General features: G+C 74.6%; 48 protein-coding genes, 3 tRNA genes, 1 pseudogene and 4 riboswitches (1 of these 56 cut by a window edge). Of the genes and pseudogenes, 21 read left to right on the top strand and 31 right to left on the bottom strand.

The window, feature by feature from the left end:
• The 16 genes from ABZ234_RS08965 to ABZ234_RS08890 form a co-directional block, all read right to left on the bottom strand.
• On the bottom strand, positions 1-135 hold the 5' end (the start) of the coding sequence (locus ABZ234_RS08965; RefSeq protein ID WP_355011645.1) for a UDP-N-acetylmuramate dehydrogenase. 975 nt of this gene lie to the left of the window's left edge; only the first 135 of its 1110 coding nucleotides appear in the window; the start codon lies at positions 133-135; its stop codon lies off the left edge, out of view.
• Between the two features lie 27 nt (positions 136-162).
• Entirely contained in the window at positions 163-588 is a 426-nt protein-coding gene (locus ABZ234_RS08960; RefSeq protein WP_267946708.1) for a MaoC family dehydratase, read from the bottom strand.
• Between the two features lie 31 nt (positions 589-619).
• Entirely contained in the window at positions 620-1063 is a 444-nt protein-coding gene (locus ABZ234_RS08955; RefSeq protein ID WP_267946709.1) for a MaoC family dehydratase N-terminal domain-containing protein, read from the bottom strand.
• Between the two features lie 134 nt (positions 1064-1197).
• On the bottom strand, positions 1198-1362 hold the full coding sequence (gene rpmG, locus ABZ234_RS08950; RefSeq protein WP_013156089.1) for a 50S ribosomal protein L33: 165 nt from the start codon (positions 1360-1362) through the stop codon (positions 1198-1200).
• Positions 1363-1464: 102 nt separating this feature from the next.
• Positions 1465-1540, bottom strand: a tRNA-Met gene (locus ABZ234_RS08945).
• 100 nt (positions 1541-1640) lie between these two features.
• Positions 1641-1716 (bottom strand) — tRNA-Thr (locus ABZ234_RS08940).
• A gap of 228 nt (positions 1717-1944) precedes the next feature.
• A complete protein-coding gene (locus ABZ234_RS08935; protein ID WP_267950529.1) occupies positions 1945-3957 on the bottom strand; it encodes an AAA family ATPase in 2013 nt (670 codons plus the stop codon).
• A gap of 400 nt (positions 3958-4357) precedes the next feature.
• On the bottom strand, positions 4358-9013 hold the full coding sequence (locus ABZ234_RS08930) for an SbcC/MukB-like Walker B domain-containing protein (protein ID WP_355011644.1): 4656 nt from the start codon (positions 9011-9013) through the stop codon (positions 4358-4360).
• A complete protein-coding gene (locus tag ABZ234_RS08925) occupies positions 8967-10349 on the bottom strand; it encodes a TIGR02678 family protein (RefSeq protein WP_355011643.1) in 1383 nt (460 codons plus the stop codon). Before ABZ234_RS08925 ends, ABZ234_RS08930 begins: the two co-directional genes overlap by 47 nt.
• Complete coding sequence (locus ABZ234_RS08920) at positions 10349-11887, bottom strand: DUF2397 family protein (protein ID WP_355011642.1); 1539 nt, start codon at positions 11885-11887, stop codon at positions 10349-10351. Before ABZ234_RS08920 ends, ABZ234_RS08925 begins: the two co-directional genes overlap by 1 nt.
• Before the next feature lie 179 nt (positions 11888-12066).
• Positions 12067-12618 (bottom strand): hypothetical protein, encoded by a 552-nt coding sequence (locus ABZ234_RS08915; RefSeq protein WP_355011641.1) that lies wholly within the window; start codon positions 12616-12618, stop codon positions 12067-12069.
• Between the two features lie 176 nt (positions 12619-12794).
• A complete protein-coding gene (locus ABZ234_RS08910; protein ID WP_267946714.1) occupies positions 12795-13079 on the bottom strand; it encodes a hypothetical protein in 285 nt (94 codons plus the stop codon).
• Positions 13080-13091: 12 nt separating this feature from the next.
• Entirely contained in the window at positions 13092-13346 is a 255-nt protein-coding gene (locus ABZ234_RS08905; RefSeq protein ID WP_344180404.1) for a hypothetical protein, read from the bottom strand.
• 15 nt (positions 13347-13361) lie between these two features.
• The gene (locus ABZ234_RS08900; RefSeq protein WP_267946716.1) at positions 13362-13613 is read right to left on the bottom strand and encodes a hypothetical protein; all 252 of its coding nucleotides are present in this window, start codon (positions 13611-13613) and stop codon (positions 13362-13364) included.
• A 56-nt stretch (positions 13614-13669) separates the two neighbouring features.
• Entirely contained in the window at positions 13670-13915 is a 246-nt protein-coding gene (locus ABZ234_RS08895) for a hypothetical protein (protein WP_267946717.1), read from the bottom strand.
• 582 nt (positions 13916-14497) lie between these two features.
• A tRNA-Tyr gene (locus ABZ234_RS08890) sits at positions 14498-14579 on the bottom strand.
• A 238-nt stretch (positions 14580-14817) separates the two neighbouring features.
• Between ABZ234_RS08890 and ABZ234_RS08885 the strand changes: the two genes are divergently transcribed.
• A complete protein-coding gene (locus tag ABZ234_RS08885; protein ID WP_267946738.1) occupies positions 14818-15315 on the top strand; it encodes a YajQ family cyclic di-GMP-binding protein in 498 nt (165 codons plus the stop codon).
• A gap of 87 nt (positions 15316-15402) precedes the next feature.
• On the opposite strand, the gene ABZ234_RS08880 is transcribed toward ABZ234_RS08885, so the two are convergent.
• Positions 15403-16266, bottom strand: coding sequence for a M48 family metalloprotease (locus ABZ234_RS08880; RefSeq protein ID WP_355011640.1), 864 nt, complete (start codon positions 16264-16266; stop codon positions 15403-15405).
• A 495-nt stretch (positions 16267-16761) separates the two neighbouring features.
• Here ABZ234_RS08880 and ABZ234_RS08875 point away from each other — a divergent pair, with 495 nt between their 5' ends.
• The 9 genes from ABZ234_RS08875 (at position 16762) to ABZ234_RS08835 (ending at position 25112) form a co-directional block, all read left to right on the top strand.
• Positions 16762-18612, top strand: a complete 1851-nt coding sequence (locus tag ABZ234_RS08875; protein WP_355011639.1) for a 2-oxoacid:acceptor oxidoreductase subunit alpha — start codon at positions 16762-16764, stop codon at positions 18610-18612.
• Positions 18613-18682: 70 nt separating this feature from the next.
• A complete protein-coding gene (locus tag ABZ234_RS08870) occupies positions 18683-19669 on the top strand; it encodes a 2-oxoacid:ferredoxin oxidoreductase subunit beta (protein WP_267950530.1) in 987 nt (328 codons plus the stop codon).
• A gap of 86 nt (positions 19670-19755) precedes the next feature.
• Entirely contained in the window at positions 19756-20424 is a 669-nt protein-coding gene (locus ABZ234_RS08865; RefSeq protein WP_267946741.1) for an SDR family oxidoreductase, read from the top strand.
• 198 nt (positions 20425-20622) lie between these two features.
• Positions 20623-21144, top strand: coding sequence for a hypothetical protein (locus tag ABZ234_RS08860; RefSeq protein WP_267946742.1), 522 nt, complete (start codon positions 20623-20625; stop codon positions 21142-21144).
• 329 nt (positions 21145-21473) lie between these two features.
• Positions 21474-21686 (top strand): hypothetical protein, encoded by a 213-nt coding sequence (locus ABZ234_RS08855; RefSeq protein ID WP_267946743.1) that lies wholly within the window; start codon positions 21474-21476, stop codon positions 21684-21686.
• Between the two features lie 89 nt (positions 21687-21775).
• Positions 21776-21988 (top strand): hypothetical protein, encoded by a 213-nt coding sequence (locus ABZ234_RS08850; protein ID WP_267946744.1) that lies wholly within the window; start codon positions 21776-21778, stop codon positions 21986-21988.
• 236 nt (positions 21989-22224) lie between these two features.
• Complete coding sequence (locus ABZ234_RS08845) at positions 22225-23133, top strand: RNA polymerase sigma-70 factor (protein ID WP_355011638.1); 909 nt, start codon at positions 22225-22227, stop codon at positions 23131-23133.
• A gap of 4 nt (positions 23134-23137) precedes the next feature.
• The gene (locus ABZ234_RS08840; protein ID WP_267946746.1) at positions 23138-24292 is read left to right on the top strand and encodes an FAD-dependent oxidoreductase; all 1155 of its coding nucleotides are present in this window, start codon (positions 23138-23140) and stop codon (positions 24290-24292) included.
• A 199-nt stretch (positions 24293-24491) separates the two neighbouring features.
• Entirely contained in the window at positions 24492-25112 is a 621-nt protein-coding gene (locus tag ABZ234_RS08835; protein ID WP_355011681.1) for a Uma2 family endonuclease, read from the top strand.
• On the opposite strand, the gene ABZ234_RS08830 is transcribed toward ABZ234_RS08835, so the two are convergent.
• Positions 25094-25780, bottom strand: coding sequence for a response regulator (locus ABZ234_RS08830; RefSeq protein ID WP_267946748.1), 687 nt, complete (start codon positions 25778-25780; stop codon positions 25094-25096). The genes ABZ234_RS08835 and ABZ234_RS08830 overlap by 19 nt on opposite strands.
• Positions 25777-27441, bottom strand: coding sequence for a sensor histidine kinase (locus ABZ234_RS08825; protein ID WP_267946749.1), 1665 nt, complete (start codon positions 27439-27441; stop codon positions 25777-25779). The genes ABZ234_RS08830 and ABZ234_RS08825 overlap by 4 nt, the downstream gene beginning before the upstream one ends.
• Positions 27442-27651: 210 nt before the next feature.
• On the opposite strand from ABZ234_RS08825, the gene ABZ234_RS08820 reads away from it, so the two are divergent.
• Genes ABZ234_RS08820 through ABZ234_RS08810 form a run of 3 tightly spaced genes read left to right on the top strand, consistent with a single transcriptional unit; the run spans position 27652 to position 30841 of the window.
• Positions 27652-28644, top strand: coding sequence for a tripartite tricarboxylate transporter substrate-binding protein (locus ABZ234_RS08820; RefSeq protein ID WP_355011637.1), 993 nt, complete (start codon positions 27652-27654; stop codon positions 28642-28644).
• On the top strand, positions 28641-29285 hold the full coding sequence (locus ABZ234_RS08815) for a tripartite tricarboxylate transporter TctB family protein (RefSeq protein ID WP_355011636.1): 645 nt from the start codon (positions 28641-28643) through the stop codon (positions 29283-29285). The genes ABZ234_RS08820 and ABZ234_RS08815 overlap by 4 nt, the downstream gene beginning before the upstream one ends.
• Positions 29285-30841 carry a tripartite tricarboxylate transporter permease gene (locus tag ABZ234_RS08810; RefSeq protein ID WP_267946752.1) on the top strand — a complete coding sequence of 519 codons (1557 nt, stop codon included), beginning with the start codon at positions 29285-29287 and terminating at the stop codon, positions 30839-30841. Before ABZ234_RS08815 ends, ABZ234_RS08810 begins: the two co-directional genes overlap by 1 nt.
• 85 nt (positions 30842-30926) lie before the next feature.
• Here ABZ234_RS08810 and ABZ234_RS08805 read toward each other — a convergent pair whose 3' ends face one another.
• The 4 genes from ABZ234_RS08805 to ABZ234_RS08790 all read right to left on the bottom strand — a co-directional run bounded on the left by ABZ234_RS08805 (position 30927) and on the right by ABZ234_RS08790 (position 34984).
• The gene (locus tag ABZ234_RS08805; protein ID WP_267946753.1) at positions 30927-31502 is read right to left on the bottom strand and encodes a TetR/AcrR family transcriptional regulator; all 576 of its coding nucleotides are present in this window, start codon (positions 31500-31502) and stop codon (positions 30927-30929) included.
• Positions 31503-31632: 130 nt separating this feature from the next.
• Positions 31633-32766 (bottom strand): hypothetical protein, encoded by a 1134-nt coding sequence (locus tag ABZ234_RS08800; protein ID WP_355011635.1) that lies wholly within the window; start codon positions 32764-32766, stop codon positions 31633-31635.
• A 182-nt stretch (positions 32767-32948) separates the two neighbouring features.
• Complete coding sequence (locus ABZ234_RS08795) at positions 32949-34322, bottom strand: HAMP domain-containing sensor histidine kinase (RefSeq protein WP_355011634.1); 1374 nt, start codon at positions 34320-34322, stop codon at positions 32949-32951.
• Positions 34319-34984, bottom strand: coding sequence for a response regulator transcription factor (locus ABZ234_RS08790; protein ID WP_267946756.1), 666 nt, complete (start codon positions 34982-34984; stop codon positions 34319-34321). Before ABZ234_RS08790 ends, ABZ234_RS08795 begins: the two co-directional genes overlap by 4 nt.
• 159 nt (positions 34985-35143) lie before the next feature.
• Here ABZ234_RS08790 and ABZ234_RS08785 point away from each other — a divergent pair, with 159 nt between their 5' ends.
• The 5 genes from ABZ234_RS08785 to ABZ234_RS08765 all read left to right on the top strand — a co-directional run bounded on the left by ABZ234_RS08785 (position 35144) and on the right by ABZ234_RS08765 (position 40228).
• Positions 35144-35875, top strand: a complete 732-nt coding sequence (locus tag ABZ234_RS08785) for a hypothetical protein (RefSeq protein WP_355011633.1) — start codon at positions 35144-35146, stop codon at positions 35873-35875.
• Between the two features lie 224 nt (positions 35876-36099).
• Positions 36100-36305: riboswitch (cobalamin riboswitch) on the top strand.
• Between the two features lie 53 nt (positions 36306-36358).
• Positions 36359-37288, top strand: a complete 930-nt coding sequence (locus ABZ234_RS08780; protein WP_355011632.1) for a nitrite reductase — start codon at positions 36359-36361, stop codon at positions 37286-37288.
• Entirely contained in the window at positions 37285-37950 is a 666-nt protein-coding gene (locus ABZ234_RS08775) for a precorrin-8X methylmutase (protein ID WP_267946759.1), read from the top strand. Before ABZ234_RS08780 ends, ABZ234_RS08775 begins: the two co-directional genes overlap by 4 nt.
• Positions 37947-39461, top strand: coding sequence for a precorrin-2 C(20)-methyltransferase (locus tag ABZ234_RS08770; protein ID WP_355011631.1), 1515 nt, complete (start codon positions 37947-37949; stop codon positions 39459-39461). Before ABZ234_RS08775 ends, ABZ234_RS08770 begins: the two co-directional genes overlap by 4 nt.
• Entirely contained in the window at positions 39446-40228 is a 783-nt protein-coding gene (locus ABZ234_RS08765; protein WP_267946761.1) for an SAM-dependent methyltransferase, read from the top strand. The genes ABZ234_RS08770 and ABZ234_RS08765 overlap by 16 nt, the downstream gene beginning before the upstream one ends.
• Here the strand turns inward: ABZ234_RS08765 and cbiE are convergent.
• Positions 40211-41449, bottom strand: coding sequence for a precorrin-6y C5,15-methyltransferase (decarboxylating) subunit CbiE (cbiE, locus tag ABZ234_RS08760; RefSeq protein WP_355011630.1), 1239 nt, complete (start codon positions 41447-41449; stop codon positions 40211-40213). The genes ABZ234_RS08765 and cbiE overlap by 18 nt on opposite strands.
• Positions 41450-41521: 72 nt before the next feature.
• Positions 41522-41625: riboswitch (cobalamin riboswitch) on the top strand.
• Positions 41626-41675: 50 nt separating this feature from the next.
• Between cbiE and ABZ234_RS08755 the strand changes: the two genes are divergently transcribed.
• The 3 genes from ABZ234_RS08755 to ABZ234_RS08745 are packed head-to-tail and all read left to right on the top strand — an operon-like array spanning position 41676 to position 46842.
• Positions 41676-43775 (top strand): VWA domain-containing protein, encoded by a 2100-nt coding sequence (locus tag ABZ234_RS08755; RefSeq protein WP_355011680.1) that lies wholly within the window; start codon positions 41676-41678, stop codon positions 43773-43775.
• Positions 43775-44389, top strand: a complete 615-nt coding sequence (gene cobO / locus ABZ234_RS08750) for a cob(I)yrinic acid a,c-diamide adenosyltransferase (protein ID WP_344180440.1) — start codon at positions 43775-43777, stop codon at positions 44387-44389. Before ABZ234_RS08755 ends, cobO begins: the two co-directional genes overlap by 1 nt.
• The gene (locus ABZ234_RS08745; protein ID WP_355011629.1) at positions 44386-46842 is read left to right on the top strand and encodes a cobyrinate a,c-diamide synthase; all 2457 of its coding nucleotides are present in this window, start codon (positions 44386-44388) and stop codon (positions 46840-46842) included. Before cobO ends, ABZ234_RS08745 begins: the two co-directional genes overlap by 4 nt.
• A 148-nt stretch (positions 46843-46990) precedes the next feature.
• On the opposite strand, the gene ABZ234_RS08740 is transcribed toward ABZ234_RS08745, so the two are convergent.
• From ABZ234_RS08740 to ABZ234_RS08710, 7 genes and pseudogenes are all read right to left on the bottom strand, one after another.
• Positions 46991-47743, bottom strand: coding sequence for a cobalt-precorrin-6A reductase (locus ABZ234_RS08740; RefSeq protein WP_355011679.1), 753 nt, complete (start codon positions 47741-47743; stop codon positions 46991-46993).
• 174 nt (positions 47744-47917) lie between these two features.
• Positions 47918-49327 (bottom strand): annotated as a pseudogene (locus ABZ234_RS08735) (cobyric acid synthase); the annotation flags it as partial.
• Positions 49324-50049 carry a precorrin-6A synthase (deacetylating) gene (cobF, locus tag ABZ234_RS08730; RefSeq protein ID WP_355011628.1) on the bottom strand — a complete coding sequence of 242 codons (726 nt, stop codon included), beginning with the start codon at positions 50047-50049 and terminating at the stop codon, positions 49324-49326. The pseudogene ABZ234_RS08735 and the gene cobF, both read right to left, overlap by 4 nt.
• Positions 50046-53636 (bottom strand): cobaltochelatase subunit CobN, encoded by a 3591-nt coding sequence (gene cobN, locus ABZ234_RS08725; protein ID WP_355011627.1) that lies wholly within the window; start codon positions 53634-53636, stop codon positions 50046-50048. The genes cobF and cobN overlap by 4 nt, the downstream gene beginning before the upstream one ends.
• 33 nt (positions 53637-53669) lie before the next feature.
• Positions 53670-53809: riboswitch (cobalamin riboswitch) on the bottom strand.
• Between the two features lie 13 nt (positions 53810-53822).
• A complete protein-coding gene (locus tag ABZ234_RS08720; protein ID WP_355011626.1) occupies positions 53823-54641 on the bottom strand; it encodes an ABC transporter ATP-binding protein in 819 nt (272 codons plus the stop codon).
• The gene (locus tag ABZ234_RS08715) at positions 54638-55654 is read right to left on the bottom strand and encodes an iron chelate uptake ABC transporter family permease subunit (protein WP_267946775.1); all 1017 of its coding nucleotides are present in this window, start codon (positions 55652-55654) and stop codon (positions 54638-54640) included. Before ABZ234_RS08715 ends, ABZ234_RS08720 begins: the two co-directional genes overlap by 4 nt.
• Positions 55651-56709 (bottom strand): ABC transporter substrate-binding protein, encoded by a 1059-nt coding sequence (locus ABZ234_RS08710; RefSeq protein WP_355011625.1) that lies wholly within the window; start codon positions 56707-56709, stop codon positions 55651-55653. The genes ABZ234_RS08715 and ABZ234_RS08710 overlap by 4 nt, the downstream gene beginning before the upstream one ends.
• Positions 56710-56768: 59 nt before the next feature.
• Positions 56769-56979: riboswitch (cobalamin riboswitch) on the bottom strand.
• Positions 56980-57115 lie beyond the last annotated feature (136 nt).

The following is a 57115-nucleotide window of genomic DNA, read 5'->3' as shown; positions in this document are numbered from 1 at the left end:
GACCGCCCCGACCAGCTCGTCGGTCGTACGGGCCGTCCGGGAGGTCGTCGCCGGGCCGCCGAGGCCGAGCGTGGTGTGGTCGCAGAGCCAGAGGACCTGGTTCCGGGGGGCCTCGTTCTCGTGGACTGTGGACACGGTCACCTCACTGCTTCGCTACTGCCGTCAGGCCAGGCGGACGACGGCTTTGGACTGCACCAGGACCTTCGCGCCGCCGGAGCGGGCGGTCAGCAGGACCGTGACGGTGCCGTCGTCGTTCTTGGACTTGACCTTGCCGCCGACGGTGATCTCGGCCCCCTCGTCGTCGTCCGGGACGACCACGGGCGCGGAGAAGCGCACCGAGTAGTCGACGACGCAGCCGGGGTCCCCGGTCCAGTCGGTGAGCACCCGCGCGGCCTCGGCCATCGTGAACATGCCGTGGGCGATGACGTCGGGGAGCCCGACGGACTTGGCGAAGCGCTCGTTCCAGTGGATGGGGTTGAAGTCGCCGGAGGCGCCCGCGTAGCGGACGAGGTCCAGGCGGCGGACCGGGAAGGTCCGCTCGGGCAGCTCGGTGCCGACCTCGACGTCGGCGTGGCTCAGCCTGCTCACGATCGCGTTCCTCACGTTCCTGTGGATGGGGTCACTCGCCGCGCACGACGAGCATCATCGTGGTGGTGACCACGTGTTCGCCGTCGGCGTTGTCGGCCACGGTCTCCAGGGTGAGCAGTTCGTTGCCGCCGAGGGACTTGATGCCCGTGATGCGGGTGACGCTGCTGAGGACGTCGCCGGCGTGCAGGGGCCGGCTGTAGTGGAAGCTCTGGTCGCCGTGCACGACACGGGAGAAGTCGACCCCCAGCTCCGGGTCGGCGATGGCCTGCGCGGACCCGGCCATGCCCAGGATCACGGGGAAGGTGGGCGGCGCGATCACGTCGGGGTACCCGGCGGCCTTGGCGGAGGCCGTGTCGGTGTACACCGGGTTGGGGTCGTTGACCGCCTCGGCGAACTCCCGGATCTTGCCCCGGGTCACCTCGTAGGACTCCGGCGCGGGGTACTCCCGGCCGAGGTAGTCAGGGTTGATCGCCACGCTCTCCCTCTCCTGGTTCTGCAACGCGGGCCGGAGGGGCCCGGATACGCGAACAGCCCGGTGAGCGGATCGCTCACCGGGCTGGAAGTCTATGAGAAGCTCACGTCGGCCTCAGCCGCGCCGCTCGCGAGGACCTAGCGGGTCTCGCGGTGCTCGTTGTGCTTGCGGCAGTTCGGGCAGAACTTCTTGATCGCGAGCCGGTCGGGGGTGTTCCGACGGTTCTTGCGCGTGATGTAGTTACGGTGATTGCACTCCTGGCAGGCCAGGGTGATCTTCGGCCTCACGTCTGTGGCAGCCACTTCGGAGTGCCTTTCTCGCTGGAAACAGTACCTAGTGCGCAGTAGAACACTGCAAAGCGCCCGCGACGACCCCTGAGAACAGTGTCCCAGGGGTCAACGGGTTGGTAGCGGGGGCCGGACTTGAACCGACGACACAGCGATTATGAGCCGCTTGCTCTACCGACTGAGCTACCCCGCCCCGATCAACGGAACCCGGACCCCGTGGGGACCGGTCCCGGTTCAGGCCGGTAGATGCTCCACCGGCCACCCACCTGAGTGGACCGGACCTCGTCAAGTGGTGGAGCCCCTTTACGGAATCGAACCGTAGACCTTCTCCTTACCATGGAGACGCTCTGCCGACTGAGCTAAAGGGGCGCGCTGTGGGGCTTGTGTCGACCGCCCCGGGGGTGTTGCCCCCTTGCGCTGGTCATGACTATACAGGGATTCGGGGGTGGTCTGCCAAATCAAAGGCGCCGGCGACCCCGGCCTCCCGGACCGGCGGAGCGAAACCCCTGTTCGGAGCCGGTTTCCGGCCCTTCCGCGAGTCCGCATGTGATCCGGGCCGCTCCCGGCGTCCCTGGGCCGGGACGCCGGGGCCGGGCGTCAGAGCGCCCCGTCGGACACCCACACGTTGGACATGGCGTCCCTGTTGAGGGTGCGGATGGTCGCGGGCAGCCCGAGCCGGCGCAGCGCGTCGGAGAGCCGGGTGTCGTGCGTGAACACGATCAGCTGCCGGTGGCGGCCCACCTCCGCCAGGACCGAGGACAGCCCCTCGACGGTCTCGGTGTCCATCGCCTGGACGGGGTCGTCGAGCAGCAGGAAGCCGAACGGGTTGCCCTCCACCAGGGTGCGGGGCAGGCAGATGGACAGCGCCAGGGCCTGGAACTCCCCCTGGCTGAGCAGGCCGGGCGCGCTGGTCTGGTCGTCGACCCCGTCCACGGTCACGTCCACCTCGACCCGCCTCCGGGCGCCGCGCCCGATCAGGCGCATGCCCTGGAGGTCGATGTGGCGTTCCTGGCGCAGCCGGAACCACACCTGCTCGGCCTGTGAGGCGACCGGGCCGAGCCGTTCCGCCCGCAGGCCCCGGGCCTGGTCCGCCAGCCAGTTGAGGGCCGCCTCGGCGCTGTACAGGACGTCCCTGGCGCGGAGGGCGTCCTGCGCTTCGTCCAGCCAGGCGGCGAGCCGCTCGGCGAGGTCGCCCCAGCCTCCGCTGGGGTCCTCCAGCCGCTCGGTCGCGTCCCGGCGCGCGCTGATGGCGGCGGAGCGGAGCCGGCGGCCGACCGCCTCGATGTGCTCGGCCAGCTCGGCGAGGTCGGTGATGTCGGAGCCGGACTCCCACAGCGCCCACACCTGGCCCAGCTCGCTCTCCGGCGGCAGCCACCCGGGGACGGGGGAGAGCAGGAAGCGGGCCTGGTCCCGGGCGGCCGCGGCGCGCTCGTAGGCGGCCGAGGCCGGGGCGGCCTGGGTGCGCAGGGTCCTCAGCTGGGCGTTGGCCCTGCGGGCCCAGTCGGCGCCGAGGGCCCCCGGCGCGGAGCAGGTGGGGCAGGTGGTGTCGGAGGGGTGCCGCTTGTGGTGCTCCAGCGCCTGTTCGAGGAGCTGGACGACGCCGTGGGCGTGGTCGCCCTTGCTCCCCGCGGCCATGGCGAGCTCCATGGACGCCCCGCGCAGCTCGTTGACGACGTCGGCGATGACGGTCCGCTCGGGGACCGAGAGCCGCCGCAGGCGCCGCAGGACGACGTGCAGGGCGGGGTCGCTGGGCCCGTCGTCCTCGGCGATCCGGCGGAGCGCCTCGATGTCGAGGTGCTGCGCGCCGAGGAGGTGGACGGCCTGGGCGGCCCGGGGGTCGCCGGAGCCCCGGAGCGCGTCGACCAGGCGGCCGAGCTCCCTCGAGGGCCGGTCGCGCCGCTTGGCCAGGGAGTCGCAGACCTTGGCGAGCCTGCGCTCGGCCTCGGCCAGGCCGGTGAGGCCCAGGAGCGCGGTGAGCGTGTCGTAGAGCTCGGCCGAGCGCCCGGTGACGGTGCGCCCGAGCTCGTCGTAGGAGAGGAAGGGGCGGTAGCGGACGAGGCTCTCGCCCCAGTCGAGGGTGCGGAGCGGGGCCACCTCGCCGTTGGGGCGGACCACCTCGCCGCGCGCGGAGCGCACGCTCTCGCCGGTCCAGCGGCGGGTGATCCGGGTGGGGCCCTCGTCCCCGGCGACGTGGATGTCGACGGTCGCCTCGGTGCGTTCGTCGTAGTGCAGGTTGCGCCAGCCGTCCCGCCATCCGGTCGGCATCGCGTCCCAGCGGGGGTTGCGCCCGGTGAGGGCGGCCTCGGCCGCCTCCGCGAAGCTGGACTTGCCGGAGCCGTTGCGGCCGACGATGACGGTGAGCCCCGGGCCGGGCGGGAAGGTCAGCTCGGAGGGGCGGCCGATCCCGCGGAAGCCCTGGACACGGATACCGGTGAGGTAGGAGCGGCGGACCCGGCCCGGCGGCGCCGGCGCCGCCGACGGCCCGCCGGCGGCCGGGTCGGGGATGTGCTCGCCCTCGAGCAGCGCGGCGAGGGCGTCCTCGCCCCACAGTGCGGCGGTGACCCATGACCGGACCTCCCGTGGCAGCCCGGAGGCCGCCAGGGCGTCCAGGAGCGAGGTCGTGGTGGGGTCGTCCCCGGCCGGCGGGGCGCTCTGCGCGTCCGCACCGCCACCGTCGAACGTCTCGGGTACCCGAGTCACCTTCGTCACCCCGCTCTGTTGTCGTTGCCGCACAAGCAGACTAGGACAGGTGGGGAGGAAGCATTCGTGGTTCCCCCCTTCCCGGGCGCGCGGATCCGCTCCCGGCCCCGCCCGCCCGCAGGGGCCGGGCGGCGCTCCCCGGAGGGCTCTCCGCGCGGCGTCCGGCCGCCCCGCGCCGTCCCCGCGCGGGCAATGTGCGCTCCCCGTCCCCGGCCGGGGACGGGGGCGAGGCCGGGGACGGGCCTGCGGGCGGCGTGCCCGGGAGGGGACGCGCGCCGGGGCCGGAGGGCCCCGGGACGGGCCGCCGCGCTCACACGCCGACCAGGCGCCTCCTGCTGCCGTCCCACGTGAAGTGCAGTGTCGCGATGCCGGGGACGTTGGGATCGCGCAGGCACTCGTAGATGTTGAGGCTCGGCACGCTGGCGAAGCAGCCCCACACGCGTTCGGAGGTCAGCACGAAGTCCAGGTCCAGTTCGACCAGGAGGCCGAGGAGGCGCCCGTGGGTGGGCTCGTCGACCTTCGCGAACGCGTCGTCCAGCAGGATGAGCCTGGGCGCCCACGAGGCGCGCGCGGCGAGCGCGTCGAAGTGCGCCGCCGCCGCGGCGAACAGCACCAGGTAGGCGACCACGCGCTGCTCGCCCTGGCTGAGGGCGGTGCGGTGGCCCAGGCGGCGCTCGTCGCCCGCGCCGTCGGTCACGTAGACGGTGAACGTGAACCAGGACCTGTAGTCGAGGGCGGCCCGCAGCTGGGCCCCGCCGGTGGCCGTGGGGTCCAGGCGGCGGATCGCCTCGATGCAGCGGCGCAGGGCGTCGCGCAGGCGGGTGGTCTGCACGCGGGTGCGCTCCTCGGCGGGGGTCGCCAGGAGCGGGACGACCGCCTCGACGTCGGCGCCCGCGTCGGGGGCCAGCCTCCAGTCCAGGCGCACGCCGAGGCCGGCGGAGGTGGTGACGTCCTTGAGGACGTCGTTCATGGTGGTGATGAGGGCGCGGGCCTCGTCGATCTGGCGGGCGAGGTGGCCGGCCAGCTCTCCGAGCAGGTGGCGCTCGAAGGCCTCCTCCTCGGCCACCGCGACGGCCTCGTCGGCGCGGGCGGCGGAGGCGGTGATCCGCTCGGCGTAGGCGGTGACGTCGTGGGCGCCGTCCTCGTCGTGGACCGTGAGGCGCTTGAGGCCGCGCGGCTCGCTGAGCTCGGTGCGGGTCTGCGCCCACCCGGCGGAGGTGAGCAGGCGGTGCAGGTCCTCGCGGCTGCTCAGGATGGCGCTGTCGTCCACCTCGGGCGCCCCGGCCTCCACCTGGGCGGCGAGTCCCTCCTCCAGCTGTCCGACGAACGCCTCCAGCAGGGCGAGCCGGGCGTCCGGGCCGGGCGCGGGCGGCCCGGCGGCGGGGTCCGCGTCCGGCTCCCCGCCGTGGAGGGCGGAGTGGGCGAGGTAGGCGGTGAGGGGGCCGTCGTCCGCGGCGCAGGCGTCCAGGCCCGCGGCGCCCAGCAGGACGGCGTCCGGCACGTCGGTGTCGTCGGTCCCCGTGCCGCCGGGGAGGGAGACCGCGCGGACGAGCCGCTCCCCCGCCGTGAGGGCGCGGCGCACCTGCTCGGCGCGCTCCTGGGTGGCGGCGACGAGCCGCGCCTCGGCGCCGACCCGCTCGTCGCGGGCGCGCTGGGCCCCGCGCTCGAGTTCGGGCAGCCGCCGGGCCGCCTCGTCGGCCCTGGCCCTGACCTGGTCCCGGGCCGCGTCGATCTGCTCGCCGGGCACGCCGCGGGCGCGGTCGCCGAGCTCGAACTGGCGGCGGACGGTGATCATGTCGTCGATGGCGGCGGCCCTGGCGTCCTCGGCAAGGACCCGTTCGGCGCGGGCCGCCCTCCACCCGGCGACGTGGTGCTCGTGGTCGGCCAGCTCCCAGGCGAGGACGTCGAGGTCCTTGAGTCCGGAGCCGACGAGGACGCGCAGGTGGTCGAGGGCGCGCAGGGCGCTGTCCAGCTCGGCGCGGACGCTCGGCAGGGCGTTGACGTCGGCCGAGGTCCGCAGGCGGGAGCGGATGTCGAGGAGTTCGGCGCGGCACTCCTCGGCGGCGCGGCCCGCGGTCGCGTGGGCGCGGCGGGCGGCGGCGACGTCCTCGCGGGCGACGTCCAGGACCGCCCGGGCGCGGATGAGCGGGGAGGGGTCCGGCAGGCTCCGGGACACCTCCAGGAGTTCGGCGTAGGACTGCTCGACGGCCCAGCGGCGCTCCCCCGCCTCGGCGAGGAGGGCCTCGGCGATGGCCATGCGCCGGTCGGTGTTGGCCGACTGGCGGTCGCGGGCCCGTTTGCGGGCGACCTCGCCGATGTACTCGGGCTCGCTCTTGTCGTGGGAGCCGGAGGCCACGCCGAGGCGCCAGCCGCCGGTGAGCGACATGGAGCTGACGGTGGCGACGGAGCTGTCGCGTCGGTGCTTGGCCTCGGTGTCCTCGGCCGTGCCCGGCACGGGTTCGTCCTCGGAGTGCAGGGCGATGGACGAGAGCAGGGTGCGGAGGCTGTCGTGGTTGACGCCGCGGTCGGGGGCGGCGACCGGGACGAGCACGTCGAGGAGGGTCCTTCCCTTGGCCTGCCGGGCGGGCGTGACCAGGATGTCGCGGGTGCCCGGGTCGTGGAGGGAGCCGTCCGCGCGGATCCACCCGGCGAGCAGTCCGCTGGCCTCCAGGGCGGCCTCCAGCCCGGCCTGTTCGCGGGTGCTGAGCCCGTCGGCGAAGTCGACGGCCAGGTAGAGGGGGGCGCCCTCGCCCCGGGGGCGCGGGTAGGTGGCCCACGGCGGGCGCTCCGGGGCGTGCTCGGCGTTGCCGGTGCGGCGCTCGGCGAGCTCGGCCAGTTCGTCGGAGAGCTGGCCCTCCTCGTTGACGGCGACGTCGCGCCGGGCGCGCAGGTCCTCCAGGAGGGGGGCGACGGCGTTGTTCGCGAGGCGGGAGACGGTGGAGGGCACGTCGGGGTCGAGGACCCTCAGGGAGTCGGTGATGGGCAGCTCGACGCTGCCCTCCAGCTCGTGGACGGCGTCGCCGAGCGCGTGGGCGTGGCTGGACTCCCGCAGGCGGGCGGCCCAGGCCCGGACCCCGTCGGCGTAGGCGGCGCTCTCCTCGCGCAGCGCGGCGACGGCGGCGCTCTCGCGGTCGTGGGCGTGTTCGAGCACGGCGTCCGCGCTCTCGGCCTCGCTGGTCAGGGCGACGAGGCGGCGGTCGGCCGCCGCCTCGGCCGTGGTGAGGCCGGTGAGGCGGGCGGCCATGTCGGCGCGCTCGGCGGACCGCTCCGCCGCGTGGGAGAGCTGGTCGTGGAGGCGCCCGAGGCGGTCGCGCAGGTCGTCGAGGTCGATGCCTTCGACGGGCTCGCGCTCGACGGCCTGTTCGAGCCCCTGGAGGTCGACCCGGGTGGCGCTCTCGCGCGGGGCGTGGACGGTGTCGAGCGTGTCCGGGACCTCCCCGAGGAGGGCGGGGTCGATCCCGGCGGCGGTGGCCGCGCGGGTGGCCTCGGCGTGGGTCTGGCGCAGGATGTCGAGCGCGCGGTCGATGGCGGCGGTGTCCTCGCCGAGCCGTTCGACGGTGTGCCGTTCGACCCGCTCGGCGTGCTCCGCGGCGACCCAGGCGGCCTCGGCGGCCCTGATGTAGGCGCCGACGGCGGCGTCGTAGGCGCGGCGCTCGTTCCCCGTGGCGGTGGCGGCGTTGTTCCGGGCCGCGGCGAGGGTGCCGTCGTCGGCCTCGGCGGTGTCGCGGGTGCGCCGGGCCTGGTCGCGCTCCTCGGAGATCCGGCTCTCCTCGGTGATGAGCCGGTCGAGTTCGGCGCGCAGGCGCTCGGTCTCGACGGTCCGGCCCGCGGCGGCGTCGATCTGCTCGCGGACGTCGGCGGCGCGCGACCGGAGGGCGTGGACCAGGTAGCCGCGGTAGTCGTCGAGGAAGGCGGTGACCCCGGCCCCCGCCTCGCCGAGGGCGGTCTTCTCCGCCCGGGCCTGTTCGAGGTCGGCGATGTTGCGGGCGACCTCGTCCAGGACCGACTCGTCCATGGGCGGGAGGGCCTCGGAGAGGACGCCGACGAGCTCGCCGGCCTCCAGGCGGTCGCCGATGGTGGGGCGCCGGAGCCGGTAGAGGAGGTGGATGAGGTTGCGGTAGCGGACGGAGTCGTCGATGCCGAACAGGTCGTGCATCACGCGGGCCCGGTAGGGGACGGCGCTGGTGAAGCAGTTGTCCGCGCCGATCTCCGAGCGGAGCCGGTCGACGGGCTTGGGGCGGCCGTCGGTGACGAGTTCGAGGTCGTGTCCGACCCGGCGGTCGGTGACGAAGAACACGCAGCGCGGGTCGGAGTCGCCGACGGCCATGACGGCGGCGCCGAGGGTCAGGTGGCTCGGCCGGCCGCCCGGGGCGCCCGGTCCGGTCTGCTCCGCGGCGGGTCCGGGGCCCGGCGTCGCGGCGGCGAGGAGGGCGGACGCGCCGGCCGTCCCGGACGCGGCGAGCAGGGCGGAGGCGCTGTTGGGCCCGGTGGTGGCGCGGGCGGCGGCGTCGAGGCCGCGGTCGCCGCGGTCGGTGGTGAACTCGACCCACAGGTAGCCGAGGCGGGTGACGGGGCCGGTGTCGCCGTCGGCCTGCTCGGGCCCGGCCTCGTCGGCGGCCTCCTCGGGGCCGCCGAGCAGGTCGGGGCCGGTCTCCTCCGGCTCGGGCCGGCGTCCGGCCCGGGGGTCGTCGGCCATGAGCCAGCGCAGGCTGGTGCGGTTGGTGCCGGTGGTGTCCAGGCGGCGCACGTCGCCGTCCAGCAGGAACGGGAGCAGCATCTCCAGCGCCTTGGACTTGCCCGCGCCGTTGCGTCCGCGCAGCAGGAGGCGGCCCTCGGCGAAGTCGAGGACGTGGTCGTCGTACTGCCAGACGTTGCGGATGCCCGCGCGTTCGAGGCGGTAGCGCGGGGTGTCGGCGGGGTCAGCCGGAACTGCCCCCGGGGCCTCGCTGGTCTCCTGTGTCACCACTGGTCGCGCTCACCTTCTCGTTCGCCACCGCTTGCAGCACGGACGTCACCCGGCTCAGGTCGCCTCGGGGATCGGCGGGAGCGTCGGGCGGACCGTCTTCGTGGCCGGACCCGCGCGTCGGGGCGGCGTGCGTCCGGCTGTCTTCGCCATTGTCCTGGATCGGGGGGACGCGCTCGTCCACGTCGGCCCCGTACCGCGCCGCCGCGGCGGTGAGCCGCCACTCGCCGGGGCCTCCCCGCAGGAGTCCGAGGTCGGTCAGCAGGGCCGTGACGCGGGCGCTCAGCCGGTCCGGGTCGGGCACCTCGGGGCCGGCGGTGCGGGCCCACTCGGTCCGCGCGGGGGCGTCGGGGCCGCCCAGGGCGTCCAGAGCGGTGCGCAGTTCGCGGTCGGGCACGGGGACGGAGGTGGCGGGCATGCCGGGGTGCAGACGGCCGGAGAGGTGGCGGACGAGGGCGAGGGCCACCTGGCCGACGGGGTCGTCGGAGGGGAAGGCCGGGCGGGCGCCGGCCTCGTCGGGCATCACCATCGCGACGCCCTCGGCGCGCACCTCGGCGTCGCAGCCGAGCAGGTTGCCGAGCGCGGCGGCGGCCCGCCACTGGTGCGCGGCGAGGCGGTCCCTCTGGCGGTCGGGGAGATCCTCGCGGTAGACGACCGCGGTCTCGGCGAGGAGGCGGCGCAGGGCGGTCTCGCCCTGGTGCTCGCCGTCGGGGTCGGTGTCGACGGCGCTCGCGAGGAAGGAGTCCGGGTCGTCGGAGGCCTGCGGCAGGTGGGCGGCGACGGCGCGGACGACCGGTGTGCGGGGGCGGAGGGCCGGGTCCGCGGCGGCGTCGGCCCCGTGGTCGGCGACGCGGCCGGAGGTCTCGGTCAGCGCGCCGAGCGCGACCAGGTGTTCCAGGGCCGCGCAGAAGGCGCGGCGCTCGCCGAGCCCGCGGCCGGGATCGGCGTCGATCCCGGCCTCGTGCGCGGCGGCCCGGACCCGGAGGGCGAGCGCGCGGACGGTGGTGGGCCCGGTCTCCTCGACCAGGACGGCCAGGGCCAGCGCGAGGTAGGTGTGGGTGCGCGGCGTGAAGCGGGCCCCGTTGGCCCGGGTGGGCCGGTGGACGACCTCGTCGACGAGGCCGCGTTTGACCAGCCGGGCGTGGTCGTCGCCGACGTCGAGCCGGTACCCGAGCACGCGCTGGAAGCGCTGGACGAGCCACTCGGCGTGGGAGCGCACGAGGGACAGCTCCGCCGGATGGGCGGCCCGGGTCAGCAGCGGGTGCGCCAGGAGCGCGCGCGCCGCGGACTGGCGTTCGCCGATGAGCGCGGCGTCCTCGCTGTAGGCGTCCGTCTCCATCACCCCCACGGTCGGGTCCGGTCGGCGGACAGGTCGATCGGCCCCGTGGTCTCGACGTCCGGGTCCGGCCCCGGCAGGCCGCCGGCGGTTCCGGGCGCCTCGGCGGAGGGCGCGGACGGGTTCCCGACGGTACCCGGTCCGGGCCGCCGGTCCCCCGTCACGGGGGCGTCGGCCGGGAGGGGCGCTCCGTCGTCGGTCCCGGGTCCGGTCGGCTCCTGCGCGGGCCGGCGCCCGCCGTCGGGCCCGGCCGGGGCGGTCCGTGTCCCGCCGTCCCCGGGCCCCGCGGACGGGGTGGCGAGGAGGCCGCGGACCGGGGGGGCGTCGTACCGGGGAGCCGTGCGGCCCGGGGGTTCCGGGGCGGGCGTGTACGGGGTCGACGGGTCCAGGGGGTCCGCGGCGGTCGAGTACCGGAACGGCGGGTCCAAGGGGTCCGGGCCCAGGGCGTGGGGGGCGTCAGGGGCCGCCGGGGCGGGCGTGTACGGGGCGGGCGTGTACGGGGTCGACGGGTCCAGGGGGTCGGCCTCCGTGGGGTCCGGAACCGTGGACGCGGGGTCCTGTGGCGGGAGGTGCGGGTCCTGTGCCGGGGCGTCCGCCGGGTCCCGGTCCGGAGGGGGCGGGGCCGGGGCGTACGCGGCCGCCGGGTCCAGCGGGTGCGGGGCGAAGGGGTCCGGATCGAGGGGGAGCGGGCCGGAGTCGTCCGACGCGGCCGTACCCGGGGCGTCCGGCTCGGGGACGGGCGTGTACGGGGTCGACGGGTCCAGCGGGTCCGGATCGAGGGGGTGCGGCTCGGGGGCGGGCGCGGTGACCGGGTCCCCGGAAAGGGGACCGGGGCCGGTCCGGGCGGCGGGCGGGGCCCACCCCGCGGGCGCGAGGAGGCCCGGGAATCCGTCGTCCTCGACGGTGTGCTGGTCGTAGGAGGTGACGCGCAGGCGGAGTCCCTCCAGGGTGAGTTCCCCGCCCTCGCCCCGGATGGTGACCTCGGCCCCCGGGGCGGCGCCGACGTGCAGGCGCAGGGAGAACTCCAGGTCGCCGGCGGAGGTGGGGCGGCGGCCGGCGTCCCCGGAGCCGAGGGCGGCGGTGAGGAGCTCCATGAGGACCTCCATCCCGGCTCCGGACAGGTCCAGGCGCGCCCGCAGCGGGGTGGGCTCGGCGAGCAGGGCGCGGATCTGCGAGGCGCCCGCGCGGCGCCAGTGGGCGGAGGACTCGGCGGCGTCGCGCAGGCGGGCCTGCTGCGCGCGGTGGTCGCGGACGGGCTCGGGCAGCCGGGAGCCCGGGTGCTCGGTGACGGTGCTGCGGTCGGGGGCCGCCTGCCACCAGCTGGTGGTGGCGGCGACGCCCTCGTCCGTCTGCCCCTCCAGGTGGAGGGCCGGGTGCAGGCCGTAGGCGGCGGTCGCGAGGGCGTCGGCCCGGTCGGGGTCGGCCTCCTCGAACCAGGAGGCCAGGCGCAGCAGAGCCGCGCGGCCGTGCCGCGGCCCCGGCCGTCCGCCGGCGCCCTGTACGTCGTCCCCGCGGGTGTCCGCGCGCTCGTTGAGTGCCACAACTCAGCAGACTAGAGACCTCCCGGGCGCGCCACGCCCGGTTCCGGCCTGTCCGGTCCCGCCGACCTGCCCCTACCACCCACTCTGACCAGTAGGTTTGTGCATTTTCGGAACTTTAGGACGATTCTTGGGGGCCGTGGGAGAGGCGAACCCCACCCGGCCGCGCCGGACCGCCCGCCTCACTCCGGGGTCGGCACGGAGAGGCGCCCGCCGTCCGCGTCCTCCAGCGCCTGGCGCACCTCCGGCGTCATGTCCTCGTCGTACCCGGTGATCGTGTAGGTCGAGAAGTACGGTGTGCCGTTCACGTCGACCGGGTCGCCGAGTTCGACCTCGACCTCGTAGGGCTCGTCCTGGCAGCCCCGGTCCATGCACCAGGTCCCGTACAGGTCGCCCGTGCCCGACGCGGTCTCGTCCGTCCACTCGGGCCACTCCAGGCCGGAGAAGGACGTGAACTCGGTGGCGACGTACTCGACGGGGCGCTGGTCGTCGAACCCGTTCTCGTCGCCGTACATGTTCAGGACGTGGGCGCCGTCGCCCCGGGCCCCCTGGCCGGAGCCGCCGCCCTCCCCGGAGCCGTCGCCCTCCCCGGGGTCGGGGCTCGCCCGGTCCTCGGGGCTCTCCGTGGCCTGCGGGGCGCCGGTGCCCTCGGGCAGCCTCGGGGTGGTCTCCTGCTGTCCGCAGGCGGTGGCCGCCAGCAGCAGGGCGGCCCCCGTCAGGATCATGCGCTTCATCTCGCCTCTCTCCTCCTCCGTCGGGGCCCGGGACGGCCCCCGGCCGGCCCGCGCGAGGACGCGCCCGGGACCGCCGAGCCGATGGGTCGCGTCGAGGCCCCCCGGCGGCTGCCGGGGGGCCTCGACCTACTGCTCTGTTCCGTCACTGTGGGGCCGGAGCCCAGTGACGCCGGGACCTAGTGGTACCCGTGACCGCCGTCGTGCTCGGCGCGGTCCTGGCTGATGTTGGTGGTCGACGGACCGTTGATGCAGTCGCCCGTGGTCTGCGGCGACAGGATCGGCACGTTGACACCGGCCAGGCCCACGGCCAGCTCCATGTTGCAGAGCTGAACGGGGACCAGTTGCAGGTTCTGGTTGAACTGCTGGTCACCGCCGTGCGAGGCGGACGCGGGCGAGGCGAGGAGCATCGCTCCCAGCGCTGCACCGGCGATGGCGGTGGCAGCCGCGAACTTGCGCAGCATGCTGGCCCCCCGCTAGTCGATGTTGTGGCTGATCGGGCCGTTGACGCAGTCGCCCGTGGTCTGCGGCGACAGGATCGGCACGTTGACGCCCGCCAGGAGGCCGACGGCCAGCTCGGTGTTGCAGAGCTGGACGGGAACCAGCTGCAGGTTCTGGTTGTACTGCTGGTCGCCGCCGTGCGAGCCGGAGGCGGAGGCCGGGGAGGCCGCGAGCATGGCGCCCAGGGCGATTCCGGCGATGGCGGTGGCAGTCGTGATCTTGCGCAGCATGTCTGGAATCCCCTGCTAGTCGATGTTGGTGCTGATCGGGCCGTTGACGCAGTCGCCGGTGGTCTGCGGCGACAGGACCGGGATGTTCACGGCGACCAGGCCGATGGCGGCACTGGTGTTGCAGAGCTGGACCGGAATGGCCTGCAGGTTCTGGTTGTACTGCTGGTCGCCACCGTGGGAACCGGAGGCGAGGGCCGGGGACCCGGTGAGAACGACGCCGAGAGCGGCGCCAGCGACGAGACCGGCAACGCCGAGCTTACGCAGCATTGAATTGCCCTTCGAGAAAGTGTGAGACATCGTCACGGTCGAACGAATTGCCGGAATTAGCTGATGTTGGTGCCGATGGGGCCGTTCACGCAGTCGCCCGTGGTCTGCGGCGACAGGATCGGCACGGTCACGGCGACCAGACCGACGCTGCCGGTCAGGTTGCAGGACTGGATCGGGACCAGCTGGAGGTTCTGGTTGAACTGCTGGTCGCCGCCGTGCGAGGCGTGAGCGGGAGCCCCCATGAGGAGAGCGCCCATCGCGGCACCGGCGACCAGGCCGGCAACGGCCATCTTCTTGATCATGTTTCCCCCGGGAAATCATTACGAGGCATTGACAGAAAAAGACTCAGGCGCTTGCTGCACCTGTGTCGCGGTGGACTGGTGCAATCATCATCCGGCCCCCGTTTTTTGTCAACGCCGAAACCCCGGAATCGCTTTGTCCATATTGCCGCCAGGGTTCTTTTTGCGCCATGCGCAAATGGATTGATTGCCCTTCTTTTCGCGCGACACGCACAAAGGCCCGGTACTCGGTCGAGGGGTGGCTGTACCGGCGAACCGGACGCATCCGCCGCTAACGCCACAGGAGCACCTTCGCCCCGTGCGCGGAACCGCCCGTGGAGACGGAGAAACCGCAGCTCAGGGCGGGGTCGGCCGCGTGGTCGGGGAGTGGTTCCGGTCGGACCGGAAGCAGGGCGCGCCGTTACTCCGCCGTGTCCTGAACGCGACACATTCGCGATCAGCCGAATCCCGGGAGGCGGCGGATCCGCGACGGCGGGAGCCGGACCGGACCGGGGTGGGCCGGGACGAGGAGGGCGCCGGGCCGACGGGTCCCGGACACACGACGGGGCCCCGGCACCTGATGGTGCCGGGGCCCCGATCCCAGGGTGGCAGGTGAAGGATTCGAACCTTCGAAGGCTAAGCCGACGGATTTACAGTCCGCTCCCATTGGCCGCTCGGGCAACCTGCCTGGGCTGCGGCGACGGTGTTCGTCGCGACGCATGAACGAGAATAGCGGATGATCCGCCCGAACCTGTAATCGAATACCCGGAGCGCGTCCCGAGCAGGGGCTTCGGGCACCCTGAGCAGGTCACGGCTAAGCTCTGAAGCCTGCCCGGGCCGGGGATCCGGCACGGGCGGACGTGTACCCACGCGGGCGTCCCCACAGGCGCCCGCGATCCATGAGACCAAGCGGGATGTGAGCGAACGTGGCCGCCGAATCCAGTTTCGACGTCGTGTCCAAACTCGACCGTCAGGAGGTCGACAACGCCCTGAACCAGACGGGCAAGGAGCTGTCCCAGCGGTTCGACTTCAAGGGCACCGGAACCACCATCGCCTGGCAGGGCGAGGACGGGATCGAGATCAGGAGCACGTCGGAGGAGCGGGCGAACGCCGCCCTGGAGGTGTTCAAGGAGAAGCTGGTCAAGCGCAAGCTCTCCCTGAAGATCCTCGACCCGGCCGAGGAGCCCAAGATCTCCGGCAAGGAGTACCGGCTTCCCGTCGGCCTCAAGGAGGGCATCACCTCCGAGGACGCCAAGAAGATCTCCAAGCTGATCCGGGACGAGGGCCCCAAGGGGGTCAAGGCCCAGATCCAGGGCGACGAGCTGCGCGTCAGCTCGAAGAAGAAGGACGACCTCCAGGCCGCCCAGAACCTGATCAAGGAGAAGGACTTCGACCTGGCCCTCCAGTTCGTGAACTACCGCTAGCCGGCGGTCCGCGGCACCGGCACGGCGACGGCCGCTCTCCCCTCGCGAAGGGGGAGGAGCGGCCGTCGCCGTGCCGGGGAGGGGTCCCTACCCGCCCATGTCCCACCGGCGGCGCAGGGCGTACAGGCGGCGGATGCGCTCGTCCGTCGGCGGGTGGGCGGCGAACAGCCGCCCCACCCCGGTCGGGAACGGGTTGGTGGTCATCACGTGCGCCGACGCCAGCAGGCCGCGGTCGCGGGGCAGGGGGTAGCGCCGCGCCCCCTCCTCCAGCTTGGTCAGCGCCTCGGCCAGCCCGATCGGGTCCCCGGTGAGTTCGGCGGCCTTCTCGTCGGCGCGGAACTCGCGCCCGCGCCCCACCCCGAAGTGGACGACCAGGGCGGCGAGCGGCGCCAGCGCCGCCACCATCAGCCCGCCCAGCAGGTCGGGCATGTCCGTCTCCTCCGACTCCCCCAGCGGGAGCAGGAAGGTGACCACCGTCATCGCGGTGATGACCGCGGTGAGGGTCGCCGCCACCGAGCTGATCAGGGTGTCGTGCGAGCGGATGTGCGCCAGCTCGTGGGCGATCACGCCGCGCAGCTCCCGCTCGTCGAGGGTGCGCAGCAGGCCCGTGGTGCAGCAGAGAGCGGCGCGGCGCGGGCTGCTGCCGGTGGCGAAGGCGTTGGGCGAGCGGATCGGCGACAGGTACAGCCTGGGCATGGGCTGCCGGGCGGCGGTGGCCAGCTCCCGGACGATCCGGTACAGCTCGGGGCGCTCGATCTCGCTGACCGGCCGGGCCCTCATGGCCCGCAGGGCCAGCGACTCGCCGAACAGGTAGACGAGCACGCCCGCGCCCACCACCAGGGCCACGGAGAACTGCGCGCCCTTCTCGGCCCCGCACAGCCAGCCGACCACCACGACGAGGACGGCGGCCCCGACGAACAGACCGACCGCACGGGCCACGTTGACGTGCACGCCGCCACCTCCTCGCTCAGCCGGTCCTCGACCGTGAATGCGTACATGGTGACAAACGTGCGGGTCGACGTCTTGCGTTCCCCATGTGACGGGCTGTCGGTCACATCCCGGTTGCGGATGACCTCACACCGCCCGACGGGGTTCCGGTGTGACAATCGCCACCCGGCCCACGTCCGGCCTTTCCCGACGACCTATAGTGCGATCGTGGCCCTTATCACTCCGAACTCCAGGCCGGCGGGGCGCCGCCCCGTCCGGATCCCGGTGTCCGGGGAGCCGTGTCGTTGAAGGCAGGCCCCTTCACGACCCGGCTGTCGCGGTGTGACCGCGCCGTGCGAGACCGGGTTGGCGCACCCGGCGAGCGCGAGGGCCGCGCACGCTGTCCCACGCCCCCGAACCGGGCGCCCGCCCCGTGGCGGAGTGCCCCGGCCGGGGGATGACACCCGAGCGCCGCCGCCCGTCACGACCGGCGGCTCACCAAGGAGGTCGTCGATCTCAGTGGCCAAACAGATCGAACAGCTCGACCGCGTCATCATCCGCTTCGCCGGCGACTCCGGCGACGGCATGCAGCTGACCGGAGACCGCTTCACCCAGGAGACCGCGTCGTTCGGCAACGACCTGTCGACCCTTCCGAACTTCCCGGCCGAGATCCGCGCCCCCGCCGGAACCCTCCCGGGGGTGTCCAGCTTCCAGCTGCACTTCGCGGACCACGACATCATGACCCCGGGCGACGCGCCCGACGTCCTGGTGGCCATGAACCCCGCCGCCCTCAAGGCGAACCTCGGCGACCTGCCCAGGGGCGCGACCGTGATCGTCAACACCGACGAGTTCACGAAACGGAGCCTGGCCAAGGTCGGTTTCACCGGGGACCCCCTCACCGACGGCACCCTGGACGGACTCAAGGTGAGCGCGGTGGCGCTCACCTCGATGACGGTGGCGGCGCTGGCCGGCGCCGACCTGTCCAAGAAGGACGCGCAGCGGGCCAAGAACATGTTCGCCCTGGGCCTGCTGTCGTGGATGTACAACCGGCCGACGGAGGGGACGACGTCCTTCCTCAAGTCCAAGTTCGCCGCCAAGCCGGACATCCTCGCGGCGAACCTGACGGCGTTCCAGGCGGGGTGGAACTTCGGTGAGACCACCGAGGACTTCGCCGTCTCATACGAGGTCAAGCCGGCCCGGCTCCCCGCGGGCACGTACCGGAACATCACCGGGAACCTGGCGATGGCCTACGGGCTGATCGCCGGGTCCACCCGGTCGGGCCTTCCTCTGTTCCTGGGCTCGTACCCGATCACCCCCGCGTCGGACATCCTGCACGAGCTGTCCAGGCACAAGAGGTTCGGTGTGCGCACGTTCCAGGCCGAGGACGAGATAGCGGGGGTGGGGGCCGCCCTGGGCGCCGCCTTCGGCGGCTCGCTGGGGGTGACCACCACCTCCGGCCCGGGCATGGTGCTCAAGCAGGAGACGGTGGGGCTCGCGGTGATGACCGAGCTGCCCCTGCTGATCATCGACGTGCAGCGGGCGGGGCCCAGCACGGGCATGCCGACCAAGACGGAGCAGACCGACCTGCTGATGGCCCTGTACGGGCGCAACGGCGAGTCCCCGCTGCCGGTGGTGGCGCCGTCCTCCCCCGCCGACTGCTTCGACGCCGCGGTGGAGGCGACCAGGCTCGCCGTCACCTACCGCACCCCGGTGGTCGTGCTGTCCGACGGGTACCTGGCCAACGGGTCGGAGCCGTGGCGCCTGCCGGAGGTCGGCGACCTGCCGGTGATCGAGCCGGGGTTCGCCACCGGACCCAACGGCCCCGACGGCTCGTTCCTGCCGTACAAGCGCGACGAGGAGACCCTGGCCCGCCCGTGGGCGGTGCCGGGCACGGCCGGCCTGGAGCACCGCATCGGCGGCATCGAGAAGCACGCCGAGACGGGTGACATCTCGTACACGCCCGCCAACCACGACCTGATGGTGCGGACCCGCCAGGCCAAGATCGACGCCATCGCCAGGGACATCCCCGAGCTGGCGGTGGACGATCCCGACGGCGCCGCCGGGGTGCTGGTGCTCGGCTGGGGCGGCACGTACGGGTCGATCACCGCCGCGGTGCGCCGGGTGCGGCGCGCGGGCGGCCGGGTGGCGCAGGCGCACCTGCGCCACCTCAACCCGTTCCCGGCCAACCTCGGCGAGGTGCTGGCCCGCTACGAGCGGGTGGTGGTGCCGGAGATCAACCTGGGCCAGCTGGCCCTGCTGCTGCGCGGCAGGTTCCTGGTCGACGTCATCGGCTACAACAAGGTCCGCGGCCTGCCCTTCAAGGCCGAGGAGCTCGCGGACGTGCTTCGGGAGGTCATCGACCGTGACTGAGAACGCGAACGGCCTGACGGGCGGCTCCGGGGGGCTGAGGCTGGTCCCCAGGACGGACACCGCCTACAAGATGAAGGACTTCAAGTCGGATCAGGAGGTGCGCTGGTGCCCGGGCTGCGGCGACTACGCGATCCTGGCCGCGTTCCAGTCCTTCCTCCCCGAGCTGGGGGTGCCCCGCGAGAACATCGTCATGGTGTCGGGGATCGGCTGCTCCTCCCGCTTCCCCTACTACCTGAGCACCTACGGCGTGCACTCGATCCACGGGCGCGCGCCGGCGATCGCGACCGGGCTGGCCTCCAGCCGCCCGGACCTGTCGGTGTGGGTGGTGACCGGTGACGGCGACGGGCTGTCCATCGGCGGCAACCACCTGATCCACGCGCTGCGCCGCAACGTCAACATCAACATCCTGCTGTTCAACAACCGGATCTACGGGCTGACCAAGGGGCAGTACTCCCCCACCTCCGAGCCGGGGAAGATCACCAAGTCCTCGCCGTCGGGCTCGCTGGACCACCCGTTCAACCCGGTGTCCCTGGCCCTGGGCGCGGAGGCCTCGTTCGTGGCCCGGACGGTCGACTCCGACCGCAAGCACCTCACGTCGGTGCTGAGGGCGGCGGCCGAACACCCGGGGGCGTCGTTCGTGGAGATCTACCAGAACTGCCCGATCTTCAACGACGACGCGTTCGAGCCGCTGAAGGACCCTGCCGCGAGGGACACCCGCCTGCTGCGCATGGAGCACGGCGAGCCGCTGCGGCTCGGCCCGGACCGGGGCGTGGTCGCCGGCGGGTTCGGCGGGCTGGAGGTCGTGGACGTGGACGCGGTGGGAGAGGACCGGCTGATCCGGCACGACGCGCACCGGGAGGACCCGGGGTACGCGTTCGCCCTGTCCCGGTTGGACCGGCCCGCGTTCGAGCACGTGCCGATCGGGGTGTTCCGGGACGTGCGCCGCCCCGCCTACGACGAGCTGTTGAACGAGCAGGTCGCGGAGGCGCGGGCGGAGCACGGGGACGGCGAGCTGGCCGCGCTGCTGGCGAGCGGGGACACCTGGACCGTCGAGTAGGGGCCCGGGCCCGCCCCTCCCGGGCCCCGCGCGGACTCGCGCGGGGCCCGGGGGTCCGGCGGCCGGGGAGGGCATACGCTTCCCCCATGCGTATCGTCATCGCCGGGGGACACGGGAAGATCGCACTGCTGCTGGCCAGGCAACTGGCCGACCGCGGGGACGAGCCCGTCGCCCTCATCCGCAACCCCGACCACTCGCAGGACGTCGTCGACGCCGGTGCCGAACCGGTCGTGGTCGACCTGGAGACCGCCACCGTCACCGAGCTGACGGAGAAGCTCATGAACGCCGACGGCGTCGTGTTCGCTGCCGGGGCCGGACCGGGCAGCGGGCCGGCCCGCAAGGAGACGGTGGACCACAAGGGGGCGGTGCTGACCGCCGACGCGGCCTCGCTCGCGGGGGTGCGGCGCCTGGTCCAGGTCTCGGCCATCGGGGTGGACGACCCGCTGCCCGGCGGGAACGACCCCGACGGTTCGTGGGCCGCCTACGTGGAGGCCAAGCGCGCCGCCGACGCCGACCTGCGGGAGCGCGGGCTGGAGCTGGACTGGACGATCCTGCGCCCGGGAGGGCTGACCGACGAGCCGGGCACCGGGAAGGTGGCGCTGGGCGCGGAGGTCGGGAGGGACTCGGTGACGCGGGAGGACGTCGCCTCGGTGATCGTGGCCGTTCTGGACGAACCGGGGACCGTCGGGAGGGTTCTCAACCTGGTGAACGGTGAGACACCCGTCGTCGAGGCCGTCCGCGCCGCCGCTTCCTGAGCACCGCCCCGAGCGGCCGCCGGCCGGGACACCCCTCCCGGTCGGCGGCCGCTCGGGGCCTTCTGTGGCCAGACAGGCCCGCAGGAGGCATGATGGGAGCGGAACCCGGCGGATTCCCGCCACTGTGGACGCGGACGACCGGGTGGCACCCCGACGGGTACGGCAAGCTCCGCGCTGAGCAGATGGGTACGGTTATTCATGAGCGTCACGCAGGTCGTGAGGGACAGCACGGTCGTCGAACACGCCAAGGTCGCGGCGCAGCAGAAGCGCCGGATGTTCATCATCCAGCTGGAGGTGAACGCCTATGACGAGCCCTCCAGCAAGCTCCGTCCCGGGCTGACCCGCATCCTGGAGGGGATCGAGGAGGCCGGCTGGCGGCTCGACCTGATCACCCCGGGCGACGAGGGCGACAAGCCCGCGCGCCTGTTCATCTTCCGCCCGGACCCCGACAGCAAGAAGCAGGACGAGGCGGCCAGAGCCGAGGCCCAGCAGCAGCAGGAGCCGTCCGGCCAGCAGCAGGCCTACCAGCACCCGCCCACGGGCGCCCAGCAGCCGGACCCGTACGCGGGTTACGGACAGCAGCCCGGCTACGGCCAGCAGCAGTACCCGGGGTACGACCAGCAGCAGTACCCGGGCTACGGTCAGCCGCAGCCGGGGTACGGGCAGCAGCCCGGCTACGGCCAGCAGTACCCGGGATACGGGCAGCAGCAGGGCTGGTAGCGCTCGCGGCGCACGTCGGGGGGCGGCGCCCACGAGGTTCGGGGCCCGCGCGGTGGAGACACCGTGCGGGCCCTTTTTCATGTCCGATGTCTGGATACAGCGTGATTCCGATGCATTCGTCAGGTGAGGGATTCGGCCGTGCTTTCGGTTGGGTAACACGATGACTTCATTGCCTGGCGACATGTCCGGCATGTCCACATCGAAACCGAGAAAAGTCCGAGGAAACTCTGGATTCTTCCCGCGAAGTACGGCGAGCACGGGCCTGGCTACGCTAAGTTAATTCCGGCGGCCACCGCCAGAGCGTTATGAACTTCCGAAAGGCATCACCCATGACCCGTATCGCCAAGGTTTCCGGCTTCGTACTGGCCACCGGCCTCGCCTTCGGTGCCTTCACCGGCACCGCCGCCGCGGACAACAACGCCAACGTCCAGAACATCACGATCCCGATCTGCCTCGACGTGCTCGCCGCCTCGGGCGTCAGCGGCCCCGAGTGCAACGTCGTCAACTGGACCGCCACCAAGGGCATCAGCGTCGACGACTAGTACCCCGTCGCACACACCCCTGCACCAGCGGGGCCCCGCGGCCCCGTCGTCACCAACCAACGCACTGCCAACCGAAAAGGATCAGCACCATGAAGCGCATCGCCACCGTCTCCGGCCTCCTCCTCGCCACCGGCCTCGCCCTGGGCGCCATGACCGGGACCGCCGCGGCGGACAACAACGCCAACATCCAGAACGTGACCGTGCCGATCTGCGCCGACGTCCTCGCCTTCGACGGCCTCGACCTGGGCGGCTGCAACGTGTCCTCCGGCACCTCCACCAAGGGCATCTCCGTCGACGACTAGTCGGCCCTCCCGGCTCGCCGGGTACGGGACTTCCGGGGCTCTCCGTCCCCCGGAGCCACCCGGAACTCCCAGGACACCCGGCACTCTCGGGATGGACGCGGGGCACGGCACCGGCCGCGCCCCGCGTCCTGTTCTTCCGGACCGCCCGCCCGGACGCCCGCGCACCGCGTGCCCGGGGCCGCGAACCGGTACGGGAGGCGTGTCACGCCGGGGCGGGGGTGATACGTCTTCCAGACATGACGACCGATGCCTTCCACGAGCACCGCGCCCTCCTGACCGGTGTCGCCTACAGGATCCTCGGCAGCGCCTCCGACGCGGAGGACGTGGTCCAGGAGGCCTGGCTGCGCTGGTCCGCCGTCGATCCGGCGAAGGTCGACGACCCGCGCGCCTACCTCGTCACCATCGCCTCCCGCCTGTCCATCGACCGGCTGCGCAGCGCCCGGTCCCGCCGCGAGTCCTACGTCGGCGAGTGGCTCCCCGAACCCGTCAGCGACATCCCCGACGGCGCCGAGCAGGCCGAACTGGCGGACTCCGTGGAGTTCGCGCTCCTCGTGGTCCTGGAGACCCTCTCACCCCTGGAACGGGCCGTGTTCGTGCTGCGCGAGGCCTTCCAGTTCCCCTACGCGGAGATCGGGGAGGTCATCGGCCGGGAGGAGGCCGCCACGCGGCAGCTGGCCAGGCGGGCCCGCGACCACGTCCAGGAGAGGCGGCCCCGGTTCGAGGCCGACCGCGCCGCGCGGCGACGGATCACGGAGCGGTTCCTCCGCGCCTGCATGGAGGGGGACCTGGACGGCCTGACCGGGCTGCTCGCCGACGACGCCACCCTCGTCGGGGACGGCGGCGGCAAGGCCAAGGCGCCCCTGCGGGTCCTGGAGGGCGCCTCCAAGGTGGGCCGCTTCCTGGCCGCCCTGCCGGGCAACGCGGACAGGTTCCTCGCCTCGCTCGGTCTCGGCCCGGCGGTCGCCTGGGCCGACGCCCGGACCGAGGTCACCGAGGTCAACGGCGGTCCGGCGGCGGTCGTCTCGCTCGGGGGCCGGGTGGTGGCGCTGGTCGTGCTGGACGTGGCCGACGGGCGGGTCCAGCACGTGTACCTGGTGGCCAACCCCGACAAGATGTCACGCCTGCGGACGCCCGGCCCGTCGTAGGGGTATGGATATCACCGTTGTGGGCGGTGGCCTCGCCGGATTGACCGCGGCCATCGCCGGCGCCGAGAGGGGCGCGAACATCACCCTGCTGGAGGCGCACCGGACCCTGGGCGGGCGGGCCCGCGCCACCGAGCCCCCGTACGTGGCCAACGAGGGACCCCACGTGCTCTACGGGGACGGGGCCCCGTACCGGTGGCTGGCCGAGCGCGGCCTGCTCCCGCCGCACCTGCGCCTTCCCGTTCGGGCCGCTCCGGGCGTGAGGTTCCGGTACCGGGGGCGGCTCGGCATGCCGCCCGCCGGGCTCCTGCGGGCCGCAGCCCGCCGCGGGCTGCGGGCCCCGTACGACCGGGACTTCGGGTCGTGGGGCCGGGAGCGGTTCGGCACGGAGACCACCGGGGCGATCGCGAGCATGATGGGGGTGGCGCTCTTCGACTCGGACCCGTCCCGGCTGTCCGCGGAGTTCGTCTGGGACAGGTTCCTGCGGGTGACCACGCCCGCGTGGCCGGCCGCCCGCTACATGGTGGGCGGCTGGACGTCGCTGGTCGGGTGGATGGCCGACCGGGCGCGGGAGCGCGGGGTGCGGATCGCGACGGACGCCCGGGTCGACTCCCTGGACGCGCTCCCCGACGGCCCGGTCGTCGTGGCGACGTCGCTGGCCGCGGCCCGCTCCCTGCTCGGGGACGACTCCCTGGCGTGGGAGAGCGGGCACACCCTGATGGTGGACCTGGGGCTGCGCCGGGGCCGGGACCCGTTCATCGTCTTCGACGGCGACGAGTGCGGGTTCGTGGAGCGCTACACGGCGGTGGACCGCACGCTGGCGCCGGAGGGCGAGGAGCTCGTGCAGGCCCAGGTCCCGGTGCGCCCCGGCGAGTCGAGGGCGCGCACGGGGGAGCGGCTGGAGCGGCTGCTGGACCTGGCGCTGCCGCGGTGGCGCGACCGGGTGACGTGGCGCAGGGACCAGGTCGCACGGGGGCGCACCGGTGCGCTGGACCTGCCGGGGCACACCTGGCGCGACCGCCCCGCGATCGACCGCGGGAACGGCGTCTACCTGGCCGGTGACTCGGTGGCGGCGCCCGGTCTGCTCGGAGAGGTGGCGTTCACCAGCGCCGTCGCCGCCGCCGAGGCGGCGACGGGCAGGAGGCCGGTCGGGACGCCCTGATCCCGGCCGGTCCCGCGACCGCCGGGCCGGGAGCGGGGACGGACCGCCCCGGCCCTGCGGTCGGCGTTCCCCGGTGCGGAAGCCCCTCCTTCGTGAGAAACCTCCGCTCTCCTTCGGACTTCTTCGGCGAAACCCGCCGGTAACAGAGCGTGGGGCCGGATACTGGCGGTCATGATGAAGAGGAGGCAGTATGTCTGTCATGACTACCAGGCATCCGGACGTACCCGAACGAGGTCTGACCGTGGACGACCTGGCGCACACACCGGACGACGGGCGCCGGTACGAGCTGGTCGACGGGCGGCTTGACGTGTCACCGGCCCCCAAACCCCTGCACAGCGTGGTCGACTCCCGGCTGACCATCCACCTGGGCAACACCGCCCCCGACGAGTTCGTCGTGCTCTCCGGTCCCGGGGTCAACCTCAACGGCGACCGAACACTCCACCGGATCCCCGACCTGGCGGTCTTCGACCATGAGCCTCCGGAGGAGGGCTACTTCGACATTCCGCCGGTACTCGCCGTCGAGATCGTCTCCCCGGAGAGCGTGCTCCGCGACAACCACACCAAACGGCACGAGTACGCCGCGTTCGGCATCCGGTCCTACTGGATCGTCAACGCGCTCGCGGACAAGGTCGGCCTGGTGGAGCTGCGCCTGGAGGACGGCGTCTACCAGGAGGCCGCCCAGGTCCACGGCGAGGACGTCTTCGAGACCGACCTCCCCTTCCCGGTCAGGCTCGTGCCGCACTGGCTCACTGCCGGTGGTCCGTGGCGCGGGAGCATCGGCGGCGAGGCGCCCGGGGAGGGTCAGGCGACCCAGCGGTAGAGGTGCTCCGGGCGGCCCGCCGAGCCGTAGCGCATGCGCAGCTCGGCGCGGCCGTCCGCGCACAGGTGCTCCAGGTAGCGGCGCGCGGTCACCCGCGACACCCCCGCCCGTTCGGCGACCTCCGAGGCCGACACCTCCTCGGGCGCGTCGCGGAGGACCCCCGCGACCAGGTCGACGGTGGCCGAGGTCAGCCCCTTGGGCAGCGACCGGGCCGCCGGGGGCCGCAGCAGCCCGAACAGCCGGTCCACGTCCTGCTGGGTGGCCTCCCCGAAGGCGTCCATCTGCCGCCGCGCCACCGCGTACCGCTCCAGCTGGTCGCGCAGCGCGCTCAGCGGGAACGGCTTGAGCAGGTAGTGCACGGCACCGCCGTGCAGGGCCGAGCGGACCTGCGCGATGTCGCGTACCGCGGTGATCATCAGGAAGTCGGTCTGCTGGGGCGCGGCTGCGGCCGCGGACGCGCGCAGCGCGCGCATCACCGAGATCCCGGAGGCGTCGGGCAGGTGCAGGTCGAGCAGGACCAGGTCGGGCCGGTGGCCGTGGATCTGGGTGAGGGCGGCCGCGGCGGTGTGCGCGACCCCCACCACGGAGAACCCGGGCTGCGACTCCACCACCTCCTGGTGGTTGCGGGCCACGCGCACGTCGTCGTCCACGACCAGCACGCGGATCACGACGGCACCACCGCCGCTGTCCGCACGGGCAGGCAGGCGGTGAACACCGCGCCCTCGTCGGCGTCGGGCGCCTCCATCTCGACACTTCCCTCTCTGCTCTCGCACACCTGTTTCACGAGCGCGAGTCCGAGCCCGCGCGTGCCGCCGTCCCGGGACGCCTTGGTGGTGAACCCGAGCCGGAAGATCTCCTCCGCCACGTCGTCGGCCACCCCCTGGCCGGAGTCGGTCACCCGGATCTCCAGCAGGTCGTGGGGCAGGCCGCTGTCGGCGGTGTGCAGGCGCACCATCAGCTCGACCCACCCGTGGGGGGCGGACGCCACCGCGTCGAGCGCGTTGTCGACCAGGTTCCCGAGGACGAGCAGTGCGTCGGAGCGTACCTCCCTGTCGAGGGCGGGGACGCTCGTCATGGGCGAGAGCCGCAGGTCGACCCCCATCTCGGAGGCCTGCGCCGACTTGGCGATGGTGAGGGCCGCCACGGCGGGGTCGCGGACGTGCTCGGAGATGTCCGTGCTGGTGCGGGTGTGGGTGGCGGACAGGTCCGCCAGGTAGGCGCGGGCCTCGTCGTAGGCGCCGAGTTCGAGCAGGCCCGCGACGGTGTGCACCCGGTTGGCGAACTCGTGGGTCTGGGCGCGCAGCCCCCGGGTGACGGTGCGGGCTCCGTCGAGTTCCCCGGTGAGCCGGTCGAGCTCGGTGCGGTCCCGCAGGGTGACGACCGCTCCCGCGTCCTCGCCGCGCACCTGGACCGGCATGCGGTTGGCGACCAGGATGCGGTTCCCGGCCAGCAGGAGCCGGTCGTCCCCCGGGTCGTCGCCGGAGACGATGTCGCGGACCCGTTCGGACAGGCCGAGTTCGTCGAGGTGGCGCCCCTCAGCGTCGTCGGGCAGGCCGAGCATGTCGCGCGCGGGCAGGTTGGCCAGGACGAGGCGGTCGGCGCCGTCCACCGCGAGGACCCCCTCGCGGACCGCGTAGAGCAGGGCCTCCCGGCTCTCCAGGAGCGCGGTGATGTCGGCCGGTTCGAGCCCGTGGGTCTTGGTGCGGACCTGGCGCGAGAGCGCCCAGGCCCCGCCCACGCCGAGGACCAGGACCACGGCGACCATGCCGAGGATCGCCGGGACGGAGGCGCGTACCTCGGTGGCGGCGCTGGAGGTGAGTATGCCGAGGGAGACGTAGCCGACCACGTCGCCCCCGGCGTCGCCGCCGTTGACCGAGCCGCCCCCGGAGAACACGGGGACCTTGGCCCGGACGGTGCGCCCCTGGGTCCCGTTCTCCACGCCGGTCCACTCCTCACCCCGTGCGGCCGGCCCCGGCGGGGTGGACACGGTCCGGCCTATGAGGTCCTTGTCGGGGTGGGTGTGGCGGATGCCGTCGGGGGAGGCGATGACCACGAAGTCGGCGTCGGTCGCGGCGGCGACCCGGTCGGCGAGCGGGTCGAGGACGGTGCTCGGCTCGGCGGTCTGGAGGCCGTCGACGACCTGGGGCATGACGGCGACGGAGCGGGCCACTCCGAGGACCCGTTCGGTGTACTGGCGGTCGGTGGCCCGGTCGAGGTGGACCGCCCAGAGGGTTCCGACGGCGGCCAGGGCCACCGTCAGCAGGAGCACGTAGCCGATGAACAGGGAACCTGTGAGCGAGAGGCGGCCGCGCGCGGGGAGCGTGGTCATGTGTCCTCCAGTCGCCTTCGCCGGGGTGCGGGGACCCGGCCGGGCAAACGCCCAGGTGGGCGTGTCACGAACAATACGACCAATATGCCCCCAGTTTTAACAAAGATCTGACATCGGCGTGCCCCGGGTCACACTGTGGCCTGGATCTCCTCGTCGCCGGTGCGCCGGGGAGGCCTGTGACGCCCTGGACGACCGAAGAGGAGAGCACCCATGCGCGATCGCGGCGTGCTGTTCCGCGTGGGGGGCGGGCTGTGCGCCCTCCTCCTCGTGGGGACGGCGCTGTTCGACGTGCGGCAGAGCGCGGCGTCGGGGAGCGGCCAGCAGGAGAAGCTGCTGCTGATCGCCCCCGCCGGACCCGGCGGAGGCTGGGACACGCTGGCCCGGGAGATGCAGAACGGGCTGCGCGAGGAGGACCTGCGCTTCAACGTCGAGGTACGCAACGCGGAGGGCGCGGGCGGCACGATCGGCCTCGCGCAGACCGCGGGCCGCGAGGGCCAGGCGAACGTCCTCACGATGACGGGCCTGGGCATGGTCGGCGCGGTGGAGACCACCGGTTCGCTGTACACGATGGAGGACTCGACCCCGATCGCGCAGCTGGCGTCGGAGTACCTGGCCGTCGTCGTCCCCGCCGACTCCCCGTACGAGACCCTGGACGACCTGGCCGGGGACTGGCGCGAGCGGTCGGGGACGCTGCCGGTCGCCGGCGGTTCCATGGGCGGTGTGGACCAGATCTTCGCCGCCCAGGTGGCCCGGTCCATGGACATCGCCCCCGGGGAGATCAACTACCTGCCGTACTCGGGCGGCGGCGAGGTCCTGACCTCGCTGTTGTCGGGGACGTCGGAGGTCGGCTTCGGAACGCTGGGCGACTTCAGCGACCAGGTCGACGAGGGCGGCCCGCTCCGCGCGCTCGCGGTCTCCTCCCCCGAGCGGATGGACGGGGTGGACGTGCCGACCCTCGCCGAGCAGGGCTACGACGTGGAGATGTCGAACTGGCGCGGGGTCATCGCCCCTCCCGGGCTCACCGGGGAGGAGGCCGACCGGCTGGAGGGGCTGGTCCGTGACCTGTTGGCCTCGGACGCCTGGGCGGACACCCTGGAGCGCAACCGGTGGACCGACACCTTCCAGCCGCGTGAGGAGTTCGAGGAGTTCCTCGACGCCGAGGTGGCAGTGACGCAGGAGACCGTAGAGGAGTTGGGGCTGTGACGGCCGACAGCGAGCAGTCGGTCCCCGGGACCGCCGGGGACCCCGGACCGGGGACGGCGACCGTGACCGGGGAGTCCGCCGGAACCGGCGCCACCGGGGCGGACGGGGCCGCTGCGGCGCCGGGGAACCCGGAGGCCGCGGAGGCCCCGGACCCGGAGACCGCGCCGTGGAGCGGACCGACCATGTGGGTCGTCCCCGCCCTGGTCGCGGCCCTGGGCGCCGTCTGTCTGTGGGGCGCGTTCACCGTCGAGGCGCCGCCCAACGTGACCCGGCCCGGACCGGCGGCCTTCCCCGGGGCGGTCGGCGGCCTCCTGCTGCTGGTCGCCGCGTGCCTGAGCGCGGTCAACCTGCGCCACCTCCGGTCGGGCGCCGGCTCCGGCGGGAACGGCCTCGCGTGGTTCGAGGGCCGCCCCGTGCTGCTCATCCTGGCCGGGCTGGTGGTGCACATCGCCGTGCTGGAGTACGTGGGCTGGCTGCTGTCGGGGGCGCTGCTGTTCTGGGTGGTGGCCTACGCGTTCGGCGCCCGCGCCCACGTGCGTGACGCCGTGGTGGCGCTGTCGATGTCCGCGGCCGTGCAGGTCGGCTTCTCGCTCGGGCTCGGGCTGAGCCTGCCCGGCGGTTTCCTGGAGTTGGTGCTCTGATGGACGCTCTTCCCCTCCTCCTCGACGGGTTGGTCTCGGCGCTGACGCCGATGAACCTCATGTGGGCCTTCCTCGGCGTGCTGCTCGGCACCGCCGTGGGCGTGCTGCCGGGCCTGGGTTCGGCGATGGCGGTGGCGCTGCTGCTGCCCGTGACGTTCCGGCTCGACCCGACGAGCGCTTTGATCCTGTTCGCGGGCGTGTACTACGGCGGCATGTTCGGCGGGGCGACCACGTCGATCCTGCTGAACACCCCCGGCCAGGCGTCGTCGATCGCCACGACCTACGAGGGCCACAAGATGGCGCTCAAGGGCCGGGCGGCGCAGGCCCTGGGCACCGCGGTCATCGGCTCGTTCGTGGCCAGCGTCATCGGCACGCTGGTGGTGGCCCTGTTCGCCCCGGTCATGGTGTCCCTGGCGCTGAACTTCGGTCCGGGCGAGTACTTCGCGCTGACCGTGTTCTCGTTCGTCGCGGTCGCCGCGGTCGTGTCGGGCTCGGTGCTGCGCGGGCTGGCCTCGCTGCTCATCGGCCTGGCCATCGGCATGGTCGGCATCGACGGCCAGAGCGGCGCCGCGCGCTTCGACTTCGGGTCGTCGGCGATGCTGGACGGGATCGACATCGTCGTCGTCACCGTGGGCCTGCTCGCCCTGGGCGAGGTGCTGTACGTGGCGGCGCGCGGCAGTTCCGGGGCGGACCTGTCCGCGATCCGCACCGGCCGCGCGTGGCTGAGCCGCCGGGACTGGGCCCGGTCGTGGAAGCCGTGGCTGCGCGGCACCGCCCTGGGCAGCACGTTCGGCCCGATCCCGGGCAGCGGCGCGGAGATCCCGACCTTCCTGTCCCTGGGCCTGGAGCGCAGGCTCGCGGCGCGCCGGGCGAAGCGCAGGGGCGTGCCGAACGAGTTCGGCCGGGGAGCGATCGAGGGCGTGGCCGGGCCGGAGGCCGCGAACAACTCCAGCGCGGCGGGCACGATGGTGCCGCTGCTGGGGCTCGGGCTGCCGACCTCGGCGACGGCCGCGATCATGCTGGCCGCCTTCCAGCAGTACGGCCTCCAGCCGGGGCCGGTGCTGTTCGAGCGCAACGCCGACCTGGTGTGGACCCTCCTGGCGAGCCTGCTGATCGGCAGCGTCCTGCTGCTGGTCATCAACCTGCCGTTCGCGCCGCTGTGGGCGAAGCTGCTGAAGCTGCCCAAGCCGTACCTGTACGCGGGCATCACACTGTTCTCGGTGCTGGCGGTGTACGCGATCAACACGTCGGTGGTGCACCTGGTGATGCTGCTGGGGGTGACGCTGCTCGGCCTGGCCATGCGGACGTTCGGCGTCCCGGTGGCCCCCGCGCTCATCGGCGTCGTGCTCGGCCCGATCGCGGAGACCGAGTTCCGCCGCGCGCTGGCCGCCTCCTCGGGCGACCCGTCGATCCTGGTCGGCAGCGGTATCTCGATCACCCTGTACGCGCTGGTGCTGCTGGCGGCCGTGGTCCCGGTGATCGCCGGGGTGCGGCGCCGCCGTGCCGCGCGCGGGCAGGGGGCCGCCCCGGAGCGGGAGTCCGCCGACCTCGGCTGACATCCACAGGAGCGTCCCCTCCCACCGCGCCCCTCCCCCGCGGCCCCCGGCACCGACCGCCGGGGGCCGCCGCCGGGGAAGGGCCTCAGGCGAGCACCTTGGCGACGTACGCCTCCAGCCGCTCCTCCAGCCGCTCCGGCGGGGCCCCCTCCCCGCCGGCCAGGTGCTCCACCAGGTCGGCGCGGACGGCGGCCAAGAGCGCGTGGGCGGTGAAGTCGGCGTCGGGCGCGCCCGGGATCCCGCGCACGGCGTCCCGCAGGAGGGTGTGCCACCACGTGTAGTGCCCCGCCCGGTAGGGGCTGTTCCCGCCGCCCGTCTCCAGCGCCAGCGCCAGGTGGCGGTTGTCGAGTTTGAACCGCAGCAGCGCGGCCATGAGCGCCGGAACGCGTTCGCGCGCGGGCGTGTCGGGGCCGAGGGGCGCGGGCCCTTCGGCGACGGCCTCGCGCAGGGGGGCGATCCGTTTCTCCATGAGCGCCTGGATCAGGCCGTCGCGGTCGCCGAACCTGCGGAAGAGCGTGCCCTTGCCGACGCCCGCGGCCGTCGCGACGTCGTCCATCGACACGCCGCCGGGGCTCGTGCTCGCGGCGAAGAGCCGGTCCGCGGCGGCGAGCACCGCCTCCCTGTTGCGCTGCGCGTCGGCGCGCTCCCTGCGTGGGCTCACTTTCACTCCCCCTGCGAGACGGGCCCGCCGCTTCAAGCGGACCAATGGTCCACATCCTAGGGGGCGCCGGGCTTCCGCGTCCGACGCCCCGGTGCGGACCGGAGGGGCCGCGTGTCCGGGCCCTTCCGGGTCAGCCGGCGGCGCCGGTCTCCAGGGCGTGGAGGCGGGTGTAGGCGTACTCCGGCACGGGCCGCCCGGCGAACCCCTCCCCGCCCCCGCCGGAACCGTCCTTCCCGGCCGCCGCGGTCCCGGACACGTCCCCGTTCACGGGGAGGGGCCCGGCCAGGCGGCGGTGGCCGGGCTCGTCCGGCCCGGTCAGCAGGAAGACCTGGCGCCGGCCCCCGTCCCGCCCGGTCACGAGCGAGTCCTCGACGACCTCGGCGATCCTGCGGTCCCAGGGGTCGCGGGTGCGGCGCAGCCGGATCGCGCCGCGCTCGGTCCACTCCACGTTGTCCCGGCGCAGGAGGACCCGCGGGAGGTCCGAGGCGATCATGTCGTCCACTCGGAAGGCCATGCGGTCGACCCCGGCGAAGGCCTGTCCCGCCCGTGTGACGTGGGCCCGGCAGCGTTCGTAGAGGAACAGCGCGCCGGGGGCCGAGACCACCAGCGTGTCGTCGGGCGTGGCGGGGCGCTGCGCGTAGACGTCCATGGTCCGGCTGCGGCTTCGGAGCCAGCGCCCCGCGGCCGGGTCGACGAACGCTGCCAGCTCCGCGACCTGGCGGACCTCGAACGGGAAGTCGACGCCGAGCACCGAGTCGTGGTGGGCGATCCGGTTGCGGAACCGGCGGACCCCCTCCGCAGTGGCGGCCACCTCCGCGCGCATCCCGGACGACCCGGGGAAGGCCCGGTGCAGGCAGGCCCGCCACAGCTCCTCGTACCCGGGCCCGAGCATCCCGGACCAGAACCCGAAGCTCATCGCGGCGACGACCTGGTCGCGCGTCTCCCGCCCCTCCTGGCGGAGGCGCTCACGGACGCGGCCGGACGCCTCGGCGACGTACTCGCCGCCGGGAACGGGGAGCAGGAACCAGGGGATGCCCCGCTCGGCCTCCCGGAAGTGGGCCCGCAGGACCCTGTCCATGCCCCCTCTGAGCAGGACCTCCAGGTGGGCGATGTCCTCGAAGGCCGCCGCGGACACGCGCGCGCCCCACTCGTACAGGGCGAGGGCGCGGCCCCGGTCTCCCCCGGCCAGCGCCAGGTAGGGCGCGAGGCGCGGGGCGGGGACCAGGCTCAGGACCGCGTCGGTGTCTGCTTCGACGGAGGACATCGCCCGATGCTACTGTCCTGGGGAACGCCCCAGTGCCGCCTCTGCTGACATGCGCCTGGGGCTTTTCCCTTCCCTCCCGCCGCCCCGGTCCGGCATGCCTTCGCACAGGCCCGTCCCCGCGCGCCCCGGCGCTTCCCGCACGCACTGCGCTCCCCGGGCCGCCGCGGCGTGTCGGCCGCCGGTCAGGCCGTGGCCCTGGGCAGGGTGATCGCGACGCCGGTGCCGGAGGGCCCGCTGTCGATCCCCACCCGGCCGCCCTGGGCCTGGACCAGGGAGCTGACGACCGCCAGCCCGAGGCCGGAGATGCGGCCGGCGCCCTCGTCCCGCGAGGTCACGAAGGGCTCGAACACGTGGGGCAGCAGCGCGGGGTCGATGCCCGGGCCGTCGTCGGACACCGTGAGGACGAGGGAGTCGCCCTCGCCGCGGGCGGCCACGGTGGCGCGGGTGCCCTCCGGGTTGTGGTCGACGGCGTTCGCGACCAGGTTGGCCAGGCACTGCTCCAGGCGTGACTGGTCGCCGAGCAGGACGTCCGGCGGCGGCTCCTCCAGGGTGACCGCGCCGGCGTAGGGCAGGGAGTCCAGCCGGGCGCGCACGGCGTGGAACAGGTCGGGCAGGAACACCGCCTCCACCCGGACGTCGATCTCGTCGCCTCCCCGGGCGACCGCCATGAGGTCCTCCAGGACCCGGCGCAGGCGGTCGAGTTCGGCGCGCACGACGGCCGCGTCGGCCGTGCCCAGCAGTTCCAGGTGCCCCTCCGCGACGGCGAGGGGGGTGCGCACCTCGTGCGAGATCGCGGCCAGGTAGCGGCGCCGGTTGGTGTCGGCCTGCTCGATGCGCACGAGCATCTGGTTGATCTCGGTGGCCAGTTCGGCGATCTCGTCGCGGGTGGCGGGCACGGGTACGCGGGTGTCCAGGTCGGAGGGGGAGATGGCCTTGGCCGCCTCGGAGACCTCCCGCACGGGCGACAGGGTGCGCCGCACCACCAGCCACAGCGCGATGCCGCCGCCGACGACGCCGACCCCGCCGGCGAGGGCGGAGAGCAGCAGGACCGTGGCCGCCGTGTCGCGGGTGGAGTCGAGGGGGGCGACGACGGTGACGACGGCGAGGGGGACCCCGGCCCCGTCGGCGACCTCGGTGTCGAGCACCCGGACCGGGCCGGCGTCGGTGTCGAGGGTGCGGATCGTCCCCGGCTCGGGTGCGGGGGCGTCGCCGCCGCGCATCAGCCCGGCGACGCGGGTGGGGCCTCCCGTGCTCTGCAGGCGCGCCCCGTTGGCGGTCACCAGCGTCACGTGGCGGGCTCCGCTGGGGCGCACGGCGAGCGCCTGACGTGCGGCGCGCTCCGCCTCGGGCCCCGAGACCACCCCGTCGAGCCCCGCGGCGGCGGGGACCTGGTCGGCGAGGGCGTCGCCGACCAGCGCCGACTCCTCCCGGAGCAGGCGGTCGATGTCGGTCAGGCCCGAGACGCGCACGAGTTCGTAGGTGAGCAGGGCGACGCCGCCGATGACGAGGGCCATGACGAGCAGCGACCGCAGGACGACGCGGCCGGTGAGGCTCACCGGGTACCCCCGGCGAGGCGGTAGCCCGCGCCGCGGACGGTCTGGATGCGGTCGGCGCCGAGCTTGCGGCGCAGCTGGCTGACGTAGACCTCGACCACGTTGGAGGCGCCGTCGAAGTCGTAGCCCCAGACGCGGTCGAGCAGCTGGGGCTGGGAGAACACCTGTGAGGGGTTGCGGATGAGGACCTCCAGGACGCCGAACTCGCGGGTCGACAGGTTGACGGTCCGGCCGTCGACGGAGGCGGTGCGGGCCCCGAGGTCGAGTACGACGCCGCCGGCCGCCAGCACGTCGCCGCGCTCCTGTCCGCCCGTGCGCAGGCGCGCCCGGACCCGGGCCAGGAGCTCGCTCACGCTGAAGGGCTTGACCATGTAGTCGTCGGCCCCGGCGTCGAGGTTGGCCACCCGGTCGCTGACCGCGTCCTTGGCGGTGAGCACGATCACGGGGACCGAGGGGCGGCGCTGCCGCAGGCGGCGCAGCACCTCCTCCCCCGGGATGCCGGGCAGTCCCAGGTCCAGGACGACCAGGTCGACGTCGGGGGACAGGGCCATCGTCAGCCCGTCGATCCCGTCCGCGGCCGAGAGCACCTGGTACCCGGCCGTCTCCAGGCCCCGCCGCACGAAGGAGACGATGCCCTCCTCGTCCTCCACCACCAGAATCGCCAACGCCGTGTCCTCTCCGCCCGTGGTCCCCCTACCTTGGCAGGAACCGCTGAACCGTTCCTGAGAGCCACATGAAGACGTTCTTCAGGTGGCTTTCAGGACTCCATCATCTTGCCGCCGCATGCTTGGGGCAGTAGAAACCTTCGAGCAAAGGAAACGCCGATGCAGCGCAACACCGTCATCCTCCTCTCCTCCGCCGCCGCGGCCGGGCTGCTGGCCGTCGGCACGATCGGCTACCTCGTGGTGGACGACCCCGAGCAGCAGGTCGACTCGATCGAGCTCACCGGCGTGACCTCCGGTTCGGCCCCCTCGGCGAGCGGGGCGGACGCGTCGGGGCAGAACCCCCCCTCGTCCCAGTCGGTGGACGGCCTGGAGCAGCTCGTGGGCGAGCTGCGCGCCGACGGTGACGACGACGACGGCGACGACACCGACGACTGGACGGTGTCCGGTGTCGAGGTCGACTTCGGACCCGAGGAGTGGCTGCTGACCGACCCCGAGCTGGAGGACTTCGACGGCAACGGCACCGTCCAGCCGCTCCTGGACGAGCTGCGCGGCCTGGAGGGCACCGAGGTGACGCTGGGCGTGCGCTACGAGGCCGACGACGACCGCGACGACGCCGACGTGTACACCATCAACGGGCTGGCCTTCCGGGACACCGACGACGGCCCGGCCCCGTGGCAGAACACCGGCGGGCAGACCGAGGCCGACCGCGACACGGTGTCCGCGAACGCCGCCGAGGCGGTCGGCGAGGGCGCCCGCACCGTCGAGGTCGAGCGCCAGGACGAGGACGGCTGGGACGGCTGGGACGCCGAGGTGCTCGACGCCGGCGGCCAGGAGTACGAGGTGATCCTCGACGCGGCCGGCGAGGTCGTCGACGTGCGCGCCGAGGACTGACCTGCGAGGACCCGTGCGGCCGTCCCGCGGCCCGTCCCCGCGTCCGCGCGGTCGGGGCCCCGCCCTCCTCGGAGGGCGGGGCCCCTTCATGTCGTCCGGTCATCCGGTCTGCGGGCCCGGGGACGGGGCCGGTCGCCCGGTCCGCCCCGGCCGGACCGCCCGGGGCCGCCGCCGGAGGCCGGCACGGCAAGGCGACGTCCCCCGGAGCAGGCAGGAGGGGGTCGGGGTACCCTCGTCGGGCCAGTCGAACTCCACTTGGTGGGGTCAGGGAACCCGGTGGGAATCCGGGACTGACGCGCAGCGGTGAGGATGACGGGCGGGCACGTCCGGGGAGCACTCCCCGGGACAGCCACTGGAGCACGGCTCCGGGAAGGCGCTCCGCACCGGTCGAATCCGAGTCCGAAGACCTGCTGGCACCGGCGGCCACGGTCCGCCGAGTCATCCGCGGGCTCCGCGAACGAGCCCCTGACCCGAAGGACGCGCATGTCCCCGACCGGTTCTCCCCCCTCCACGCGCCGTACGCGCCGCGACCGCTGCCCCGGCGTGCTGAGACCCTGGCCCGCCGAGGACGGCCTGCTGGTCAGGCTCCGGCTCATCGGCGGCCGTGTCGGCGCCTCCTCGCTGCGCGCCCTCGCCGCGGTGGCCGACCGGTACGGCTCCGGCCGTGTCCACGTCACCGGCCGCGCGAACCTGCAACTGCGCGCGCTGCCGGGAAACGCGGGGCGGTTGGGGCCCGAGGTGGTCCGGGCCCTGGCGGAGACCGGCCTGCTGCCCTCCGTCAGCCACGAACTCGTCCGCAACGTGATGGTCTCCCCGGGCACGGGCACGGCGGGCCCCGCCGGGACCGGACCGGGCGGAGGCCGGGCCGACCTGCGCCCCGTCGCCTCGGACCTGGACACGATGCTGTGCTCCGTCCCGCGCCGCGCCGACCTGCCCGGCCGTTTCCTGTTCGTCCTGGACGACGGGCGCGGCGACCTGATCGGCCACCCGTGCGACCTGGGGCTCGTCGCCCTGGACGAGGGCGTCGCCCAGCTGAGGATCGGCGAGCGCTGGGGCCCGCTGGTGCCGGTCGACGAGGCGCCCGCCGCGCTCCTGCGCCTGGCGGACGCGTTCCTGGACCGCCGCGGGGAGGGGCCCACCGCGCCGTGGCACGTCGCCGAGCTCCCGGCGCCGCTGGCCGGGCCGGTGGAACCGGACCGGCGGCTCCCGCCTCCCGCCCCACCGCTGCCGTACGGCCCGCTGCCCGGGGGCGCACGGCATGTGCGTGTGCCCGACGAGGGCCTGGACCGTCCGGCCGCCGAGGCCCTCGCCGAGGAGGCGCTCGCCGCCGGGTCCGGCGAACTCGTCGTCACACCCTGGCGCGGCGTCCTGGTGCCGGGAGAGTCCGTTTCCAGCCCCGGGGAGGCGCGGTGACCGTCCCACGCCGGCCGGGCCGGCACTACGACTACATCGACGACGGGCCCGCGATCTACACGGACTCCTTCGCCGTCATCAGGAAGGAGGCCGAGCTCGGGCACCTGCCCGCCGACGCGGAGCGGCTCGCCGTGCGGATGATCCACGGCACCGGCCAGGTCGACCTCGCCGGGGACCTGGTGGTCCACCCCGGCCTGGTGTCCGCGGCGCGCTCCGCCCTGCGTGCCGGGGCGCCGATCCTGTGCGACGCGCGCATGGTGGCCAGCGGTGTGACCGCGAGCCGCCTTCCGTGTGACAACGAGGTGCTCTGCTTCCTGGGCGACGGACGCGTCCCCGGCCTCGCCGCCGAGTGGGGGACCACGCGCAGCGCCGCCGCGGTCTCCCTGTGGGAACCGTTCCTGGAGGGCGCCGTGGTCGCCGTCGGCAACGCGCCCACCGCCCTCTTCCACCTGTTGGAGATGCTGGCCGACGGGGCGCCGCGCCCGGCCGCGATCGTCGGCTGCCCCGTCGGTTTCGTGGGGGCCGCCGAGTCCAAGCAGGCGCTGACGGAGTTCGGCGACCGGTTCGGCGCCGACATCCCCTACGTGACCGCCCGCGGCCGCCGCGGAGGCTCCGCGATGACCTGTTCCGCTCTCAACGCACTCGCCAAGGAGGAGGAGTGACCGGACGTTTCCACGGGGTGGGCGTCGGCCCCGGCGACCCCGAGCTGATCACCCTCAAGGCCGCACGGCTCATCGCCGCGGCCGACGTCGTCGCCTACCACGCCGGGGTCGGCAAGGCGTCCAACGCCCGCCGCATCGCCGCGTCGCTGATCCCCGGGTCGGCGGTCGAGGAACAGCTCACCTACCCGGTCACCACCGGCGCGACCGACCACCCGGGCGGGTACACGGGGGTGCTGGCCGACTTCTACGAGGAGTCCGCCGCCCGGCTGGCCGCGCACCTGGACGCCGGCCGCGACGTCGTGCTCCTCTCCGAGGGCGACCCGCTGTTCTACGGCTCGTACATGTACATGCACGACCGGCTGGCCGAGCGGTACGAGACGGAGATCGTGCCCGGGGTCCCGGCGTTCGCCGCGGCCACGGCGGTGGCGGCGGCCCCGCTGGCCCGGCAGACCGACGTGCTCACCGTGCTGCCCGGAACCCTCCCCGAGCCGGAGCTGGCCCGCCGGCTGGCCGACACCGACGCCGCGGTGGTCATGAAGCTGGGCCGGACCTTCCCCGCCGTGCGCCGGGCGCTGGAGTCCGCGGGGCGGCTGGAGCACGCCGTGTACGTGGAGCGCGCCTCCATGGACGGGGAGCGGCGGCTGCCCGTGGCCGAGGTCGATCCGGCGACGGTGCCCTACTTCTCCCTGGTCCTGGTCACCGGGGACAGCCGCAACGGCAGGAGGTCGCGCGACCGGTCCCTGCCGGAACCCGCGGCCGTGGAGCCCGCCGGCCCTGCCGCCGAGCTGCTGGTCGTCGGCCTGGGGCCCGGTCCCGGCCGCTGGCTCACCCCCGAGGCCTCCGCGGCGCTGGCCGGGGTGGACCACGTGGTGGGCTACGGCCCCTACGTCGACCGCGTCCCGCAGCGGGCCGGCCTGACCCGGCACGCCTCCGGCAACACCGTCGAGATCGACCGCGCCCGCCTCGCCCTCGGGCTCGCCCGCGACGGTGAGAGCGTGGCGGTGGTCTCGGGCGGGGACGCCGGTGTGTTCGGCATGGCCACCGCCGTGTTCGAGGCGGCCGAGGACCCCGCCTACCGGGACGTCCCGGTCCGGGTGCTGCCGGGCGTCAGCGCCGTGCAGGCGGTCGCCGCCCGGGCGGGCGCCCCCGTCGGCGGTGACTTCGCGGTGATGAGCCTGTCGGACCGGCTCAAGCCCTGGGAGGTGATCGAACGGCGCCTGCGCGCCGTCGCCGAGGCCGACCTGGCGCTGGCGATCTACAACCCGGCCTCGCGCTCGCGGACCGGGCAGGTCGCCGCCGCCCGCGAGGTCCTGCTGGAGCACCGCAAGCCCGACACCGTGGTCGTCGTCGGACGGAGCGTCGGCAGGGAGGGCGAGTCCCTGGCGGTGACCACGCTCGGGGAGCTCGACCCCGCCGGCGTCGACATGCGCTGCCTGCTCATCGTCGGCGCCTCCGGCACCCGCGTCTCCGGGTCGGGCCGGGTCTGGACGCCGAGGTGGGTGCAGCCGTGACCGTGCACTTCGTGGGGGCGGGGCCCGGAGCCGCCGACCTGCTCACCGTCCGCGCCACGCGCATGCTCAACGCGGCCGACGTCGTCCTCTACCCCGGCACGTACCTGGACCCCGGGGTCCTCTCCCACTGCGCCCCCGGCGCGGAACTGGTCGACACCCAGGGTCTGGACCTGGACCGCATCACCGAACGCCTGGTCGCCGCGCACGCCGCGGACCGGGACGTCGTACGGCTGACCTCCGGGGACCCCTCGCTGTACTCGGCGCTGGCCGAGCAGACCCGGAGGCTCGACGCGCACGGGGTCCCGTGGGACGTCACGCCGGGGGTGCCCGCCTACGCGGCCGCCTCGGCGCTGGTGGGCCGCGAGCTGACCGTGCCGCTGGTGGCCCAGTCGGTGGTGCTGACCCGGACCGGCGCCCGGTCGACGGCGATGCCGGAGACCGAGGCGCTGGGCGCGTTCGCGGCGACGCGGGCCACGCTGGTGCTGCACCTGGCGATCCGGCGGGTGCGGGAGCTCATGGCCGAGATCGTCCCCGCCTACGGCGCGGACTGTCCCGCGGTGGTCGTGTACCGGGCCAGCCAGCCGGAGGAGGCGGTGCTGCGCGGGACGGTCTCCACCGTCGCCGGCCTGGTGGAGGAGGCGGGGCTCCGGCAGGCGGCGGTGATCCTGGTCGGGTGGGCGCTCGACCCCGAGGGGGGCGGTGAGTCCTACCTGTACGACCCCGCGCGGCCCAGGGGCGCCGCCCCCTCGTCAGGCGCTTCCGGGTGACGTGGCCAGGCTCCACTGGGTGACGGTGCGGGCGGGGGACCATCCGGTGAACGCGCCGATGGGCGCGGCGGTCTCCACGGCGGTGCGGGTCAGCTCCCCGCCGTGGCGCCGGTAGGCGTCCGCGAGCAGCCGCTCGGTCTCCAGCGTCACCCCGTGCACCACGAGTCGGCCGCCCGGTACCAGCGCCTCCAGGCAGGCGTCGAGCACGCCGGGCCGGGTCGCGCCGCCGCCGACGAACACCGCGTCGGGCGGGGCCAGCCCCTCCAGCGCGTCCGGCGCACGGCCGGCGACCACGCGCAGGCCCGGGACGCCGAGCCTGTCGGCGTTGCGGCCGATCCGCCCGGCGCGCCCGGCGTCGGCCTCCACCGCCGTGGCCGTGCACGAGGGGTGGGCGCGCATCCACTCGATGCCGACCGAGCCCGCGCCCGCGCCCACGTCCCACAGGTGCTGCCCCGGGGAGGGCGCCAGCCGGGCCAGCGCCGAGGCGCGCAGGTCCCGCTTGGTGAGCTGGCCGTCGTGCTCGAACGCGTCGTCGGGCAGCCCGGCGACCAGTCCGAGGCCCGTCGGCCCGAAGAGCTCCAGCGCCAGTACGTGCAGCCGGGGCACCTCCTCCGGAGGGGAGCCGAGCCAGTCGCGGGCCGTGCTCCCCGACCGCGACTCCCCGGCCGCCCCCAGGTCGCCGAGGACGGTCATCCGGCTGCCGCCGTAGCCCGCTCCGACCAGCAGGGCGGCGACCGTCCCGGGGGTGGCGGCGTCCGAGGAGAGCACCAGGACGCGGCGTCCCGGGGCCAGGACGCGCATCAGCAGGTGCGTGTCGCGCCCCACCAGGGACAGCACCGTGCTCCCCTCCGCCGGCCACCCCATCCGGGCGCGGGCCAGGGCGACCGAGGAGACGGCCGGCTCCACGCGCACCGCGTCCGCTCCGAGCAGGTCGATCAGCGTGCTGCCGATGCCCGAGACCAGGGGGTCGCCGGAGGCCAGTGCGACGACGGCGCGGCCCTCCAGGGAGACGAGCAGGTCCGGCAGGCCCTCGCGCAGCGGGGAGGGCCAGGCCCGGCGCCGCTGGCCCGGCGCCCGCGGCAGCATGGCGAGGTGCCTGGGCCCGCCCAGCACCGTGTCGGCCGCCAGGACCAGCCCGCGCAGCCTCTCGGGCACGCCCGGCCAGCCGTCGGCGCCGATGCCGACGACGGTGATTCGGGGAGGGGACATCTCGACCTTCATGGGCAGGACGCTATCGTGGCGGCCGAAGGTGCGAGGTGCCCCGGCTGCCCAGCCATCGGAAACGGTGGGGACGGCGTCCGGGGAGAATCTGGGAAGCCCGGTGAGAATCCGGCACAGGCCCGCTGCGGTGAGCCGAGCCTCCGTACAGGAGGACTCGGTGAGTCCGAAGACCGGCCCCGCACCCGCCCATGACCGATGGCGAAACGAGCGGGAGCCTCACATGCCATTGCGGACGTCCCACTATCCCTTCTCGGCGATCGTCGGCTGCGACGCCGAACCGCTCGACGACCTGGGCCTGGCCCTCGTCCTGGCCAGCGTCTCCCCCGAGATCGGCGGCGTCCTGGTCCGCGGCCAGAAGGGCACCGCCAAGTCCACCGCGGTGCGGGCCCTGGCCCCCCTCCTGCCCCCGGTCGAGGTCTACCGGGGCGACCGCTTCTCCGTCGACCCCGCCGACCCCGCGCAGGAGTCGCCGGACGGTCCCTTCCCTCCCGGCACGGCCGTGGAGCGCCGCCCGGTGCGCCTGGTCGAACTGCCGGTGGGCGCCACCGAGGACCGCGTCCTGGGCTCGCTGCACCTGGAACAGGCGCTCACGCACGGCCGGGTCGCCTACGAACCCGGGCTGCTGGCGCGCGGCCACCGCGGCCTCCTCTACGTGGACGAGGTCAACCTGCTCCACGACCACCTGGTCGACCTCCTCCTGGACGCCGCCGCGACCGGCCGGGTGACCGTGGAGCGCGACGGGTTCTCCGTGGAGCACGCCGCGCGCTTCCTGCTCATCGGGACGATGAACCCCGAGGAGGGCGAGCTGCGCCCGCAGCTCCTGGACCGGTTCGGGCTGACCGTCGAGGTCGCCGCGCCCTCCGACCCCGCCGCACGCGTGGAGGTGGTCCGCAGGCGCATGGCCTACGACGCCGACGCCGCCGCCTTCTCCGAACGCTACGACCGGGCCGAGAAGGCCCTCGCCGAGCGCATCGCGGCGGCCCGGGAGACGGCCCGGCGCGCCCGGCTGTCCGACGCCGCGCTGCTGAAGATCGCGCAGGTGTGCGCGGCGTTCGAGGTCGACGGCCTGCGCGCCGACATCGTGACCGCGCGCACGGCCCTGGCGCACGCCGCCTGGGAGGGCCGGACCTCGGTCTCCCTGGCCGACATCCGCCGCGCGGCCCTGCTGGCCCTGCCGCACCGGCGCCGGCGCAATCCCTTCGACGCGCCGGGGCTCGACGAGGAGCTCCTCGACCGCGTCCTGGGGGACGAGGAGCCGCCGCCGGACGGCCCCGAGCCGCCGGGCGGCTCCGACGGCCCCACCGGCTCCGACGACCCCGCTTCCCCCGCCGATGACGGCGGGGACGGCGCCCCCGGGGACGCGGACGGGGCCCCCTCCCGGTCCCCGGAGGCCGGCGCCGGCGAACCGGACCGGTCCCCCGCCCCGCCCCGTGGGCCGGAGAACGCCCGGGAGGCGGAAGCCCCCCGGGACCGCGGGGACGCCGAGCGGGACGGGGCCGGGCCCGAGCCCACGGCCGGCACCACGGTCGGAGCGGGCGCCCCCTACCGCCCCCGGACGTTCACCGCGCGGGGCACGGGGACCGGCGCCGACGGCCGGCGCAGCCGCGCCCTCGGCTCCCGGGGCCGCCGGATCGGGGCCGCACCGCCCGGCGGGGGTTCCGGCGGCCCGCTCCACCTGGTCGAGACCGTCAGGGCGGCGGCCTCCCGCCCGCACGGCGGCGGCCGGATCGGCCTGCTCCCCGGCGACCTGCGCGTCGCGGTGCGCGAGGGCCAGGAGAGCAACCTGGTGCTGTTCTGCGTCGACGCCTCCGGCTCCATGGCGGCGCGCAAGCGCATGGGCGAGGTCAAGACCGCCATCCTGTCCCTGCTGTTGGACGCCTACCGGCGCCGCGACAAGGTCGGGCTCGTGACCTTCCGGGGGACGGCGGCCGACCTGGTGCTGCCCCCGACCCGTTCGGTGGACACCGCCGCCGCCCGCCTGGACGCACTGCCCGCCGGGGGGCGCACCCCGCTCGCCGAGGGCCTGCTGGAGGCCGCCCGGGTCCTGCGGCGCGAGCGCCTGCGCGACCCGAGGCAGCGCCCCCTGCTCGTCCTGGTGACCGACGGCCGGGCCACCGGCGGACGGGGGGCGGTCGGCCGGTCGCTGGAGGCCGCCGACCACGTCGCCGGCCTGGGCGTGGCCACCGTCGTCGTGGACGGCGAGTCCGGCCCGCTGCGCCTGGGCCTGGCCGCCGCCCTCGCCGCCCGCATGGGCGCCGAACACCTGCCCGTCGACGAGGTCAGCGCCGACACTCTGGGAAACGCCGTGAGAGAGAGGGCCGCCTGATGCCCCAGGGCAGACCGTCCGTCGTCCCCGACGACGGGCTCACCACCCGGCAGCGCCGCAACCAGCCCGTGCTCGCCGTCCACACCGGGGACGGCAAGGGCAAGTCGACCGCCGCGTTCGGGCTCGCGCTGCGCGGCTGGAACCAGGGCTGGCGGATCGGGGTGTTCCAGTTCGTGAAGTCGGCGAAGTGGCGCATCGGCGAGCAGACCGTGCTCGAACGCCTGGGGAGGCTGCACGAGGAGACCGGCGAGGGCGGCCCCGTGGAGTGGCACAAGATGGGCTCGGGCTGGTCCTGGAGCCGCCGCCGGGGCAGCGACGAGGACCACGCGGCGGACGCGGCCGAGGGATGGGCGGAGATCAAGCGCAGGCTCGCCGAGCAGACGCACGACCTGCTCATCCTCGACGAGTTCACCTACCCGATCCACTGGGGCTGGGTCGACGTCGGGGACGTCGTGACCGCCCTGCGCGACCGTCCGGGTCGCCAGCACGTGATCGTCACGGGCCGCCGCGCCGCCCCCGAACTCCTGGAGGCGGCGGACCTGGTCACCGAGATGACCAAGGTCAAGCACCCGATGGACGCGGGCCGCAAGGGCCAGCGGGGGATCGAGTGGTGAGGACCCCGTCGGCCCCGGGGCAGCCCCGGCAGGCGCCTCCGGCACGGCCGACGGCCCTGCCGAGGCTGATGGTCGCCGCGCCCATGACCGGGCAGGGCAAGACCACGGTCGCCGCCGGCCTGATGGCCGCGCTCCGCGACACCGGGCTCGCCGTCAGCGGCCACAAGGTCGGCCCGGACTACATCGACCCCGGGTACCACGCCCTGGCCACCGGCCGTCCCGGCCGCAACCTCGACCCCCACCTGGTCGGGGAGGAGCGGGTGGCGCCGCTGCTCCTGCACGGGGCCCGGGGCGCGGACGCGGCCGTCGTCGAAGGGGTGATGGGGCTGCACGACGGGCGGATCGGCGCCGACGGCTTCGCCTCCTCCGCGCACGTCGCGGCCCTGACCCGCACGCCCGTGGTCCTGGTCGTGGACGTGTCCCGCATGTCCCGGTCGGTGGGCGCGCTGGTGGCGGGCATGGCCGCCTACGACCCGGCGGTCGAGGTCGTCGGCGTGCTCCTCAACAAGGCCGGTTCGGCGCGCAACGTCGCCGAGATCACCCGCTCGGTCGGCCTGCCGGTCCTCGGCGTGATCCCCCGCGACGAGCGGATCGCCAGCCCGTCCCGCCACCTCGGGCTCGTCCCCGCGTCGGAGCGGGAGGACTCGGCACGGGTGGTCGAGCGGCTCGGCGAGCACATCGCGGGCCATGTCGACCTGGACGCGCTGCTGGAGGCGGCCCGCTCCGCGCCCGCGCTGGACGCCCGCCCCTGGGACCCGGCCGCGGAGGTGGCGGGCCCGGGCGCGGGCCCGCGCACGGTGGTCGCCGTGGCCGGGGGCCGGACCTTCACCTTCCGCTACACCGAGACCGAGGAGCTGCTCACCGCCGCCGGGTGCGAGGTCGTCGCGTTCGACCCCCTGGAGGACGCCGGCCTGCCGGCCGGCACTCGGGGCCTCTACCTGGGCGGCGGCTTCCCGGAGGTGTACGCGGGCGAGCTCGCCGCGAACCGGGGCCTGCTGGCCGAGCTGCGTGAGGCGGTCCGCGGCGGGGTCCCGACGGTCGCCGAGTGCGCCGGCCTGCTCTACCTCGCCGACGCGCTCGACGGCCACGCCATGGCGGGTGCCGTCCCGGCCGTCGCCCGCATGACGGAGCGGCTCACCCTGCGCTACCCCGAGGCGGTCTCGCCGGGGGGCACGCTGCTGACCCGGGCCGGGGAGCGGGTCACCGGCCACGAGTTCCACCGCACGGCGCTCACTCCCGGGCACGGGGACCGCCCGGCCTGGGTGGTCGACGGCACGCCGGAGGGCTTCGCCTCCCCGACCCTGCACGCCTCCTACCTACACGTGCACTGGGCCGGCCACCCGCAGCTCGCCGCGAGGTTCGCCGAGGCCGTGCACAGAGCACCGGCACCGGCGCCCGCCGTGCCCGCCCCCGCCGCCCGGACGGCGGCCGTCCCCGGCGCCGGACCGGTGGCCGACCCGCTGCGCCACCACGGCGACGTGGAGGCGCGCGGCGGCATGCTCGACTTCGCGGTCAACGTCTATCCGGGGGAACGGCCCGCCTGGCTCGACCGGGCCCTGCACGAGAGCCTGGACCACGCGGACGTCTACCCCGACCCCGCGCCCGCGCGCGAGGCCGTCGCGCGCCGGCACGCCCGGCGGCCCGCCGAGGTCCTGCCGACGGCGGGCGCGGCCGAGGCGTTCACCCTGGTCGCCCGCTTGCGGCCGTGGCATCGCCCCGTCGTCGTGCACCCCCAGTTCACCGAGCCGCACGCCGCCCTGGAGCAGGCCGGGCACACCGTCACCGCCGTGCTCTGCCCGGAGAGCCGGGGTTTCGCCCTCGATCCCGCAGCTGTGCCCGAGGACGCGGACCTGGTGGTGGTCGGCAACCCCACCAACCCCACCGGTGTCCTGCACCCGGCCGAGGCGCTGCGCGGGCTGTGCCGGCCCGGCCGGCTGGTCGTGGTGGACGAGGCGTTCATGGACGCCCTGCCCGGGGAGCCGGAGTCCTTGGCCGGTGAGCGGATCGGGGGCCTGGTGGTGCTGCGCAGTCTCACCAAGCACTGGTCGGTCCCGGGTATCCGCGCCGGGTACGCGGTCGGCGACGAGGCCGTCGTGCGCGGTCTGGCCCGGGTACAGACGCCCTGGTCGGTGTCGGCGCCCGCGATCGCCGCCTCCGTCGCCTGCACGGGCGAGGAGGCGGGCGCGGAGGCGGAGCGCCGCGCGGCGGAGTTCGGTGAGTGGCGCACCGGCCTGGAGGCGGGGCTGCGCGGAGCGGGGATCGGGTTCGTGCCCTCCCGGGCGCCTTTCGTGCTGGTGAAGGCGGGCGAGGGGGTCCACGCGCGGCTGCGCGACCAGGGCATCGCCGTACGCCGGGCCGACACCTTCCCGGGTCTGGACGCCGACTGGGTGCGCGTGGCCGTGCGCCCGCCCGAGACCACGCGCAAGCTGCTCGCCGCCCTGTCTGCGGAGTAGCGGAACGTCCACCCGGGCGACCTCTCCTCCGCGGTCGGCAGCACGCGCGCCGACGTCCACGACTCGCGGGGCGCGGACGCCCGCCGTCACGCCGCAGGGAGGGGAGCCGGCCGTGTCCGCCCGGCCGACGCCCGGGCACGCATCTCCCTCAGGGGTTGACCCGGGGGACTTCCCGCGGGGACCCGCCCAGGCCGGTCACCCAGTCGAAGGCGTCCGCCACGTCGTGGACGGTGGGCACGCCCCGGGGGCCGGGCGGGCGCCGCACCACCACGACCGGGGCGCCGAGCCGGGCGGCGGCCTCCATCTTCGGCCAGGTGTAGGTTCCCCCGGAGTCCTTCGTGACGAGCACGTCCGCCCGGTGCCCGGCCATCAGCTCCAGCTCACCGTCGAGGCGGTACGGTCCCCGGCTGGTCACCAGCCGCCAGGCGACGGGGAGCTCGAGTCCGGGCACGTCCACCACCCGGGCCAGGACCGCGCGCCCGCCCAGGGCGGGCACGAGGCGGGCCAGCTCCTGGCGGCCGACCGTCACGAACGGCCGCTCGCCGAGCCCGGCCGCCAGCTCAGCCGCCTCCTCGTGGGTGTCGGCGTGGTGCCAGGCCGGGTCGGGCTCCCACCCCGGCCGCTCCAACCGCAGCAGCGGCAGGTCCGTGCAGGCGGCGGCCGCGTTGGCGGTCATGCCGAGCGCGAAGGGGTGGGTGGCGTCCACGACCGCGTCGTAGTCGGCCAGGGCGGCGCGCAGTCCGGGCACTCCGCCGAACCCGCCGATCCGCACCTTCCCCACCGGCAGGCGCGGCCGGGCCACCCGGCCGGCCAGCGACGTGGTCACGTCCACGCCCGCCCCGACCAGCAGGGCGGCCAGTTCACGGGCCTCGGACGTACCCCCCAGGAGCAGGAGCCGCACAGAAGAAGGGCTGCGCCGAGGGCGTCCGTCGAGGGTGGTGGAGGGTGACGAAGAGGGAGGCACCGCGGCCGCAGGCCGTCCGTTGAGGGTGGTGGAGGGTGACGGGAGGGAGGCTCCCGGACCGAGCACCGGCAGACCGGCGGGAGCCCCGTCGAGGGCCAGCCCGAGCAGGGCGTCGACGTCCAGGTACCGCTCCGCCAGGTCGGCGAGCAGGTCCATGCGCCGCTCGCGCGCCGCGGGGAAGTCCGTCCCGGACGGCCCGTACCCCAGTGTCCGGGCGAGGAAGGCCGCCCGGAAGGCGTCGCCCTCCAGGCTGCCGTGCCACATGGTCCCGAAGACGTTGCCCGAACGCGCCCCGCCCAGGAACTCCTCCGCGCCCCCGCCCACCGTGATCCTGCCGTGGTGGATCTCGTAACCGCTCGCGGGCGCGCCCAGGGCCTCCCCCTCCGGCAGGCGGAGGACCTTGTCGGCGGTGAACTCGGTGCGCACGTCGAGGAGGCCGAGCCCCTCGGCGGACGCCCCGGGTGCGGCCTCGACCCCCTCGGGGTCGGTGACGGTGTGTCCGAGCATCTGGAAGCCGCCGCAGACGCCGAGCAGCGGGCGTCCGCGGCGGACGTGTCCGGTGATCGCCGTGTCCAGTCCGCGCGAGCGCAGCCAGGCCAGGTCGGCGAGGGTGGAACGGGTGCCCGGCAGCACCACGAGGTCGGCGTCGGCGATGTCGCGCGGACCGGAGGCGAAGACCACGTCGAGCCCGGGTTCCAGGCCGAGCGCGTCCACGTCGGTGAAGTTGCTGATCCGGGGCAGGCGCACCACCGCCACCCGCAGCGCCGCCTCCCCGTCGGCCCGCCGTCCCTCCAGGTCGAGGGCGTCCTCGGAGTCCAGCCACAGCCCCGGGTCCCACGGCAGGGTCCCGAACACCCGGCGGCCGGTGATCCGTTCGAGGTCGTCCAGCCCCGGCCGGAGCAGGGCGTGGTCGCCACGGAACTTGTTGACCGCGAAACCGGCGATCAGGGCCTGGTCCTCGGGCTCCAGCAGCGCCACCGTCCCGTACATCGCGGCGAACACCCCGCCCCGGTCGATGTCGCCGACCACAACCACGGGCATCCCCGCGTGGCGGGCCAGGCCCATGTTCACGTAATCGCCCGCGCGGAGGTTGATCTCGGCGGGGCTGCCCGCGCCCTCGGCGACGACGACGTCGTAGCGCGCGGACAGGTCGTCGAAGGCGGCGTGGGCGGCCTCGGCCAGGTGGCGCCGCCCCGCCTCCCAGTCGGAGGAGGACACCTCCCCGGCGGGGTGGCCGAGCAGCACGGCGTGGCTGCGCCGGTCGCTGCCCGGTTTGAGCAGCACCGGGTTCATCGCGGGTTCGGGGAGGGCGCGGGCGGCCAGCGCCTGCACCCACTGGGCGCGGCCGATCTCCGCCGGGCGCCCGTCCGGGCCGTGGCAGACCATCGAGTTGTTGGACATGTTCTGCGCCTTGTACGGCGCCACCCGCACGCCCCGGCGGGCGAAGGCCCGGCACAGGGCGGTGGTGACCACGCTCTTGCCCGCGTCGGAGGTGGTCCCGGCGACCAGGAGCCCTGTCACTCCGGCCTCCTCAGCAGCGCGGTGTCCATCATCCAGCCGGCCCTCTCCCTGGCCCTCCGGCGGGCCGCCGCGATCTCGGGCAGTACCTCGCCCACGCGTCCGGCGACCAGTTCCTCGGAGTCGGCGCCCAGGTTGGCCCCCCACCAGAGGGACCAGTCCTCCAGGCCTTCGAACCCGTGCCGTCCGCCGAGCATGACGAGGATGTTGTTCTGCCCCGCGTCGACGGCCTCGCGCAGCCGCCGCGCCGGGGTCACGTGCACCGGGCGGCCGACCCCGTGCAGCACGATCCGGTGCCGGGCGGCCAGGACCTGGGGCGCGCTGATCCCGGGCAGCACGTCGTAGTCCACGCCGACGTTCCCGCGCTCGGCGATCCGCGCGACGATCCGCAGGGTGGAGTCGTACAGCGAGGGGTCGCCCCAGACCAGGAGGGCCGCGGTGCCGCCGCGCTCGCCGAGCACCCGCTCGAAGGCGGCCACGCGGGCCTCGTGCCAGTCGGCGACCGCCGCCGGGTAGTCGGCGGGGTCGTCGCGGTCGCGCTCGGGGTCGGCCACGGTGGCCAGCGGGACGCCGAAGGCGTCGCAGACGGCCCGGCGCAGGGCGAGCAGCCCGTCGTCCGCCCCCTTGTCGACGGCCACCGCGTAGTCGCAGTCCCGGAGGGCCTCGGCGACCTCGCCGGTGACGTGGTGGGGGCCCATGCCGATCCCCAGGATCCGCACCCTCATTCGGACCGCTCCTCCAGGTCCCCCTCGACCTCCAGGTAGACCTCGGTGAGGGCCTCCAGGGTGGCCGGGTCCGGCTCCGCCCACAGCCCGCGCCGCGCGGCCTCGTGCAGGCGCTCGACGATGCCGTGCAGCGCCCAGGGGTTGGAGCGGCGCAGGAACTCCTGGGTCTCGGCGTCCAGGACGTACTCGGCGGCGAGCTTCTCGTACATCCAGTCGTGCACGACCCCGGCCGTGGCGTCGAAGCCGAACAGGTAGTCGACGGTCGCGGCCAGCTCGAAGGCGCCCTTGTAGCCGTGCCGCCGCATGGCCGCGATCCAGCGGGGGTTGACCACCCGGGCCCGGAACACGCGGGCGGTCTCGTCCGCCAGGGGGCGTGTGCGCACCGCGTCGGGCGAGGTGGAGTCGCCGACGTAGGCCTTGGGGTCGGCCCCGCTGAGGGCACGCACGGTGGCGATCATGCCGCCGTGGTACTGGAAGTAGTCGTCGGAGTCGGCGATGTCGTGCTCGGCGCTGTCGATGTTCTTCGCGGCGACCTTGATCCGGCGGTAGTTGGTCCGCATGTCGTCGGCCGCGGGCACGCCGGCGAGGTCGCGGCCGTACGCGAAACCGCCCCAGGCCGTGTAGACCTCGGCGAGGTCGCGGTCGTCGCGCCAGTTGCCGGACTCCACGACCTGGAGGATGCCCGCGCCGTAGGAGCCGGGGGCGGAGCCGAAGATCCGGGTGGTGGCGCGGCGCCGGTCGCCGTGCTCGGCCAGGTCGGCGTTGGTGTGGGCGCGCACGTAGTTCTGTTCGTCCGGTTCGTCGAGCCCGGCGACGAGGCCGACCGCGTCGTCCAGCATGGCGACCACGTGCGGGAAGGCGTCGCGGAAGAAGCCGGAGATGCGCACCGTGACGTCGATGCGCGGACGCCCCAGCTCCTCCAGCGGCACCACGTGGAGCCGGCCGACCCGGCGGGAGGCCTCGTCCCACTCGGGCCGGACCCCGAGCAGGGCCAGGACCTCGGCGATGTCGTCGCCGGAGGTGCGCATCGCGGAGGTGCCCCACACCGACAGGCCGACCGACTCCGGGTAGGCGCCGGTCTCGTCCAGGTGGCGGCGCAGCAGGGACTCCGCCATGGCCTGGCCGGTCTGCCAGGCGAGCCGGGAGGGGACCGCGCGCGGGTCGACCGTGTAGAAGTTGCGGCCGGTCGGCAGCACGTTGACCAGTCCGCGCAGCGGGGAGCCGGACGGACCCGCCGGGACGAAACCGCCGTTCAGGGCGTGCAGGACGTGGTCGATCTCGTCGGTGGTGCGGGCCAGCCGGGGGACGACCTGCTCAGCGGCGAACTCCAGGACGCGGCGCACCCCGGGGTCGTCGTGCAGGTTCTGCGCGGCCGCCGGGTCCCATCCGGCGGCCTCCATGCGCTCGACGAGGCCGCGGGCCAGCGCCTCCACCGCGTCGACCTCCTGGGTGGGCGCGTCCTCCTTGAGGCCGAGTGCGGCCCGCAGGCCTGGCACCGCGCCGCCCACGCCTCCCCAGACCTGGGCGGCGCGGAGCACGGACAGGACCAGGTTCACCCGGGCCGTGCCCTCCGGCGCCGCCCCCAGCACGTGCAGGCCGTCACGGATCTGGGTGTCCTTGATCTCGCACAGCCAGCCGTCGACGTGCAGCAGGAAGTCGTCGAACTCCTCGTCGTCGGGCCGCTCGTCCAGACCGAGGTCGCGGTGCATCTCGGCGGCGCGCATCAGGGCCCAGATCTCGCCGCGGACCGCGGGCAGCTTGGCCGGGTCCATCGCCGCGATGTTGGCGTGCTCGTCCAGGAGCTGTTCCAGGCGCGCGATGTCGCCGTAGCTCTCGGCCCGGGCCATCGGGGGGATGAGGTGGTCGACGACCGTGGCGTGGGCCCGGCGCTTGGCCTGGGCCCCCTCCCCCGGGTCGTTGACCAGGAACGGGTAGACCAGCGGGAGGTCGCCCAGGGCCGCGTCGGTGGCGCAGCCGGCGGAGAGCGCGGCGTTCTTCCCGGGCAGCCACTCCAGGGAGCCGTGCTTGCCCAGGTGCACGACGGCGTGCGCGCCGAACCCGTGCTCCAGCCATCGGTAGGCCGCCAGGTAGTGGTGGCTGGGGGCCAGGTCGGGGTCGTGGTAGATCGCGATCGGGTTCTCGCCGAAACCGCGCGGGGGCTGGACCAGCACGACGACGTTGCCCGCCCGGAGGGCGGCCAGCACGAGTTCGCCCTGTTCGTTCACGTACAGCTTGCCGGGTGCGGCGCCCCACGCCTCGGTCATCGCCTCCTTCAGCGCCGGGTCCAGGTCCCGGGTCCAGGCGGCGTACTGCTCGGGGGTGATGCGCACGTGGGCCTCGGTGAGCTGGACGGAGGTCAGCCAGTCCTCGTCCTGGCCGCCCGCCGCGATCAGGGCGTGGATCAGGGCGTCGCCCGCCTCAGTCTCGTCGGGCAGGTCCAGGCCGGGAAGGGCGTCGGGCGCGCCCAGGTCGTAGCCCTCCCGGCGCAGGCAGCGCAGCAGGCGCACCAGGGAGCGGGGGGTGTCGAGCCCGACGGCGTTGCCGATGCGCGCGTGCTTGGTGGGATAGGCGGACAGGACCACGGCGATCCGCTTCTCGGCGGGCGGCACGTGCCGGAGCCGGGCGTGGGCGACGGCGGTCCCGGCCAGCCGCGTGCAGCGCTCGGGGTCGGCGACGTAGCGGGGCAGCCCGTCGCTGTCGATCTCCTTGAAGGAGAACGGCACCGTGATGATGCGGCCGTCGAACTCGGGGATGGCGATCTGGGTGGCCGAGTCGAGCGGGGTGACCCCGTCGTCGGAACCCTCCCAGTCCGCGCGTGAGCTGGTCAGGCACAGGCCCTGGAGGACGGGGACGTCCAGGGCGGCCATGCGCTCCACGTCCCAGGCCTCGTCGTCGCCGCCCGCGCTCGCGGACGCGGGCACGCTGCCGCCCGCCGCGAGGACCGTGACCACCAGGGCGTCGAAGCCGCCGAGCGCCTCGTAGAGGTCGTCGGGGGCCGAGCGCAGCGACCCGGCGAAGACGGGGACGCCCACGGCCCGGCCGGTCGCGTCGACGGCGTCGGCCAGGGCGTGCGCGAACGCGGTGTTGCCGCCCGCCTCGTGGGCCCGGTAGTAGAGGATGCCCACCTCGGGGAGGCCCTGGCCGTGCGGCAGCTCGCGCTCGGCGAAGCCCCACGGCGGGAGCGCCGACGGGGGCTCGAACCCCTCCCCGGTCAGCAGCACGGTGTCCGACAGGAAGGCGTGCAGGCGGCCGAGGTTGGCCGGACCGCCCTCGGCCAAATAGCGGTGGGCCTCGGTCGCCACCCCGATGGGCACGGTGGAGTGCTCCATGAGCTCGGCGCTGGGCTGCTGCTCGCCGCTGAGGACCACCAGGGGCGTGCCCCGCTCGCGGACGGCGGCCAGACCGGGCCACAGGTCGTGCGAGGAGCCCAGCAGGCGCACCACCACGAGGTCGGCGCGCCCGACGGCGGCGGTGAGTTCGGCGTCGGAGGCGCGGGACGGGTTGGCCCACAGGTAGGCGGCGCCGCTGGCCCGCGCGGACAGCAGGTCGGTGTCGGACGTGGACAGCAGAGCGATCCGGACCGTCATGGCCGGGCTCCTCCCTCGGGGTTCTCGCCCCGTCGGCGGTCGGACTGCCCGGGCCAGTGTCTGGCTGCACCCCTCGTCGGGGTGTCACAGTGGCGGAACCGCCCCGGAATCTCACCGGGTTCCTGTACCACGGGCAAAGGATTCACACTGTAGCCGGGAGCCCCTCCTCCGGTCCCGGCGGGGACGTCAGGAGCGGTCGGCCCGCCCCGGGGGGACGGCGCCCCGGCGCAGGAAGCGGACCACCGGGCCGTCGGCCCCCGGGGTGACCTCGGCCGGGACCCCGTACACCTCTCCGATGAGGTCGGAGGTCAGGACCTCGGAGGGCGTGCCCCCGGCGACCGCCCGGCCGTCCCGGAGCACGACCAGGCGGTCGCAGTACATCGCCGCCAGGTTGAGGTCGTGCAGGGCGATCACGGTGGTCACCGGCAGGCCCGTGACCAGCTCCATCAGGTCGAGCTGGTACTGGATGTCGAGGTGGTTGGTGGGTTCGTCGAGCAGGAGCTCACCGGGTTCCTGGGCCAGGGCCCGGGCGATCTGGGCGCGCTGGCGTTCGCCGCCGGACAGGGTGTGCCAGGACTGGTCGGCCCGGTCCGCCAGTCCGGTGCGCTCCAGCGCCCGCGCCACGGCCTCCAGGTCGGCCGGGGTCATGGGAGTCCAGGACCGGCGGTGCGGGATGCGTCCCAGGGCCACCACCTCGCGGACCGTCAGCTCGGTCTGGGTGTGCGCCTGCTGCTGGACGGTGGCCACCCGCCGTGCCACGGCCCGGCGGCCGACCCGGTCCAGCGGCCGGCCGTCCAGGGTGACCGCCCCGGCGGAGGGGGCGAGCACCCCGGCGAGCAGCCGCAGCAGGGTGGACTTGCCCGACCCGTTGGGTCCCAGCAGGCCGACGGTCTCACCGGGGCGGGTGGCGAGGGTGACGCCGTCGAGCACGAGACGGCCCCCGATCCCGAGGCTGACCCGGTCGGCGCGCAGCCCCTCCCCCGGGGCCCGGACTGGGTGGTTCACGTCTTCCTCCTCACTCGGTACAGCACGGCGACGAAGGCGGGCACCCCGATGAGGGAGGTGACCACCCCCACCGGGATCTCCTGCGGGTCCAGCGCGGTCCGGGCGACCGTGTCCACCCACACCAGGAAGACCGCCCCCGCCAGCGCGGTGACCGGCAGCAGCCGGGCGTGGGAGGAACCGGTGAGGGCCCGTGCGGCGTGCGGCAGGACCAGGCCCACGAACCCGATCGCGCCCGTGGAGCTGACCAGCACCGCCGTGAGCAGCGCGGTGGCGCTCAGCAGCAGCACGCGGGCCCGGCCCACCCGGACGCCCAGGTTCGCCGCGGCCTCCTCGCCGAAGGCGAAGGCGTCCAGGGTGGTGGTGTGGGCGAGGCAGACGGCGAGCACGAGGCACAGCACCGCGGCGCACAGGAGCACGTCGGTCCATCCGGCGCCGCCGAGGGAGCCCAGCAGCCAGAACAGCACCGCGCGCGTGGTGTCGGCGTCCGCCGAGGTCAGCACGATGAACGAGGTCAGCGCCGAGAACAGCTGCATGGCCGCGACCCCGGACAGCACGACGCGGTCCATGCTCCCGCCGAGGCTGTGGCTGAGCAGCATCACCATGCCGAAGGAGAGCAGGGCGCCCGCGAAGGCCCCCGCCGGGAGCGAGACCGCTCCGGCGCCCCAGCCGAGCACGGTCACGAGGACCGCCCCGGTGGAGGCGCCGGAGGAGACCCCGAGCACGAAGGGGTCCGCCAGCGGGTTGCGGAGCAGGGACTGCATGACCGCGCCGCACACGGCCAGACCGGCCCCGCAGACCGCGGCGAGCAGGGTGCGGGGCATGCGCAGGTTCCACACGATGCCCTCGCGCAACCGCGTCAGGGGGCTCTCGCCCCACCCGAACCGGGCGGCGGCCGACCTCCAGACCTCGGCGGGGGTGAGGTCGGCGGGCCCGATGGTGACGGCGACCGAGACCGACAGGCCGAGGAGCAGCAGGCCGGAGGTGACGAGCAGCGCCGGGCGCGCACCGCTCAACGGGCGTACCCGAGCTCGCGCAGGCCGTCGGCGACCAGTTCGATGCCCTCGACCGTGCGGATCGAGGGGTTCATCGCCTGGCCGCTGAGCAGGACGTACCGCTCCTCCCGCACGGCGGTGAGGTTGCGGGTGGCCGGGTTGTCCTCCAGGAACTCGATCTTGGCCGCCGCGCTCTCCGCGGTCTGGGAGTCGCGGGTCAGGTCGCCGAGCACGATGACGTCGGGGTCGCGGTCCGCGACGGTCTCCCAGTTGATCTGGGGCCATTCGCTGTGGGTGTCGTCGAAGGCGTTCTGCGCGCCGACGGCGCCGGTGATGGCGCCGGGGGCGCCGCAGCAGCCCGCGAGGTAGGGCGACTGCGCGTTGGCGAACCAGTACATGAGGGAGACGTCCTCGACCTCCAGGTCCTCGGTCGCGGCGTCCACCCGGTCCCGGAGCTCCCCGACGAGCTCCTCCCCGCGTTCCTCCACGCCGAAGATCTCGGCCAGGTCGTGGATCTCGCCGTAGACGGCGTCCAGGGTGAGCGGCTCGCTCCGGGAGCCGTCCCCGCCGCCCTCGTTGTCCTTGCCCGCGGCGCAGTCGGTCGGGGAGACGTACGAGGGCACGCCCAGCTCCTCGAACTGTTCGCGGGTGGCGACCCCGCCGGCGCCGAGTGTGGAGACGAAGGACGCGGTCACGAGGTCGGGCTCGGCCTCCAGGACCCGCTCGAAGGAGGGGTTGTTCTCGGCCAGCCGCGGGATGTCCCCGTTGGCCTCCTCCAGACCCTCCATGATCGGGTCGGTCCAGGTGGCGGTGCCGACCACCCGGTCCTCCAGGCCCAGGGAGAGGAGGATCTCGGTGGTGCCCTGGTTGAGGGAGACCGCCCGCTGCGGGGGCGCGTCGAGGGTGACCTCGTGGCCGCAGTTGTCGACGGTGCGGGGGTAACCGGATCCGGCGGCCGCTTCGGTGCCGTCACCGCCCCGGTCGCCCTGCGGGCCGCAGGCGGTGAGGGCGAGGACGGGGGCGAGCAGGAGGGCGAGGGAGGGGAGTGCGGAGGACAGGAGGACGTGGCGCGACATGGGTATGCCTCAGGTGTCGGGACTCGAACGCGGAGCCTGGCATGGATGCGCCTCCGCGCACTCGACGCGGAGGGGCCAGCAGGTCTTCGGACTCGGGTTCCTCCGGACGGGGTGCCTTCCCAGGGCGGTGCGCGCGGGCGCTTCCGTCCGCGCGCGTGCCCCAGTGGCTCGTGTACCCCGCCCGTCCCCCACACCGCTGCGCGTCAGCTCCGGATTCGCACCGGATTCCCTGACCACCTAGGTGGTACGACTGGCCCCGGAAGGGTACCAAGGGCCCCGCGCGCCCTCCGGGGCGGGCGGGGCCCCGGGCGGCCGCCCCCGGGCGGGGGGCCGGGGGGCGTGCCCGGCACACCCCCCCCGGGCCCGGGGCCCCGGCGAGGGAGCGCAGCAGCGCCGCGGTGGCAGC

The sequence above is a fragment of the Nocardiopsis sp. NPDC006198 genome (assembly GCF_040613895.1).
Taxonomy (GTDB): Bacteria; Actinomycetota; Actinomycetes; order Streptosporangiales; family Streptosporangiaceae; genus Nocardiopsis; species Nocardiopsis tropica.
Note: the sequence above shows the minus strand (reverse complement) of the source record. Positions and strands in the feature narration are given on the sequence as shown.

Bases quoted from the DNA above. Each gene is read 5' to 3' on its own strand.
- ABZ234_RS08925 (WP_355011643.1), bottom strand. From the start codon at position 10,349: ATGGAGACGGACGCCTACAGCGAGGACGCCGCGCTCATCGGCGAACGC.
- ABZ234_RS08915 (WP_355011641.1), bottom strand. From the start codon at position 12,618: ATGAAGCGCATGATCCTGACGGGGGCCGCCCTGCTGCTGGCGGCCACC.
- ABZ234_RS08910 (WP_267946714.1), bottom strand. From the start codon at position 13,079: ATGCTGCGCAAGTTCGCGGCTGCCACCGCCATCGCCGGTGCAGCGCTG.
- ABZ234_RS08905 (WP_344180404.1), bottom strand. From the start codon at position 13,346: ATGCTGCGCAAGATCACGACTGCCACCGCCATCGCCGGAATCGCCCTG.
- ABZ234_RS08900 (WP_267946716.1), bottom strand. From the start codon at position 13,613: ATGCTGCGTAAGCTCGGCGTTGCCGGTCTCGTCGCTGGCGCCGCTCTC.
- ABZ234_RS08895 (WP_267946717.1), bottom strand. From the start codon at position 13,915: ATGATCAAGAAGATGGCCGTTGCCGGCCTGGTCGCCGGTGCCGCGATG.
- ABZ234_RS08870 (WP_267950530.1), top strand. From the start codon at position 18,683: ATGAAGGACTTCAAGTCGGATCAGGAGGTGCGCTGGTGCCCGGGCTGC.
- ABZ234_RS08865 (WP_267946741.1), top strand. From the start codon at position 19,756: ATGCGTATCGTCATCGCCGGGGGACACGGGAAGATCGCACTGCTGCTG.
- ABZ234_RS08860 (WP_267946742.1), top strand. From the start codon at position 20,623: ATGAGCGTCACGCAGGTCGTGAGGGACAGCACGGTCGTCGAACACGCC.
- ABZ234_RS08855 (WP_267946743.1), top strand. From the start codon at position 21,474: ATGACCCGTATCGCCAAGGTTTCCGGCTTCGTACTGGCCACCGGCCTC.
- ABZ234_RS08850 (WP_267946744.1), top strand. From the start codon at position 21,776: ATGAAGCGCATCGCCACCGTCTCCGGCCTCCTCCTCGCCACCGGCCTC.
- ABZ234_RS08845 (WP_355011638.1), top strand. From the start codon at position 22,225: ATGACGACCGATGCCTTCCACGAGCACCGCGCCCTCCTGACCGGTGTC.
- ABZ234_RS08840 (WP_267946746.1), top strand. From the start codon at position 23,138: ATGGATATCACCGTTGTGGGCGGTGGCCTCGCCGGATTGACCGCGGCC.
- ABZ234_RS08835 (WP_355011681.1), top strand. From the start codon at position 24,492: ATGACTACCAGGCATCCGGACGTACCCGAACGAGGTCTGACCGTGGAC.
- ABZ234_RS08825 (WP_267946749.1), bottom strand. From the start codon at position 27,441: ATGACCACGCTCCCCGCGCGCGGCCGCCTCTCGCTCACAGGTTCCCTG.
- ABZ234_RS08820 (WP_355011637.1), top strand. From the start codon at position 27,652: ATGCGCGATCGCGGCGTGCTGTTCCGCGTGGGGGGCGGGCTGTGCGCC.
- ABZ234_RS08810 (WP_267946752.1), top strand. From the start codon at position 29,285: ATGGACGCTCTTCCCCTCCTCCTCGACGGGTTGGTCTCGGCGCTGACG.
- ABZ234_RS08800 (WP_355011635.1), bottom strand. From the start codon at position 32,766: ATGTCCTCCGTCGAAGCAGACACCGACGCGGTCCTGAGCCTGGTCCCC.
- ABZ234_RS08785 (WP_355011633.1), top strand. From the start codon at position 35,144: ATGCAGCGCAACACCGTCATCCTCCTCTCCTCCGCCGCCGCGGCCGGG.
- ABZ234_RS08780 (WP_355011632.1), top strand. From the start codon at position 36,359: ATGTCCCCGACCGGTTCTCCCCCCTCCACGCGCCGTACGCGCCGCGAC.
- cbiE (WP_355011630.1), bottom strand. From the start codon at position 41,449: ATGAAGGTCGAGATGTCCCCTCCCCGAATCACCGTCGTCGGCATCGGC.
- cobO (WP_344180440.1), top strand. From the start codon at position 43,775: ATGCCCCAGGGCAGACCGTCCGTCGTCCCCGACGACGGGCTCACCACC.
- cobF (WP_355011628.1), bottom strand. From the start codon at position 50,049: ATGAGGGTGCGGATCCTGGGGATCGGCATGGGCCCCCACCACGTCACC.
- cobN (WP_355011627.1), bottom strand. From the start codon at position 53,636: ATGACGGTCCGGATCGCTCTGCTGTCCACGTCCGACACCGACCTGCTG.
- ABZ234_RS08710 (WP_355011625.1), bottom strand. From the start codon at position 56,709: ATGTCGCGCCACGTCCTCCTGTCCTCCGCACTCCCCTCCCTCGCCCTC.